54 protein-coding genes and 5 pseudogenes (1 of these 59 running past the window's edge) are annotated in these 54,786 nt (G+C 73.3%); 23 read left to right on the forward strand and 36 right to left on the reverse strand.

Annotated elements, in window-relative coordinates; all coding sequences use genetic code 11:
- The 3 genes from ACZ4VL_RS25205 to ACZ4VL_RS25215 form a co-directional block, all read right to left on the reverse strand.
- The coding region (locus tag ACZ4VL_RS25205) for an RlpA-like double-psi beta-barrel domain-containing protein (protein WP_468204093.1) at positions 1-535 on the reverse strand (535 nt) is incomplete at its 3' end.
- 350 nt (positions 536-885) lie between these two features.
- Positions 886-1,377, reverse strand: coding sequence for a hypothetical protein (locus ACZ4VL_RS25210; RefSeq protein WP_468204095.1), 492 nt, complete (start codon positions 1,375-1,377; stop codon positions 886-888).
- A 318-nt stretch (positions 1,378-1,695) separates the two neighbouring features.
- Positions 1,696-2,673: an alpha/beta hydrolase gene (locus ACZ4VL_RS25215; RefSeq protein ID WP_468204097.1), complete on the reverse strand. Its 978-nt coding sequence runs from the start codon at positions 2,671-2,673 to the stop codon at positions 1,696-1,698.
- A 364-nt stretch (positions 2,674-3,037) separates the two neighbouring features.
- Here ACZ4VL_RS25215 and ACZ4VL_RS25220 point away from each other — a divergent pair, with 364 nt between their 5' ends.
- Genes ACZ4VL_RS25220 through ACZ4VL_RS25230 form a run of 3 tightly spaced genes read left to right on the forward strand, consistent with a single transcriptional unit; the run spans position 3,038 to position 5,136 of the window.
- A complete protein-coding gene (locus tag ACZ4VL_RS25220) occupies positions 3,038-3,907 on the forward strand; it encodes a heavy metal-binding domain-containing protein (protein WP_468204099.1) in 870 nt (289 codons plus the stop codon).
- Position 3,908: 1 nt separating this feature from the next.
- Positions 3,909-4,751 carry a heavy metal-binding domain-containing protein gene (locus ACZ4VL_RS25225; RefSeq protein WP_468204102.1) on the forward strand — a complete coding sequence of 281 codons (843 nt, stop codon included), beginning with the start codon at positions 3,909-3,911 and terminating at the stop codon, positions 4,749-4,751.
- On the forward strand, positions 4,744-5,136 hold the full coding sequence (locus tag ACZ4VL_RS25230) for a hypothetical protein (protein WP_468204104.1): 393 nt from the start codon (positions 4,744-4,746) through the stop codon (positions 5,134-5,136). The genes ACZ4VL_RS25225 and ACZ4VL_RS25230 overlap by 8 nt, the downstream gene beginning before the upstream one ends.
- A 45-nt stretch (positions 5,137-5,181) precedes the next feature.
- Here ACZ4VL_RS25230 and ACZ4VL_RS25235 read toward each other — a convergent pair whose 3' ends face one another.
- Positions 5,182-5,784 carry an HD domain-containing protein gene (locus tag ACZ4VL_RS25235; protein ID WP_468204106.1) on the reverse strand — a complete coding sequence of 201 codons (603 nt, stop codon included), beginning with the start codon at positions 5,782-5,784 and terminating at the stop codon, positions 5,182-5,184.
- Positions 5,785-5,964: 180 nt separating this feature from the next.
- On the opposite strand from ACZ4VL_RS25235, the gene ACZ4VL_RS25240 reads away from it, so the two are divergent.
- Complete coding sequence (locus ACZ4VL_RS25240) at positions 5,965-7,902, forward strand: multicopper oxidase family protein (RefSeq protein WP_468204107.1); 1,938 nt, start codon at positions 5,965-5,967, stop codon at positions 7,900-7,902.
- 90 nt (positions 7,903-7,992) lie between these two features.
- Here ACZ4VL_RS25240 and ACZ4VL_RS25245 read toward each other — a convergent pair whose 3' ends face one another.
- The 8 genes and pseudogenes from ACZ4VL_RS25245 to ACZ4VL_RS25280 form a co-directional block, all read right to left on the reverse strand.
- Entirely contained in the window at positions 7,993-9,114 is a 1,122-nt protein-coding gene (locus tag ACZ4VL_RS25245; RefSeq protein WP_468204109.1) for a nucleotide disphospho-sugar-binding domain-containing protein, read from the reverse strand.
- 153 nt (positions 9,115-9,267) lie between these two features.
- Positions 9,268-9,471 carry a hypothetical protein gene (locus ACZ4VL_RS25250; RefSeq protein WP_468204111.1) on the reverse strand — a complete coding sequence of 68 codons (204 nt, stop codon included), beginning with the start codon at positions 9,469-9,471 and terminating at the stop codon, positions 9,268-9,270.
- 421 nt (positions 9,472-9,892) lie between these two features.
- Positions 9,893-10,341, reverse strand: a pseudogene (locus ACZ4VL_RS25255) (HAMP domain-containing protein); the annotation flags it as partial.
- A pseudogene (locus ACZ4VL_RS25260) lies at positions 10,334-10,696 on the reverse strand (winged helix-turn-helix domain-containing protein); the annotation flags it as partial. The pseudogenes ACZ4VL_RS25255 and ACZ4VL_RS25260, both read right to left, overlap by 8 nt.
- Positions 10,697-10,737: 41 nt before the next feature.
- Positions 10,738-11,477: pseudogene (locus ACZ4VL_RS25265) on the reverse strand (VanZ family protein).
- Positions 11,478-11,585: 108 nt separating this feature from the next.
- A complete protein-coding gene (locus ACZ4VL_RS25270; protein WP_468204113.1) occupies positions 11,586-12,788 on the reverse strand; it encodes an erythromycin esterase family protein in 1,203 nt (400 codons plus the stop codon).
- Positions 12,789-12,967: 179 nt separating this feature from the next.
- On the reverse strand, positions 12,968-13,297 hold the full coding sequence (locus ACZ4VL_RS25275; protein WP_468204115.1) for a hypothetical protein: 330 nt from the start codon (positions 13,295-13,297) through the stop codon (positions 12,968-12,970).
- 220 nt (positions 13,298-13,517) lie between these two features.
- A pseudogene (locus tag ACZ4VL_RS25280) lies at positions 13,518-13,949 on the reverse strand (beta-ketoacyl synthase N-terminal-like domain-containing protein); the annotation flags it as partial.
- Here ACZ4VL_RS25280 and ACZ4VL_RS25285 point away from each other — a divergent pair.
- From ACZ4VL_RS25285 to ACZ4VL_RS25310, 6 genes are all read left to right on the forward strand, one after another.
- Positions 13,948-14,262, forward strand: a complete 315-nt coding sequence (locus ACZ4VL_RS25285) for an ArsR/SmtB family transcription factor (protein ID WP_468204117.1) — start codon at positions 13,948-13,950, stop codon at positions 14,260-14,262. The pseudogene ACZ4VL_RS25280 and the gene ACZ4VL_RS25285 sit on opposite strands and share 2 nt — an antisense overlap.
- Positions 14,259-14,669, forward strand: a complete 411-nt coding sequence (locus ACZ4VL_RS25290; protein WP_468204119.1) for an SRPBCC family protein — start codon at positions 14,259-14,261, stop codon at positions 14,667-14,669. Before ACZ4VL_RS25285 ends, ACZ4VL_RS25290 begins: the two co-directional genes overlap by 4 nt.
- Positions 14,670-14,911: 242 nt before the next feature.
- Complete coding sequence (locus tag ACZ4VL_RS25295; RefSeq protein ID WP_468204120.1) at positions 14,912-15,547, forward strand: hypothetical protein; 636 nt, start codon at positions 14,912-14,914, stop codon at positions 15,545-15,547.
- Positions 15,544-17,526, forward strand: coding sequence for a GMC family oxidoreductase (locus tag ACZ4VL_RS25300; protein WP_468204122.1), 1,983 nt, complete (start codon positions 15,544-15,546; stop codon positions 17,524-17,526). The genes ACZ4VL_RS25295 and ACZ4VL_RS25300 overlap by 4 nt, the downstream gene beginning before the upstream one ends.
- The gene (locus ACZ4VL_RS25305; protein ID WP_468204124.1) at positions 17,523-18,713 is read left to right on the forward strand and encodes a ferritin-like domain-containing protein; all 1,191 of its coding nucleotides are present in this window, start codon (positions 17,523-17,525) and stop codon (positions 18,711-18,713) included. Before ACZ4VL_RS25300 ends, ACZ4VL_RS25305 begins: the two co-directional genes overlap by 4 nt.
- 154 nt (positions 18,714-18,867) lie before the next feature.
- A complete protein-coding gene (locus ACZ4VL_RS25310) occupies positions 18,868-19,092 on the forward strand; it encodes a hypothetical protein (RefSeq protein WP_468204126.1) in 225 nt (74 codons plus the stop codon).
- An 8-nt stretch (positions 19,093-19,100) separates the two neighbouring features.
- Here ACZ4VL_RS25310 and ACZ4VL_RS25315 read toward each other — a convergent pair whose 3' ends face one another.
- A complete protein-coding gene (locus ACZ4VL_RS25315) occupies positions 19,101-19,436 on the reverse strand; it encodes a hypothetical protein (RefSeq protein WP_468204128.1) in 336 nt (111 codons plus the stop codon).
- A gap of 158 nt (positions 19,437-19,594) precedes the next feature.
- On the opposite strand from ACZ4VL_RS25315, the pseudogene ACZ4VL_RS25320 reads away from it, so the two are divergent.
- Positions 19,595-20,258 (forward strand): annotated as a pseudogene (locus ACZ4VL_RS25320) (IS701 family transposase).
- A 111-nt stretch (positions 20,259-20,369) separates the two neighbouring features.
- Here ACZ4VL_RS25320 and ACZ4VL_RS25325 read toward each other — a convergent pair.
- Together ACZ4VL_RS25325 and ACZ4VL_RS25330 are read right to left on the reverse strand one after the other, a co-directional pair.
- A complete protein-coding gene (locus ACZ4VL_RS25325) occupies positions 20,370-21,449 on the reverse strand; it encodes an MBL fold metallo-hydrolase (RefSeq protein ID WP_468204131.1) in 1,080 nt (359 codons plus the stop codon).
- Positions 21,450-21,610: 161 nt separating this feature from the next.
- Positions 21,611-22,135: a MepB family protein gene (locus ACZ4VL_RS25330; protein WP_468204133.1), complete on the reverse strand. Its 525-nt coding sequence runs from the start codon at positions 22,133-22,135 to the stop codon at positions 21,611-21,613.
- A gap of 78 nt (positions 22,136-22,213) precedes the next feature.
- Between ACZ4VL_RS25330 and ACZ4VL_RS25335 the strand changes: the two genes are divergently transcribed.
- Complete coding sequence (locus tag ACZ4VL_RS25335; protein ID WP_468204135.1) at positions 22,214-22,708, forward strand: MarR family winged helix-turn-helix transcriptional regulator; 495 nt, start codon at positions 22,214-22,216, stop codon at positions 22,706-22,708.
- The gene (locus tag ACZ4VL_RS25340; RefSeq protein ID WP_468204137.1) at positions 22,705-23,184 is read left to right on the forward strand and encodes a MarR family transcriptional regulator; all 480 of its coding nucleotides are present in this window, start codon (positions 22,705-22,707) and stop codon (positions 23,182-23,184) included. The genes ACZ4VL_RS25335 and ACZ4VL_RS25340 overlap by 4 nt, the downstream gene beginning before the upstream one ends.
- 17 nt (positions 23,185-23,201) lie before the next feature.
- Here ACZ4VL_RS25340 and ACZ4VL_RS25345 read toward each other — a convergent pair whose 3' ends face one another.
- The 4 genes from ACZ4VL_RS25345 to ACZ4VL_RS25360 form a co-directional block, all read right to left on the reverse strand.
- Entirely contained in the window at positions 23,202-23,843 is a 642-nt protein-coding gene (locus ACZ4VL_RS25345) for a hypothetical protein (protein WP_468204138.1), read from the reverse strand.
- Positions 23,844-24,246: 403 nt separating this feature from the next.
- On the reverse strand, positions 24,247-25,038 hold the full coding sequence (locus tag ACZ4VL_RS25350) for a MerR family transcriptional regulator (protein ID WP_468204140.1): 792 nt from the start codon (positions 25,036-25,038) through the stop codon (positions 24,247-24,249).
- A gap of 107 nt (positions 25,039-25,145) precedes the next feature.
- A complete protein-coding gene (locus ACZ4VL_RS25355) occupies positions 25,146-26,288 on the reverse strand; it encodes a serine hydrolase domain-containing protein (RefSeq protein WP_468204210.1) in 1,143 nt (380 codons plus the stop codon).
- Positions 26,289-26,537: 249 nt separating this feature from the next.
- The gene (locus tag ACZ4VL_RS25360) at positions 26,538-27,086 is read right to left on the reverse strand and encodes a YcxB family protein (RefSeq protein WP_468204142.1); all 549 of its coding nucleotides are present in this window, start codon (positions 27,084-27,086) and stop codon (positions 26,538-26,540) included.
- 393 nt (positions 27,087-27,479) lie between these two features.
- On the opposite strand from ACZ4VL_RS25360, the gene ACZ4VL_RS25365 reads away from it, so the two are divergent.
- From ACZ4VL_RS25365 to ACZ4VL_RS25385, 5 genes are all read left to right on the forward strand, one after another.
- Positions 27,480-28,706 carry an SMI1/KNR4 family protein gene (locus tag ACZ4VL_RS25365; RefSeq protein WP_468204144.1) on the forward strand — a complete coding sequence of 409 codons (1,227 nt, stop codon included), beginning with the start codon at positions 27,480-27,482 and terminating at the stop codon, positions 28,704-28,706.
- A 293-nt stretch (positions 28,707-28,999) separates the two neighbouring features.
- Positions 29,000-29,266, forward strand: a complete 267-nt coding sequence (locus ACZ4VL_RS25370) for a hypothetical protein (RefSeq protein ID WP_468204145.1) — start codon at positions 29,000-29,002, stop codon at positions 29,264-29,266.
- A gap of 204 nt (positions 29,267-29,470) precedes the next feature.
- Positions 29,471-30,214, forward strand: a complete 744-nt coding sequence (locus ACZ4VL_RS25375) for a class I SAM-dependent methyltransferase (RefSeq protein WP_468204148.1) — start codon at positions 29,471-29,473, stop codon at positions 30,212-30,214.
- A gap of 550 nt (positions 30,215-30,764) precedes the next feature.
- Positions 30,765-30,983, forward strand: coding sequence for a hypothetical protein (locus ACZ4VL_RS25380; protein ID WP_468204151.1), 219 nt, complete (start codon positions 30,765-30,767; stop codon positions 30,981-30,983).
- Between the two features lie 2 nt (positions 30,984-30,985).
- Positions 30,986-32,347, forward strand: coding sequence for a cytochrome P450 (locus ACZ4VL_RS25385; RefSeq protein ID WP_468204153.1), 1,362 nt, complete (start codon positions 30,986-30,988; stop codon positions 32,345-32,347).
- Here the strand turns inward: ACZ4VL_RS25385 and ACZ4VL_RS25390 are convergent.
- The 4 genes from ACZ4VL_RS25390 to ACZ4VL_RS25405 form a co-directional block, all read right to left on the reverse strand.
- Complete coding sequence (locus ACZ4VL_RS25390) at positions 32,331-33,098, reverse strand: NPP1 family protein (RefSeq protein ID WP_468204155.1); 768 nt, start codon at positions 33,096-33,098, stop codon at positions 32,331-32,333. The two genes, ACZ4VL_RS25385 and ACZ4VL_RS25390, sit on opposite strands and share 17 nt — an antisense overlap.
- A gap of 300 nt (positions 33,099-33,398) precedes the next feature.
- Entirely contained in the window at positions 33,399-33,950 is a 552-nt protein-coding gene (locus ACZ4VL_RS25395) for a TetR/AcrR family transcriptional regulator (RefSeq protein ID WP_468204212.1), read from the reverse strand.
- A gap of 124 nt (positions 33,951-34,074) precedes the next feature.
- The gene (locus ACZ4VL_RS25400) at positions 34,075-35,472 is read right to left on the reverse strand and encodes an amidase (RefSeq protein WP_468204158.1); all 1,398 of its coding nucleotides are present in this window, start codon (positions 35,470-35,472) and stop codon (positions 34,075-34,077) included.
- Positions 35,459-35,668, reverse strand: coding sequence for a hypothetical protein (locus ACZ4VL_RS25405; protein WP_468204160.1), 210 nt, complete (start codon positions 35,666-35,668; stop codon positions 35,459-35,461). Before ACZ4VL_RS25405 ends, ACZ4VL_RS25400 begins: the two co-directional genes overlap by 14 nt.
- 133 nt (positions 35,669-35,801) lie before the next feature.
- Here ACZ4VL_RS25405 and ACZ4VL_RS25410 point away from each other — a divergent pair, with 133 nt between their 5' ends.
- The 3 genes from ACZ4VL_RS25410 (at position 35,802) to ACZ4VL_RS25420 (ending at position 38,818) form a co-directional block, all read left to right on the forward strand.
- Positions 35,802-37,064: an MFS transporter gene (locus ACZ4VL_RS25410; protein WP_468204163.1), complete on the forward strand. Its 1,263-nt coding sequence runs from the start codon at positions 35,802-35,804 to the stop codon at positions 37,062-37,064.
- Positions 37,065-37,232: 168 nt separating this feature from the next.
- A complete protein-coding gene (locus tag ACZ4VL_RS25415; protein WP_468204165.1) occupies positions 37,233-38,150 on the forward strand; it encodes an MBL fold metallo-hydrolase in 918 nt (305 codons plus the stop codon).
- 80 nt (positions 38,151-38,230) lie between these two features.
- On the forward strand, positions 38,231-38,818 hold the full coding sequence (locus ACZ4VL_RS25420; RefSeq protein ID WP_468204167.1) for a hypothetical protein: 588 nt from the start codon (positions 38,231-38,233) through the stop codon (positions 38,816-38,818).
- Here the strand turns inward: ACZ4VL_RS25420 and ACZ4VL_RS25425 are convergent.
- From ACZ4VL_RS25425 to ACZ4VL_RS25450, 6 genes are all read right to left on the reverse strand, one after another.
- Positions 38,805-40,178: an NAD(P)/FAD-dependent oxidoreductase gene (locus tag ACZ4VL_RS25425; protein ID WP_468204169.1), complete on the reverse strand. Its 1,374-nt coding sequence runs from the start codon at positions 40,176-40,178 to the stop codon at positions 38,805-38,807. The two genes, ACZ4VL_RS25420 and ACZ4VL_RS25425, sit on opposite strands and share 14 nt — an antisense overlap.
- Positions 40,160-43,768 (reverse strand): trypsin-like peptidase domain-containing protein, encoded by a 3,609-nt coding sequence (locus ACZ4VL_RS25430; protein ID WP_468204171.1) that lies wholly within the window; start codon positions 43,766-43,768, stop codon positions 40,160-40,162. The genes ACZ4VL_RS25425 and ACZ4VL_RS25430 overlap by 19 nt, the downstream gene beginning before the upstream one ends.
- Entirely contained in the window at positions 43,758-44,063 is a 306-nt protein-coding gene (locus ACZ4VL_RS25435) for a trypco2 family protein (RefSeq protein WP_468204174.1), read from the reverse strand. The genes ACZ4VL_RS25430 and ACZ4VL_RS25435 overlap by 11 nt, the downstream gene beginning before the upstream one ends.
- A 56-nt stretch (positions 44,064-44,119) precedes the next feature.
- A complete protein-coding gene (locus ACZ4VL_RS25440) occupies positions 44,120-44,773 on the reverse strand; it encodes a YrhB domain-containing protein (protein ID WP_468204176.1) in 654 nt (217 codons plus the stop codon).
- A gap of 91 nt (positions 44,774-44,864) precedes the next feature.
- Entirely contained in the window at positions 44,865-46,034 is a 1,170-nt protein-coding gene (locus tag ACZ4VL_RS25445; RefSeq protein ID WP_468204178.1) for an FAD-dependent oxidoreductase, read from the reverse strand.
- Positions 46,035-46,182: 148 nt separating this feature from the next.
- The gene (locus ACZ4VL_RS25450; RefSeq protein ID WP_468204180.1) at positions 46,183-46,623 is read right to left on the reverse strand and encodes an Ig domain-containing protein; all 441 of its coding nucleotides are present in this window, start codon (positions 46,621-46,623) and stop codon (positions 46,183-46,185) included.
- Positions 46,624-46,880: 257 nt separating this feature from the next.
- Here ACZ4VL_RS25450 and puuE point away from each other — a divergent pair, with 257 nt between their 5' ends.
- Positions 46,881-47,789 carry an allantoinase PuuE gene (gene puuE, locus ACZ4VL_RS25455; RefSeq protein ID WP_468204182.1) on the forward strand — a complete coding sequence of 303 codons (909 nt, stop codon included), beginning with the start codon at positions 46,881-46,883 and terminating at the stop codon, positions 47,787-47,789.
- A gap of 66 nt (positions 47,790-47,855) precedes the next feature.
- Here puuE and ACZ4VL_RS25460 read toward each other — a convergent pair whose 3' ends face one another.
- From ACZ4VL_RS25460 to ACZ4VL_RS25470, 3 genes are all read right to left on the reverse strand, one after another.
- On the reverse strand, positions 47,856-48,719 hold the full coding sequence (locus ACZ4VL_RS25460) for a hypothetical protein (protein ID WP_468204184.1): 864 nt from the start codon (positions 48,717-48,719) through the stop codon (positions 47,856-47,858).
- A gap of 132 nt (positions 48,720-48,851) precedes the next feature.
- On the reverse strand, positions 48,852-49,070 hold the full coding sequence (locus tag ACZ4VL_RS25465) for a DUF4287 domain-containing protein (RefSeq protein WP_468204188.1): 219 nt from the start codon (positions 49,068-49,070) through the stop codon (positions 48,852-48,854).
- Positions 49,071-49,139: 69 nt separating this feature from the next.
- Positions 49,140-49,820: a DUF998 domain-containing protein gene (locus ACZ4VL_RS25470; RefSeq protein WP_468204190.1), complete on the reverse strand. Its 681-nt coding sequence runs from the start codon at positions 49,818-49,820 to the stop codon at positions 49,140-49,142.
- Positions 49,821-50,065: 245 nt separating this feature from the next.
- Between ACZ4VL_RS25470 and ACZ4VL_RS25475 the strand changes: the two genes are divergently transcribed.
- Positions 50,066-50,458 (forward strand): VOC family protein, encoded by a 393-nt coding sequence (locus ACZ4VL_RS25475; protein ID WP_468204191.1) that lies wholly within the window; start codon positions 50,066-50,068, stop codon positions 50,456-50,458.
- On the opposite strand, the gene ACZ4VL_RS25480 is transcribed toward ACZ4VL_RS25475, so the two are convergent.
- From ACZ4VL_RS25480 to ACZ4VL_RS25495, 4 genes are all read right to left on the reverse strand, one after another.
- A complete protein-coding gene (locus ACZ4VL_RS25480; protein ID WP_468204194.1) occupies positions 50,442-51,128 on the reverse strand; it encodes a helix-turn-helix transcriptional regulator in 687 nt (228 codons plus the stop codon). The genes ACZ4VL_RS25475 and ACZ4VL_RS25480 overlap by 17 nt on opposite strands.
- A 19-nt stretch (positions 51,129-51,147) precedes the next feature.
- Positions 51,148-51,726 carry a TetR/AcrR family transcriptional regulator gene (locus ACZ4VL_RS25485; RefSeq protein ID WP_468204196.1) on the reverse strand — a complete coding sequence of 193 codons (579 nt, stop codon included), beginning with the start codon at positions 51,724-51,726 and terminating at the stop codon, positions 51,148-51,150.
- 174 nt (positions 51,727-51,900) lie between these two features.
- Entirely contained in the window at positions 51,901-52,848 is a 948-nt protein-coding gene (locus ACZ4VL_RS25490; RefSeq protein ID WP_468204198.1) for an NmrA/HSCARG family protein, read from the reverse strand.
- 209 nt (positions 52,849-53,057) lie between these two features.
- Positions 53,058-54,786, reverse strand: the 3' portion of a protein-coding gene (locus ACZ4VL_RS25495) for a CehA/McbA family metallohydrolase (protein WP_468204200.1). 740 nt of this gene lie beyond the right edge of the window; the window shows 1,729 of its 2,469 coding nt (coding positions 741-2,469); its start codon lies off the right edge, out of view; its stop codon occupies positions 53,058-53,060.

Below are 54,786 nucleotides of genomic sequence, written 5' to 3' on the forward strand. Positions count from 1 at the left end.
CGAGGTTCGTCACCTTCAACTTCGTCCCCACCGGGAACGTCCCACTACTCGCCGCCGGCGCACCCCCTTCACCCGACAACGTCACCGTCGACCCCGGACACACCACCTCCCCACTGGCCGGCGGCACCTGCACACCCGCCGCCCCAGGAGCACCGGAAGCACCGGACGCCGCACCGGCCGACGCGTCAGGACCCGACACCCGCTCGATGCGCGCCCGCCGGATCAGGTTCTTGCCCGGCTCCCGCACCTGCTCGAAAGCCGCATTGTTCAGCAGCGCACAACTACCCGACGGACCACTCACCGTCACCGTCGTCGCCTTGCCGTTGTCGAGGTTCGTCACCTTCAACTTCGTCCCCACCGGGAACGTCCCACTACTCGCCGCCGGCGCACCCCCTTCACCCGACAACGTCACCGTCGACCCCTTGCACACGACCTCGGGGACGGCGGCGTTGCCGGTCGCCATCGTGACAACGGCCCCTCCGACCGCCATCGTTCCCGCGACCACAGAGAGCACGAGCTTCTTCTTCAGACTCATCGTCCGCTTCCTGGACACTGACACTCCTCGATCGATGGACCTCCCACCTCCACGCTCTGGATACGGCCGGCGCCGCTCGCGAGTTCAGCCCGGTTCAGCCCCGTCACCGCCCGACGAGTTCGGCCATGAGGAGCCTCGGGGCACTCCGCGGACACACCGCGCAGCCCCTCGGCTCCTCGATGACGCACAAAAAGGCAGGTCACAGCCCCTGGTCCGCCGGGGAAGGCCGTGCATGCGGCGCTCACACCCGCGGTTCCCACCACCGCTGGGGCAGCGAGTCCGCAGACAGCCTTAAGGTCCCGTTGATCCGGCCTTAACCAACCCGGCGCGGCGGACCGCAGCCCACGGGGTCACTTGCAGAAGACCTCTTTGGCCGCGGCCGCACCCTTCTTCCAGCCGTCGGAGAACGCGTTGTTCGCCGACGCCGGGGGCTTGGCGCCGCAGTCGGCCCGTAGCGCGTCCCAGCCCGAGGTGACTCCGGCCTTGTACGAGGTGCCGGGTGTGGCGGCGGGCGCCGGTCCCCCGGTGCAGGCCGTGGTGCGGCCGCCCTGTGTCACCGCGTACCTGTCGTCCGGCTTGCTGCCGATCCGGAAGGCACCGCCGTCCGGAACGTTGAAGGAGGTGGTGGCTGCGCTCGGCGAGGACAGCAGGGCCCGTCCCGGCGTGAACCCCTCCCCCGAGATGCTCACTCGCCCCGCCGAGTCGGCGGCGGACACGGTGCAGGTTGCGGCAGGCGCGACGCGGGACTGGGCGAACGCCGCCGCCGTCGGCACCGCAACGGGCGCCGAGACGCCCAGGGCGATCAGAGCGGCAGCCGCGCTGGTGCGCGCACGTCGGTGCATGGCACTTCTCCTCGTCGGGGCTCCTGGTCACAGCGCAGGCTGGTGGACCGGTCACACCGCGGGCGTGTGCGCCACCGCGGTCGCGCGCCCGGCATGGTCCGGCAACCGCCGGAGTCGCCGACGGGCGCGTGCTGACTGATGCTGCCTTCGCGCTGAACGGCCGTAACGGCTCCATGGTCCCCCGCCGGTTTCGGAATGTCGACTGGACGGGGGGCCCAGGGCGGTCGGCGTCGAGCCGGAGGAACGCGGCCGGCGAACACTCCGGGCATCCACCGCATCGTGTTCGCCGTCGACGACATCGAGGACGTCCCCGGGCCGTCAGCTGCCCGAGAGGGCCCGGCGCAGCGTGGACACGGCCAGGTCGATGGCGGCCTGGGCGCCGCGCGTCTCCCGCAGGGCGTTGAGCATCACGAAGTCGTGGATGACGCCCTGGCAGCGGACCGCGGCGACGGGGACGCCGGCGGTGCGCAGCTTGTTCGCGTACGCCTCGCCCTCGTCGCGCAGGACGTCGGCCTCGGCGGTGATGACCAGCGCGGGCGGGAGCCCGGCGAGCTGCTCCGTGGTGGCGCGCAGCGGGGAGGCGGTGATCAGGGCGCGTTCGGCCTCGTCGGTCGTGTACTGGTCCCAGAACCACTGCATGCCGTCGCGGCGCAGGAAGTAACCCTCGGCGAACTGGTGGTAGGAGCCGGTGTCGAAGGAGGCGTCGGTGACCGGGTAGAAGAGGACCTGGTGGGCCAGCGGCAGGCCACCGCGTTCCTTCGCCATGAGGGTCAGGGCGATGCTCATGTTGCCGCCGACGGAGTCACCGGCCACGGCGATCCGGCTGGCGTCCAGGTGGTGGGCGGCACCGTCGGTGACGACCCAGCGGGCCACCGTCCAGTTCTGCTCGATGGCCACGGGGTAGCGGTGCTCGGGCGAGAGGGCGTACTCCGGGAAGACGACGGCCGCCCCGGCGCCGACGGCGAGCTCGCGTACGAGCCGGTCGTGGGTGTGAGCGTTGCCGAACACCCAGCCCGCGCCGTGGATGTAGACGACCACGGGAAGCTCCGCTCCCGCCGTCCCGGCAGGGCGGACGATCCGGGCGCGGACCGAACCGGTGGGCCCGCCGTCGACGGTCACCCACTCCTCGTCCACCTCGGGCTTGGCGATCTCGCCGGACTGGACCTCGTCGACCGCCTTGCGGCCCTCGGACGGCGGCATGTCGAACAGGAACGGCGGCTTCGCCGAGTCATCGGCGAATGCGGCCGCGGCCGCCTCCAGGACGGGCGTGGCGGGTACGGGTGCGGCTTCGGTCATGATGCGACTCCTCGCATGGTCGACGGCGTGGGTGTGCGCCCCGCAGGGACGGCAATCGGACCGCGCGCCGCCGCGGGGGCCGACTGGTTCGCCCCCATGCGTACGGCCTCGCCCCGGGGCGCACGACCAGTCACGCGCACACGGCGCGGCGCATCCCCCGCACGGGCTACGAGGAGGGTCCACCGCACGAGTGATGCGCTTCCTCGGCTGCCCCCGGGAGAGCCGGTGCAGCGTGGAGCGCACACCGGCCCGGCTCGACTCGGCTGGTGCCGGGCCCCGTCCTCAAAGGGCCCGCCGAGCAGCTCGGTTGACGATGGTGATCACCGTATGATTGGGGAGGAACGAATCAACGGCAGGGGGGCCGATGACATTCCGACGGGACGCCGGTCCGGCCGCCGCCGACGGCGGGGCGGCAGCACCCCGGTCCGGTGGCGCCTGGGACTCGACGCTGTCGGCCGAGGAGTTCGCGGCGGTCACGGGCGCCGGTTTCGACCCGGTCGGGCAGGTCCTCGGCACGGCCGTCTTCGACCGCGGGTACGGCGGCCTGTGGGGCTGCCCGGGCGCGTGGTCGGTCACGGACGGCAGGAAGGTGCCGTCCTCGGCGTGGGGCGCGTCCCTCTCGACGCTGGTGAGGACGGTGTACGCGGCGCGCGGGCTGGCGGTCTCCCGCGCGGTGGCCGAGTGCCGGGCGCTCGGCGGCGACGGGATCGTCGGGGTGGAACTGCGGTTCGAGGCGTTCCCCTCCGGTGGAACCGAGTTCACCGTGCTGGGCACCGCGGTCCGGGCCCGCTCCCGCATTCGGCCGCGCGCGCCCTTCACGTCGCACCTGGGCGGCCAGGACTTCGCCAAGCTCCTCCACGCGGGATGGGTTCCGACGGGACTCGCCTTCGGCATCGCCGTCGAAGCCCGGCACGACGACTGGCGGACCAACCGCCGCACGCCCTGGACCGCCGAGAACCAGGAGGTCGACGGCCACACCCTGCTGCTCGAACACGTCCGCCACAGTGCCCGGAGGCAACTGGCCCTCGAAGCGGCGAAGCACGGTGGCGACGGGGTGGTGGTGAGCGAGGTGGAGCTCCAGGTGGAGGAGATCGAGTGCCCCAACTTCGGTTACGGGCGCGACTTCACGGTGGAAGCGGTCTTCACCGGCACCACCATCGCCCGGTTCGGTCGCTCCGAGCGACCCACCGGCCCCCGGCCACTGACCATCATGAGACTGGAGCGCGAGCGCTGACATGACCGATCGAACAGGACAGGAACGGGCCGCGGAGGGCGTGCCCGAGGACGCGATGCGGCGGCTCGCGCAGCTTCGGCCGGGCGAGAAGGGCTCGCTCTTCACGTCCGACCTGACGGTGAACGAGTTCCTGCTGGTGCGCGAGGCCGGTTTCCGCCCGCTCGGCTTGGTCCTCGGCTCCTCGGTCTACCACGTGGGCTTCCAGCTCGGCCGGTGGTCGAAGAACCAGGAGCTCACCAAGCTGTCGCAGGCCATGTACCACGCGCGCGAGCTGGCGATGGGCCGGATGGAGGCGGAGGCGAGCGCCCTGGGAGCGGACGGGATCGTGGGGGTGCGGCTGGACATCGAGTTCAAGGAGTTCGGCTCGGACATCGCCGAGTTCATCGCCGTCGGCACGGCAGTGAAGGCGGACGGCGCGGACCCGGGGCCGGGCGGGACCTGGCTCAACAACAAGGGGAAGCCGTTCACCTCGGACCTGTCCGGCCAGGACTTCTGGACACTGGTCCGGGCCGGATACGCGCCGCTGGACATGGTGATGGGGTCGTGCGTCTACCACGTGGCGCACCAGCGCTTCGCGCAGGTGCTGGGCAACGCCGGCCGCAACGTCGAGATCGAGCCGTTCACCCAGGCGCTCTACGATGCGCGGGAGCTGGCGATGAGCCGCATGCAGGCGGAGGCGCAAGCCCTGGAGGCCGAGGGGATCGTGGCGGTCCAGCTGAGGCAGCACTCGCACTCCTGGGGGTCGCACACCACGGAGTTCTTCGCCATCGGCACGGCGGTGCGCCCCCTGCGCGACGACCACGTCATCGACCGGCCGACGATGGTGATGAGCCTCGATGCCTGAGCGGGACGTGGCGTTGCTGGCCGCGGCGTTGCGTCGGGACAGCGCGGACCTGAACCTGTACGTCGGCGTGCTGTCGGCGAACCTGGCGGACTCGCTGCCGGCCGGGAGCGTACGGGTCGGGCGCCGCCGTTCCGTCGCGGACCGGCTCGCCGGGCGCGAGGGCTCGGTCGCCGAGCTGGACGTCGTCCTCGGGGAGCAGCGGCTGTCGCTGCGGGTGGACCGGGGGCGGGTGACCGGCGAGATCAGCCACGAGGTCCGCGGCATCGTGCTGTCCCGGCGCCCGGTGGGCGTGGACGGGTGGATCGACGCCCTGGCCCGGTGCCTGGCCGAGGAGGCGGCTTCGAACGCCCGCGCCCGCGAGGCCGTCGAGCGCTGGCTGACCTGACCACGGCCGTGCCCCGCCCGCCGGCCGTGCGGACGGCGCGCCCGGTCAGGTGTGCACCGGGAACGCCGACTGGAACGCCAGGCGGTGGCCGGCGTCCGCCCCGAGCCGGGTGAGCAGGTCGTCGAGCGCGAGGTACTCCTCCCAGGGCTCCCGCCGTGTCGCCGCGGCCAGGGCCCTGACGAGCCTGTCTTCGAGTTCCGGGACGCGTTTGTCCTTCCACACCTTGTCGGCCGTGCTCACCAGGAGGTCCTCCACCGTCACCGCGGGTTCGTCCCAGCAGGCGTGGGTGGCGGCGAACCGGGCCAGGGCGGGCGGGAATCCGCGGCTCAGCAGGAGGTCACGGCCGGCTTCCTCGTGTGCCGAGCCGGGCCCGGCGAGCTCCTCGGGGTGCAGGGTCTTGCCCACGTCATGCGTCGCCGCGCCGAAGAGTACGCCGTCGCGGTCGACGGCCAGGTCCGGGTAGCGGTCCCGTACCCAGTCGACCAGTTCGACGGCGACGTCGTGAACGGCGCGCAGGTGCGCCGCCAGCCTTGGCGGGGCGTCCAGGGAGCGCAGGAGTTCCGCCACCACGGGCGGCAGCGGCCGCACAGGGGGCTCCCCCGGGGCTTCGAGGGCACGCGTCAAGGAGTCCGTGGGCATCGTGGTCATCCCGCAGACGTTACTCCCACCGGCGGTCAGTCATTCGTCCTTCGATATGCGCGCCAGTTGGACTACTGCCGGAATCGACTCAACGAGTGGCTTTACCGGGACCCGGTCGGCGTGCTGCGGCGCCGCTCCCAACCGGCCCTGTATGCCTGCAACGTCACGCGAGGCGTTGGGAGGCAGGACATGGTGTTCGAGCGAAGGAAGTTCCTCATGGCCGGGGCCGTGGGCGGGGCGGCCATGCTCCCGCGGGGAGTTGTGGGAACACCGGCCCACGCGTCGCCGACTCCACCGGGCCATGGAAGGGCGTCTGCGGACACCCCGATTCCGCAGACGCCGCCGCTGGAGAAGTACGTCGACCCGCTGCCCAGGCCCCTCACGGCCGTTCCGGATCCGTCCGTCTACCCGGGCGCCGACTACTACGAGGTCACGATGCGGCCGGGCTCGTGGCGCTTCCACCGGGATCTCGGTCCGGCGACCGTGTGGGGTTACTGGGCTGCGAACCCGCACGACCGGCACGATGCGATCGGCATGGGCTATCTGGGGCCGACCATCAACGTGACCAGGGACCACCCGACGGTCGTCAAGTGGCGCAACCGGCTGCCGACCACCCATCTGTTCCAGTTCGTGATCGACGCCATCCGCAGCGGGGACCCCCAGCTCACCCCGATCGCTCCGCCTCCCTACGAGAGCAAGCAGCCGTTCCCGCCGAACGTCAACGTGTGGAACGTCGTCCACCAGCACGGCGGTTTCACCGCACCGCAGTCCGACGGCATGCCGCTGCACTCCTTCAGCCCGGACGGGATCCACGCCGAGGCCTACACCACCCTGGACCCGGGCCGGACCAAGCCCAACGAGGCGATCTGCGCCTACACCAACCACGAGCGTTCGTGCCTGCTCTGGTACCATGACCACGGCATGGGGATGACCAGCGTCAACGTGTACGCGGGCCTGGCCGGTCTCTACGTCGTCCGCGATCCCGCCGACGAGCGGCTCGGGCTGCCGCGGGGCGAGCACGAGGTCCCCCTCATCCTGCAGGACCGGACCTTCAACCCGGACGGCTCGCTCGCCTACACCATGACGCTGAGGGAGGGCGAGGACACCCCGGTCGTCAACGGGAAGGCGTACCCCTTCCTGGCCGTCGAGCCGCGACGCTACCGGCTGCGCGTCCTCAACGCCTCGAACGAGCGTTTCTGGCGGCTGCGGTTCGACGTCCCCAGCGACGTACTGCCGCAGCCCACGCTGCCGTTCTGGCTGATCGGCACCGACGGCGGCTTCCGTACTCCGCTGCAGATGCTGAACTTCCTGATCGCACCGGCCGAGCGGTACGACCTGATCGTCGACTTCAGGGAGCTGCCCCTGGGCACGAACGTCACGTTGACGAACTACAACGCGCCGGTCCACTTCCCCGGCGGCGGCGGACCGGAGATCTCGGGAGTCATGCAGTTCCAGGTCACCAAGCGGTTGTCCGGGCCTCGGGACAGGACGACGCCGCCCAGGGAACTCAAGCTGCCGACGGCCGTGCCCGTCGAGCCGGAACCCCACACCCGCCGGCGGGAATGGGTGCTCTACCAGCACCAGCTGTTCGGCACCATGACGTTCAACGCGGTGCCGTTCATGGAGCCGTCCCAGGACTTCATCGAGGCGGGTTCGACCGAGATCTGGGAGTTCGTCAACCCCAACCACGACGCGCACCCGATGCACGTCCACCTCGTCAACTTCCAGGTGCTCAACAGGCAGCCGATCGACGCGGCCGCCTACCAGGCGGACTACGAGAGGTGGCTGGAGGGTGGCCGCAAGCCGGAGGACCGGCCGGTGCTGGCGAGGTACTTCACCGGCCCGCCGGTTCCGCCGGACCCGGACGAGGCACGGTGCGACAAGGACACCGTCAAGTCCTATCCGGAGACGGTGACCAGGATCATCATCCAGGAATTCACCCCGCCGACGGACACGATCGCGTCGATCCCGAAGAGCGGCACCGAGTACCCGGCGGAATACGTCCACCACTGCCACATCCTCGAACACGAGGACGACGACCTGATGCGCCCGTGGACGATCGTCGCTCCCGGCGACCAGGGCGGCGCCCACCAGGGCGGCGGCAACGGGCGCGGCCACGGCCGCTGACGGGATCGACCGACCTGCGCGTGCCGGACGACCCGCGGGGTGTGCTCCCGCGGGCCGTCCGTCGGTCGTCTGCCGTGTGTCGGGCGGGCGTCAGGCGGCGGTCAGGGCCTCCAGGGCCGCGACCGTTTCGGCCGGGCTCGGCAGGGCGTCGTTCTCCGCCCGGAGGCGGCCGGCGGCCTCGCGCAGGGCCGGGTCGGTGATGAGGCGGGTGAGGAGCGCGGCGTCCACCTCGTCGGAGGCGGAGCGGAGGGCGGCGCCGGTCGCGGTGAGGGCGTCGGCGTTGGTGAAGTGGTCGGCGCCCTGGGGCAGCAGGAGCTGGGGGAGGCCGGCCTGCAGGGCGGTGAGCAGGGTGCCGGAGCCGCCGTGGTGGATCAGCGCGTCGGAGGTGGTCAGCAGCTCGGCGAGCGGAACCCAGGGCAGCGGGCGGACGTTGTCCGGGAGGGTGCCGAGCGGGGCCAGGTCGGCGTCGCCCACGGCGAGCAGGAACTCGGCGTCCACCGAGGCCGCGGCCTCGATCAGGCGGACGATGGCGCGGACGCCGTCCATTTCGGTGAGCACGGTGCCCAGGGTGATCGCGACGCGCGGGCGATCGCCGCGGCGGAGGAGCTCGGCGGGGACGGTTCCGCCGCCGTTGTAGGGGAGGTAGCGCATCCGCAGGCCGCCCGGGTCCCCGCCGAGCGAGGCGGGGACGATGTCCAGCGCGGTGGGCGTGGCGGGGCCGGCGACCCCGTACGTCTCGTACGCCTCGGTGAAGTTGGCGGCGAGCCGGCGGACCATGTCGAGGCCGGAGGTGACGCCGAAGTTCTGGACCACCGACGGGATCTTGAGCTTGGCCGCGACCAGCGGGGCGGAGGCCTGGAAGGAGTCGTAGACCAGCAGGTCGGAGCCCCAGTTCTCGGCGGCCGCCAGAAGGCCGTCCACGGTGGGACGGGACAGGAGCGCGAAGCCGTGGGCCGCCCGGTCGAGGATCTGGTCCGAGGTCATGTCGGGGGCGACGTAGCGCACCTCTTCGCCGGTGGACTGCTCGAACACCTCCCGGATCGTACGGCCGTCGCCGATCTCGACGATCGGGAAACCGGCTTCGCGGAGCCGGTCCAGCGGCTGCGAGCCCGCGAACAGCACCTCGTGGCCGGCGGCGCGCAGCGCCTGCGCGGTGGGGATCATCGGGAAGAGGTGGCCGGCCGCTGCCGGTCCGGTGAAGAGTATGCGCACGTTGTCTCCTTGCCAATGGACTGCCGGTCCGGGACGGGCCGTGCGGGCCCGCGCCCGGTTCCCTTCGTTGAACTGGCCGGAAGGCAGGCTGTGTTCCCTCCGGAGCGTCGATAATCGGACGTTCTGGCCTGCGGGATGCGCGGGTTACCGGTGTCAGGCCGTGTACGTGTGCAGCACGTCGAGGTAGTGGCGGTCCCGGTGCGGGACGTGGTTGTCCCGGCCCGGGAGGCTGAAGACCGCGTAGACGCCGGCGGGTCGGGTGAGGATGCTGGACTGCTCGCCGAACGTGAGGGGCTCGTTGACGTGGTGCTCACAGCCTGCTCCGTCCAGGGCCGTGACGAGTTCCTCGCGGAGCACGGTGGCCTCGAACGACTCCGATGCGGGCAGGACGAGAGGGGGGAGGCGCGCCGTCGAACCGGGCCAGAGGTGGATCCAGATGCCGCTGACCGCCCGCTGCGTGACGTCCAGCTTGAGTCCGCCCCAGGAGTACGGATAGCCGTCGGTGTCGGGCCCCTTCATGATGATGACCGGGTGCGGACGACCCGGGCCGAGGAGGCTTTCGGCCTCGGTGAGGGGCATTCCGCAGTGCAGGGGGCCGATCCGGCCGGTGCGGGCGAAGTCGACGAGGACGTCCATCAAGGTCAGGGCGGTCACGGCTGTGACTGTGGCATGCCGGTGGGCGCCGTCGCACTTCGATTTGCGTGCTGAAGGTCGTCCCGTACGGGGCGGGGACCTGCGTGGGTTCCGCTCGGGGACGAGGCCTACGGCGTGCCGGGACGTTCGCGGCGAACCGCTGCTGCTCGGCGACGCGCGGCTCCAGTTGTTCGAGCATGGTGTCGAACGCGTCGGCGAGTTCCCGGAACTCGTCCTGGCGGCCTTCCATGCCGACCCGGTGGGACGGCGATCCGCTCCCCGCGTACCCGCCGCGGCCGTGATACGGGTGAGGGGTGCGAGCATCCTGCCGGCGAGGATCCGACCCCCGACGAGGCCGAACACGAGCAGGAACCCCATCGCCACGGCTGCGGCGGGGGCGAAGGCGCGCACGAGGAGGTAGCGGTTGGGCGAGATCCCGAGCAGGCCCTGGGAGGTGTCGGGTACGTAGCGCAGCAGGAACCCCCACACCACGGCCAGTAGGAGGGCGCCGGCGACGGCGAGGAACCCGGCATAGCTGAGGGTGAGTTCCAGTCGGGCGCTGAGGCTGAGCCCTGGGCGTCGGCGTCTACGCATGCCTGCGGCCGGGACGGCCGGTGTCGGGGCTGCTGTCGGGGCCGGCGTCGATGCGGTAGCCGACGCCCGGCACCGTGGCGGTGATCCATGGTTCGCGGAGCCGTTTACGCAGGGCGGAGACGGTGATGCGGACGGCGTTGGTGAAGGGGTCGGCGTTCCCGTCCCAGGCCCGCTCCAGCAGCTCTTCGGTGCTGACGACCCCGCCTTCGGCCGCGACGAGGACTTCGAGCGCCGCGAACTGCTTGCGGGTGAGCGCGACGTAGCGTCCGTCGCGGAAGACCTCCCGGCGGAAGGGGTCGAGGCGCAGGTCCGCGATCTCCCGGACCGGCGGCCGGGCGTAGGCGCGCCTGCGGTCAGCCGGCGTATGCGAAGACCCGTACGCACCGGACACACGACTCACCCCGCCGACGCCGGCGCCGGTGGCGCTGCCGCTGCCGCTGCCGGCTCGGCGCCGGGGTGGTCCGACGGCGCTCCCCCCCGCGGTGCGCACCAGCGGCGCGACGCCAGCGCGGCCCACACGTCGCCGGTGGCGTCGACCGGGACGTCGTCCACGGACGACACCCGGTCGAGCCGCCGGACGTACGGTGCGGTTTCGACCAGGATCGAGCAGCCCGCCCCGAGCGCCAGGATCCGCGGCAAGGATGCCAGCGCCGCGAACCGCATCGGCGCGAAGAACCCCAGCGCCGCGAAGACCAGCAGGTTGCCGACGATCCCGCCCGACCCCATGGTGAGCAGGTCCCGCAGCGGTACCGCACTCACGCGGCCGGGAACGGTGCCGGCCCCGCCGCCCGGCATCAGGGTCATCGAGAGGAGGGGAACGGCACCGTCCCGTGGACCATGCCCACCTCGGCCGACGCCGTCCGCCACGCCGCTGCGACGCCGGCGGCACGCCGACGGAGCGCCAGGGCCCCCACCACCAGTGCGGCCAACGGCAGTGCGACCAACGTCATGAGCACCACACCGTTGAACGTGTCGAAGCAGCCGTGCCACCGCCCGGCCATGCACCTCGGAGCGGACATCATGAGCGGCCGCCGCACGGCGAACACGGCGCCCGCCGTGCCGAGGACCGCCAGTCCGAGGAGCACGGCCCTGCGCGTGCGGCGGGGCGGTGCAGCCAGGGGGGTGCTGTGGGTCATGCCCCCCCGTTGGAGGCGGGAGGCGGTTGCCGTGGCGTATGCGATTTTCGATACGCCCGCGGTACGCGCCGAGGCCGCCCCGCCGCCCCCCGCCCCTTTCCGGGGCCGTCAGCTCCGGGCGACGTCCTTGACGAACACGAGCCCGTCGACGCCCGCCAGGTGGGCCGGGTCGAAGGGGGCGTAGCCGAACCAGGGGGAGACGCGGGGCGCGGGGCGTGCATCGCCGAGGGCGGTGGCGAGCCGCCGGGCGTCGACGACGTGGTGGTTCTCGGGGAGCGTGTACAGGAGGCCTTCGAGGGTGTCCGGCGGGGGCGTGTCCACCCCCTGGTGCCGGAGGGTGCCGAGGGCCGTGGCGACGAACGCGTACTGCGTGCCGAGCCGGGCGCTCACCAGCGCACCGGCGCTCCACCACCGGAGCGGTTTCCCGCCCATCCTCATCGTGCTCTTCTCGCGCTGGAGGTGGGCGTTGTGGGAGTGGACGAGTGCGGGGCCGCGGTCGGCGAGGGCGAGGAGGTTCCGGGCCATCATCTGGTCCCGGACGCCCACGAGCCGGGTCATGCGGGCGGGTGAGGTGTCGGCCATCGAGGAGTGGTAGCGCAGCAGGCCGGTGGCGGTGCGCGCGTAGAGGCGCGCCCGGTCCCAGTCGTCCCGTGAGGTCGCGGCGAGCAGGTGCGGCGTGTGTTCGTCGAGCAGGGACGACAGGTCGTCGGCGAGCAGGCGCAGCCGGCCGGCCTCGACGGACCGTCCCGCGGACCGGGAGGGGTCCCTCATCGCGGCGGGATCGGTCCACCGGTCGTCGGGGCCGAGCAGGAGGTCGAGTGCTTCCGCGGTGCAGGGGAGCAGCTCCGCGTCGACGTGGGCCGCGAGGTAGCCGTGGAGTGCGGTGAGGGCCTGGCGGGGGCTCGCGGCGGCGGTGATCTCCAGCGGGCCGTCGAAACCGGCGAAGCGGAGCCGTTCGGACGCGGGCCTGCCTTCGTTGTGGGCGCGCATCCAGCGCACGAGCTCGCGGTTGGCCGCGGAGGTGCCCCAGCCGTGGCTGATCCCGTGCTCCACGACCTCGTCGAGGTCGCCCGTGCCGGTGGTGACGTAGTCGTCCACCGCCAGGGCCGCCATGCAGTCGCTCTCGATCGCGATCGTCCGGTAGCCCTCCTGCTCGACGAGCTGCCGGAAGAGCTGGTTGCGGAGGTCCAGGAGGGCGTCCTCGCCGTGGGTGGGCTCGCCCAGGGCGAGCAGGCGGGGCCGGGCCGGGAGAAGCCCCATGACGGCGGCGGCGTCGACGGTACGGGCCGTGTCCTTGATGTCGGTAGCCATGCCCTCAACGCTATCGTTGAAGCTTCGGTTGAAGCTTTCTCGCGATTTCGGCGGACGGGCGGGGCAAAACCCTCAAGTACGGGGCGCCGCTGGCCGGCTGGCCCGCCGCGCGGGGACGGCCGCCGTCGCCACGTTCGAGGCGTACCGGCTCGTCATTGGCCCCGCGGCGTGTGCGCGTGTCAGGCGGTGGTGAACACGAGGCTGACGTTGTGCCCGCCGAAGCCGAAGGAGTTGGCCAATACCGCCGACCACCGGCCCGTACGCACCTCCCCCGCCACCACGTCCAGCTCGACGTGCGGATCGAGTTCCTCCAGGTTGCGCGTGGGCGGCACGGCACCGTCCCTGAGCGCGAGCAGCGCGGCCAGCGCGCCGACGGCTCCGGACGCGCCGAGCATGTGGCCGGTCATCGACTTGGTGGCCGTCACCGCCGCGTGGCCGCCGACGGCACGGGCGATCGCCTCGGTCTCGGCCAGGTCGCCCGATGCGGTGGAGGTGGCGTGGGCGTGCACGACGCCGATGTCCCGCGGGGCCCACGCCGGCGTCCCGCAGCGCCTGCTCGATGGCGAAGACCTGGCCGTCGGCATCGGAGGCCGTGATGTGGTGGGCGCTGGAGCTCACGGCGTTGCCCGCCAGCGCACCGTGCGTCCGCGCGCCACGGGTCCGGGCGAACTCCGGGCGTTCGAGGACCATCATCCCGGCGCCTTCGCTCATGACGAAGCCCGACCTGCGGCGGTCGAACGGACGGGACACCGACTCGGGGTCCTCGGACGCAGTGGACAGTGCCTTCATCTGGGCGAACGCGGCGAGCGTGAAGGGGTGCAGGCACGCCTCCACCCCTTCGGCGACGACCACGTCGACACGTCCGCTGCGGATCAGGTCCTGGCCGAGGGCGAGGGCCTCGGCACCGGAGGCGCAGGCGCTGACCGGCGTCCGGGCGCCGCCCCGCGCACCCAGGTCCATGCTCACCCAGGCGGCCGGGCCGTTCGGCATGAGCATCGGAACCGTGAACGGGGAGAGCCGGCGCACCCCGGCCCGCTCGTAGATGTCGTCCTGCGCCAGCGTGGTGAGGACGCCCCCGTGTCGGGAACGGGGTTCACGGTCCGCGGCGAAACGTCGGAAATTCTTGACGCGTCGGATTCTCCCGACGCATACTGGCGTCATGCCCACCGATGTATTCGGCGTACTGGCCAACCCGGTGCGTCGCAGGCTGCTCGAAAGCCTCCGCGAAGGCCCTCGCTCCACGGGCGAGCTGGCCGGGTTGTTCGAGCTCGGGAGGCCCGCGGTCTCCGAGCACCTGGCCGTGCTCCGTACCGCCGGACTGGTGCGCGAGGAACCGCGCGGCCGGCACCGCTTCTACCACCTCGAACCGGCCCGGCTGGTCGAGGTGAGCGAGTGGCTGCACCCGTTCGAGCACTACTGGAAGCAGCGCCTGGACGCGCTGTCCGATCTCCTGGACGAGGAAGCCGAGACATGACCGAGAACGACACGATCACCTGTGAGAAGTTCCTCCCGCACCCCCCGGCGGCGGTGTGGCGGGCCCTCACCGACCCCGAGCTGCACGCGCGCTGGTGGGCCGCCGGGGACGTCAAGCCCGTCGCCGGGCACCGTTTCACCCTCGACATGGGCGCCTTCGGCCACCAGTCCTGCGAGGTGACCGAGGTGGACGACGAGCGGCTGCTGGCCTACCGGTTCGCCGAGGGCACGCTCGACACCACCGTCACGTGGACGCTGCGCCCGGAGGGCACGGGCACCCGTCTCACCCTCACCCACGCCGGCTTCGACCTCGACTCCCCGATGGGCCGACAGGCGTACGAGGGAATGGGCAGGGGCTGGCCCCACGTCCTGGAGCGGCTCGACGCAACCCTGGCCGGGACCGTCTGACGCCCGCCCGCGCGCCCCTCGACTCCTCACCCACGCACCGCAACGGCGCACGCCAGCGGCGCAACGGGCGCATGCTCCGGCGCAGGCACCGCCCTGTCGGGTGAAACCCGCCCCCCTCTCCCCCGCGGCCGGCTGCGCGGCTCCGATCCGGGCCATGATGCGAGGCGACGATCCGCCCGGGAACTGGCGAGGTGCGGCCTCCGCCGCCGTCCGGGCGGCCTCCCCCGTGAGAGAGGAGCGTGATGACGGTTCCCGCTGTGACGAAAGAGGTCGAGGAGTTCGTCGACCTCTGCGTGCCGCTGACCGGGTTCCCCGCGTTCGACCTGTACGCCACCGGCATGGCCGGGCGCTACCTGGAAACCGCCCGCCGACAGGTCGGCCCGGACCGGTTCGCCGAGTTCTGGGAGGCATGGACCGCGGCCGCCGCCGGGCGCGGCGGTCCGCAGGACCTCTCGCCCACCCATCTCGAAGTGGCACGGGCGCTGGTCTACATGTGGCTGACCGGAGCCTGGCCGCGCCTGGCGCCGGCCGCGCACGCGGAGCTGCGCCGCGAGACGGCCAACGAGGAGTTCGTCGTCGCCCCCGAGGCGTACGTCGAGGGCCTGGTGTGGCGCACCTTCCACGGCCACCCGTCCGGCGCCAAGCCGCCCGGCTTCGGCACCTGGGCGGTCCGGCCGCCGACCCTGCCCGACACCGCGGCACTGCGCGAGGGCCTCGGCATCGGCGGACTCCCCTGCCGTACGGGGCTGGCCGCCGAGGTCGACCCGGGCGCCGTCCCGGACCACCTGCTGCCCGGCTACCGCGCCTCCCGCGGTGTTCCGCCGTCCGCCGTCCCCACCGCCGCCGCCCGGCCCGACACCTCGGGGGAACCCGTATGACCGAGACCGTCAGCGCGGACGAAGCCGTCCGCCGGCGCTACGACGTCGTCATCGTCGGCGGCGGCTGGTCCGGCAGCCTCGTCGCCAAGGAACTCGGCGACCTCGGCTGGCGGGTCCTGGTCCTGGAGGCCGGCAACGGCGGCACCGAGACCTGGCCCGGCTACCTGGACTCGCTCTCCACCTTCCGCTCCGCCGTGGCCAAGGTGCCCAACGCCGCCTACCGGCGCAGCGTCGCCGCCCCCTTCCCGGACGTCCTCGACCTCGCCCCGGTCCGCGACCCGCAGCCCGGCCGCCCGGAGTTCACCGCGAACGGCTACTTCGTCCAGAACGGCCGGCTCCCCTACGGCACCGACTACCTGCGCGAGCTGGGCGGCACGGCGATGCACTGGCTCGGCGCGGTGCCGCGCATGCACCCGGAGGACTTCGACACCGAGGCGTACGGTTACGGCCGCAGCTGGCCGATCGATGCGCAGGAGCTGCAGGAGTGGTACGCCCGGGCCGAGTACGCGCTGGGCGTCGCCGGGAACGCGGACGACCAGCGGGCGATCGGCGTCGTCACCGGCGACGGGTACGTCTATCCGATGCACCAGATCCCGGCCAGCTACATCGACCGGTACTGCACGGGCCTCGACGGCACGCACATCCTGGACGAGGTCACCGCCGAGACGTACGAGCTGCGGGTCAGGAGCCTGCCGCAGGCCCGCAACTCCACCCCGAACCCGGACTACTCCCCCGCCCCGTACCGGCCCGAGGGCGCCGTCGGGCTGCCCAACTACGGCGAGCGCTGCGTGGGCAACGCCAGCTGCGTGCCGATCTGCCCGGTGCAGGCCAAGTCCCACCCGCTGCGCCAGCAGGCCCGCTTCGCGCCCTCGGTCACGCTCGCCACCCGCTGCGTCGCCACCCGGGTCCGGCTGGGCGGCGCGACCCGCGGCGGCCGGGTGAGCGGCGTGGAGTTCCGCACGTACACCGACCCGGCCTCGCCGGTCAGCCGCTCGTACGTGGTCGAGGCGGACATCGTCGTACTCGCCGCGCACGCCATCGAGAACGCCCGCCTGCTGCTGTTCTCCGGGCTCGCCAACGACAGCGACCAGGTGGGCCGCAACCTGATGGACCACCCCACCCTCCTCAGTTGGGCACTCGCCGACGCGGAGCGGGGGCCGGTCGGGCCGTTCCGCGGGCCCGGGCACACCTCCGGCTGGGAGGCGTTCCGCTTCGGGACGGGACGCAGCCGGCGGGCCCCGTTCCGGATCGAGATCGGCAACTGGGGCTGGGGCTGGGCCACGGGCGCCCCCATGAGCAACGTCGCCACCGCCCTCGGCATCGGCGGCGACGGGAAGGGCGAGGTGCGCCCGGACGGGGTGTTCGGCCCGGAGCTGCGCCGCCTGCTCGGCTCCACCATCGGCCGGCAGCTACAACTACAGGTCGCCGTCGAGCAGTCGGCGAACCCCGCCAACCGGGTCACCATCGACCCCCGCTACCGCGACGCCATGGGCAACCTCCGCCCCGTCATCACCTACGACCTCGATCAGCACACCCGCGACGGGCTGTTCGCGGCCCGCCAGGTGGCGCGGCAGATCTTCCGGCGCCTCGGCGCCACCGACTACACCTGCCACGCCCCCCGCGACGGCGTGCCCCCGATCGGCCACTTCGAGCACACGCTGAACGGTGTGACCGAGCACCTCGCCTACAGCGGCGCGGGGCACGGAGCCGGCACCCACGTCATGGGCAGCTCCGCCAGCACCTCCGTGGTCGACGGGTTCCAGCGCACCTGGGAGCATCCGAACCTCTACGCCGTCGGCTGCGGCAGCATGCCCTCCATCGGCACCAGCAACCCCACCATCACCATGCTGGCCCTCGCCCTGCGCAGCGCTGAGCAGATCCACAAGGACCTGCTGCTCGACCGGAGGCCGGCCGACATCCGCAGCTCCGACGGGCAGCGACCGGCTGGTCCGGCGGACGAGTTGGAGGTACTCGCGTGATCACCGCACTCGAACTGGACGCGCAGGGGTTCGGCCGGCCGCAGACCCTGCCCGACCTGCACAAGTACCTGCAGGCGGCGCTGGAGGTGGAGCACCTCACCATCCCCGTCTACATGACCGGCATGTACACCATCCGCCCCGGCACCAACCGCACCGCGTACTACGCGATCCGCGCCGTCCTGGTGGAGGAGATGCTCCACATGACGCTGGTCGCCAACCTGCTCAACGCGGTCGGCGGCACCCCGAAGGTCGGCACCGGCTTCGTCGCCAAGTACCCGGCGAAGCTGCCCTTCAGCGGCGACAGCGTGCCGTCGATCGGGCTCCAGCACTTCTCCCCCGCCGCCCTCAAGACCTTCCTGCGGATCGAACAGCCCAGGGAGATGACGCCGGACGCCGCCCGGGGCTCCGGGTGGACCTCCATCGGCCAGTTCTACGCGGCCATCCTGAGCGGCCTGGAACACCTCGTCGAGCGCCTCGGCCACGACAAGGTCTTCCCGCAGGCGAAACCCGGCCACCAGGTCGGCCCGGAGGACTTCTACAACTCCGGCGGCGAGGTCTTCGCCGTCCACGACCTCGCCACGGCCAGGACGGCCATCAAGACGATCAGCGAGCAGGGCGAGGGCGTCGGCGACACCATCTGGAACAGCAACGACCGCCTCTTCGGCGAACAGCGCGAACTCGCCCACTACTTCCGCTTCAACGAGATCCACACCGGGCGCAGCTACGGCCCGCACGACCGCCCCCACGACCAGCCCAGCGGACCACTGCTCGACGTGACCTGGGACGACGCCCAACCGATCCACGGCGATTCGAAGGTGGCCGACTACGAGAGGTTCGCCGGCACCAGCGCGGTGTACGAGCAGGCGGTGGCCTTCAACTCCCGCTACGCCGTGCTGCTGAGCTACCTCGGCTCCGCCTTCAACGGCCACCCCCGACACATGGCCCTCGCCATCCCCACCATGCTCGAACTGCGCGACCGGGCCGAGCAGCTCTACCGCAACCCCCACCCCGACCCGGCCCATGCAGCCCAGGGGCGTTTCGCCAGCGCCACCTTCGAACTCGCCCAGCGGCAGTTCGACGCGGCCGGCGAGGAGGTCGAGCGCAACGTCCGGGCGGCCGCGCTCGAAGCCGGCGAGCCGATCGACCTGTCCGCCCTGGCCTCCGGGTCCGACGAGGCCTTCGTCTGACGGCACGGTCACGGACACCGCACGACGGGTCCGGCGCTGCGGGCGGGCAAGTCACCCGCATGCCGGGGCCGTTCGCGGGCAGACGCGTCGACGGACAAGCCGTTCAGCACACCGACGCGGCCCTGCGCCGGATCCCGGACGAGGAGGCACACGCATGCGCGGCATAGGCGGCTGCATCGCCCTGATCCTGGTGGGAGCGATCCTCACCTTCGCGAGCGACTGGGAGATGGAGGGCATCAACCTGGACGTCGTCGGGTTGCTCATGATGGGCGTGGGCATCCTGGGTCTGGCCGTGTACGCGAGCGTCCTGCGCAGGCGCCGGGTCTCGGCGGCCCTGCCCGTGGTCGACGAGACCCGCGACCGGACCGACCTGACCTGACCCCACCCCTACAGCTCGGGGCGGTGCTCGGGCTGGAGGACGAGGAGCCACTCGTCGCCGCGGGTCTCGACGGCGAAGCCGGCGTTGCGGAACGCCGCGGCGAGGGCCAGGCCGAAGGCCTGACGGAGGCCGGGCAGGTCCTTGCGGCCGACGGCGCGGTTGCGGCGCGGGCCCCGCCGCCGGACCCGTACGCTGCGGATCTCTTCGGGCATCCAACCGACCATCACGCCGCGGGCGTGCTGCACCGTGTGGACGCCTTCCGCGCCTTTCGCGCTCTCGGTGAACCCGGCCTCCTTCAGCACGTCGCGGACCGCGGCCAGAAACCGTCCTTCTTGATCAGTCACGGACCGCACTGTAGACCCCGGCCTCCCCGCCCGGCCGGGCGCGCCCGTCGGGCAGCGCCTTCGTGTCGGCCCCGGCGGGCCGACGGCCAGTAGTGCTTGGTCAGGTTCAGTCGTTGGTGGCGTGTCCGGAGGATTGGGCGTGTCGTTGATCGGGTCTGATGCCTGAGGAGTTGGCTGCGGTCCGGTGCGATCTGGAGGATTTCGCGGCGGAGGTGTTCGAGCCGTTCGCGCGGGCGGATCAGCGTCGGTGGGGGGCGGTCCACCTGCGTGGACTGCTGACGGACGGCGGACGCAAGTCGGTCGAGCCGATGGCCGCCCGGCTCGGGGAGGACGGGAACCGGCACGCCCTGGCGCACTTCATCACCTACAGCCCGTGGGACCCGGCCCACGTGCGGGCCCGCCTCGCGTGGAGGATGCAGTCGGCCATCAGCCCGACCGCGCTGGTCATCGACGACACGGGGCTCAAGGACGGCGATGCCTCGGCGTGTGCGACGCGGCAGTACACCGGCACCGCGGGCAAGGTCACCAACTGTCAGGCAGGGGTCTCGCTGCACCTGGCCGGCGACCACGCCTCGGCGGCGGTCGACTGGCGGCTGTTCCTCCCGGAGACCTGGGACCCCCCGCCGGCCTAATGGCCTGCCAGCCAGCCCGAGCCGATCCAGTTCTGGTTCTCGAACCTGCCCGCGGACACTGCGCTGACCACACTTCGAGGGACGCACCTGGGCGGGTTGGCACCACCACGTCACCCTCGTCTCCGCCGCCCACGCCTTCTGCACCCTCCAGCAACCGGCCAAAGCCCCCAAAGGAACGGCGCCGGCCTGACCCTCTACCGGGTCGTCCCCGAGTTGCAGACCCTCCTCACGGTCCGGACCGGCGCCTGCCCCACCTGCCACCGCGACATACCAGCAGCAACAGCAACCTGACCAAGCACTCCTAGGTGAGGTCACCCGTGTCGGGCCGGGTGCCGGTCGGTGCGGGGTTGTCCAGGGCGGGCCGGGACCAGGGGGCGTCGACGTCGTCGGACTCCGGTCGCAGCCCGAGTTCGCGGAGCTCGTTGACCGCCATCATGGCGGTGAAGAGCGCGTTCGGATTGGCGCCCCCGATCCGCAGGTCGGCGAGGGTTTCCGTGTAGCGGCTGGTGAACGGGCTCGGCCGGACCTGGATGCTCTCCCCGGTCAACCTGAGTGCCGCCGCCTGCAGGGCCGTGGCCTGGTCCACCAGCCCGTCCAGGTGGGACACCGCGTCGGCGCCGCGGCGCACGGTGAACGTGTGCCCGTCGGTGAGGAAGGTGGCCTCGCCCTCCTCGAAGAGGAGGGCGACGGAGCCCAGGACGGTCTGGATCTTCAGCTGGTCGGCGTCGACCATGGCACCGCAGGCTCCGTTGCCCTCGTCGGACAGGTGCAGGACGCCGCAGTCGCTCAGGTACACGATCACGTGGCCGGCGCAGTGGCCTTGGCTCCGCAGCACGCGGACGGCACCGTCGGCGAAGGTCCAGCCGGTGAAGCGAAGCGAGCCGATCCGGATCCGTTCGAGCGGCCGCTCCTCGTACGTCCGGGTGGTCGCACCGAAGGGCCGCAGGGGCTGGAACAGCGAGACCACCTTGTCGGCGGTCGCCGCAGGCGGCGCGGGCAGCGGAGCCCACCCGGCGATACGGTCGAAGGACCGCACCCAGTACCCGATCGGGTCCAGCATCTGGTCGAGGTCGGGGGCCGGGACGTAGTGCTCGACCGGCACGCCCAACTCGTCGGCCAGGTCGTTGTTGCCGACGTGGTCGAGATGGCCGTGCGTGGTCAGCAGCAGGGCCCGGGCCCAGGGCCCGACCCGGTCGGCGGCCTCGCGCAGTGCCGCCCGGAAGGCCGCCGTGACGCCGGTGTCCACCATCACCAGGGTGTCGCCGACCCGGTGTACGAGGGCGTTGCCGACGTCCGGCCGACCCTGCTCGACGTCCAGTTCCTGCCCGAGGACCAGCACGGTCCGGTCGTCGATCTCGATCGGGTCACCGAGCGCGGTCATGGATCCTCCCGCCGTCCAGCCGTCTCGTCCGGATACGGCCCGCGGCGGAGCCGTGGGGGACGAGGCCCCTGCCGACGAGCCTACGCCGGACCGCCCGCGCTGTCCCCGGGAAGCCGCCGGCCCGGGCCTCCCGCACGGCTCATCAGGCGTGCACGCGGCGCCTACGGGTGGTAGAGGGCCTGGACGCGCTCCGGGTCGGCGGGTCCGCCCCGGCCGATGTGGAAGAAGTGGTCCACCTGCCAGGCCTGGGTGCTGCCCGCCTGGCGGCTCGTCGTGGACACCCACGGCGCATAGACGCGGAACCCGCGCTTGCCGCCGGCACCGTTGCGGGACACGATGCCGCGCTCGCACAGCACCTCGCGCGGGAAGACGAACTGCCCGAAGCCGTCGTCGTCGCGGCTGCTGATGACGAAGAGGTCCACGCCGTCATCGGCGTCGAAGGGCCGGATCGGCCCCTCCTCGGACCGCTGCCACACGGTGACGAACTGGCCCGCCTTCGTCGGGGTGGTCCTGGCCGCGCGGAACCGGACCGAGCGGCCGTCCAGCGTGAACGCGCACGCCGCGTACTCGGCGCTCTCCGGTTCCGGCACCGGCGGTGAGCAGGTGAAGCCGCTCGGGTCGTACACCAGCGCCTTCGCTGCCAGCAGGTCACTGTGGAGCCCGGTCCACGGCCGATTCGTCACCATGGCCCCATCCTGCCATCACGGTCGCCGCAACCTCCGAAACAGTAGCCATGGACATAGTAGCCATGTACTCTATTCGGCATGAGCAAGGGTTCTCCGGGTCCCACGCCCGGCTTTCTGGTGTGGCGGCTCGCCAACAAGTGGCGCGTCGCGGTCGATCGTGCGGTGGGTCCGCTGGGCCTCACCCACGCGCAGTACTCGCTGGTCGCCTCGCTCCACGGGATGCAGTGCGCCGGTGAGCGGCCGAGTCAGCGCCGGCTCGCCGACCACACCGGCCTGGAGGCGCTGTACGTCTCGAAGCTGGCGCGCGCCCTGGAGTCGGCCGGCCTGGTCGAGCGGGCCCGCGACCCCCGCGACCCGCGGGCCGTGCAACTGGCCCTCACCGAGCAGGGCCAAACCGTCACGCGGGAGGCCATCGCGGTGGTCCAGGAACTCCTCCAGGACCTGCTGGAGCCGCTCGGCGGTCCGGACGCCCCGCGCACGCGCACGTTCACCGACGAACTGACGATCCTGCTCGACGCACCTCTCGCTCCATCCGTTCCGAACGACGAGAGCACCAAGGGGAGAACACCATGACCAGCACCGCCACCTCTGGCTCCGCCTCCGCCTCCGCCGCCGCGCCCCTCGCCGACGCCCGCGCCCTCGGCCTGGCCCACTACGCCGCCCGCGGCGTCCTCGAACACCTCCTGGCCCGGCACGGCATCACCTTCCAGCAGCAGATCGTCCTGCGCGCCGCCGTCACCGCCGAAGCCCCGCAGACGGTGGAGGACCTCATCGACCGGGTCCACGGCTCCCTCAAGGCCGATCCGGCCGATGTGCGCGCCACCGTCGACGCGTTGCTCGCCGAGGGGCTGCTGCTCGTCGCGGACGGCGGGCGGGTTCTCCCCACGGACGCGGGACGCGAGCTGCTCGCCGCCGTCGGCGCCGAGACCGCCCCCGTCACCGCCCGCATCTGGGGCGGGATACCCGCCGAGGACCTGGCCGCCGCCGGTCGCGTCCTCGCCCTCGTCACCGAACGCGCGAACGCCGAGCTCGCGGCGCGGACCGCCTGACCCCACGCGGGCGCGCCTCACCTCTTCAGGGCCGCGCAGGCGTCGGACCGGGAGCCCGGGGGAAGGAGCGCACGCTCGCCCCCGGACAGATTCTGGGCGGCCAGGTCGCAGGCGCGCCCGCGCCAGACCTCCGGGTCCAGCGGCAGCACCTCCACGGCCGAGCCCTCCGCCCAGGCGAGCCGGCCGCCGTCCGCCGACCAGGCGCCCGTCGCCCCGTACCCGGGGGTGAAGTGGTGCAGCTCCGTGCCCCGCTCCACGTCCCAGAAGACGAAGGAGTTGGTCATGGCGGCGGTGCTCAGCCGCGCCGGGTTGGGGAAGCCGTTGAGCCATTGCGCGCCCTGGTGGGCGATGGTCCGCCAGGTGTGCGCGTCCCTGTCGCGGATCCTGAAGATCCCGTCGGTGGTGACCACGGCCAGCAGGCGGCCCGTCTGGTCGAAGCCCGTCTGACGGGGCGTGCCCTTCTCGGCGGCGAAGCTCTCGACGACCTTGCCCTGCTTGAAGTCCCAGATCTGGATCTCGTCCCCGCCCGCGCGGACCGCCGCCCGTTCGTGGCCGGCGGGGGCCGCGCCGAAGACGGTGGCGGCGGTCGACAGGTCGACCGGCTCCTGGACCGACGGCCGTACGTCCGACCCGCCTGCGCACCGGTCCGGAGGTCCCAACGGGACACGTACGAGACGGCGGAGACCGCGGCGTGTCGTTGCCGCCGAACCAGACGTTGACCCAGGCCGGCGTCTGGCCCGTACCGGGATGATCGGCACGTGCCGGATCGATCCCCGGGGGAGCGGGCAGCGACAGACTGCGGGCCTCGGCGAGTTCGGGGCCGGAGCCGGTCCCCGCCACCGGCTTCAGGTCCCACACGAGGACGCCCAGGCCGTCGTTCGTCACCGTCAGCATCCGCTCGCCGTCCGGGCTGAACAGCGGGTAGCTGCGCGCGAGCGGGGTCGAGGGGTGCAGCGCCGCGAGCTGGCGGCTCGTCTTCAGGTCCCACAGGCGACGGGTATGCGCCCCCGTATGGCCGAAACCGACGCGGTGGCGGCCGAGCTCGGTCCGCGCGGGCGGGCGTCACCGGTGCGGGACGTCCACGCCGGCCGCGCGCAGCTTCGCCTCGACCAGCGCCGTCAACCGGGCCGAGGTGGGCCACTCGTCCTCCCGATGGTGGTTGATCAACTGGTAGCGGGCTGCGGCGTCGGGCTGGGCCGGGAAGTCCGCCGACACCGCCAGGAGTTCGCGGTGTGCCAGCAGGTTGTCGGCGAGGGCGGTGGCCAGCTCGTCGACCCGCGGGTCGTCCGGTCGCCAGCCCTCGGCCTCCCGGCAGCGCTTCATCAGATCGACGTACTCGGGGTCGTCCAGCCGGTGTTCGAGCTGGGTCAGCAGGCTGTCGAGGATCCCCGGCGCCAGCACCCTGGCCAGCACCAGGGCTTCCCGCTGCCCGGCCACGTAGTCGGGGTCGAAGCCGAGCCCGGCGAGCCGGTCCAGGGCCGTGACGGCACGGGCGGGCAGCAGGAGCCGGTCGCCGTCGGCGAGCCGGCGCAGGGTGTCCCGCCGTGCGGTCAGCTCCGCTATCCGGTCGGTGAGCCGCTGCTCGACGTCGACGAGCCCGGCGGCGAACTGCTCGGCGTCGGCGTCGAGCAGGTCCCCGACTTCGGCCAGCGGGACGCCGGCGGCGGCCAGCGTCCGGACCTGGATCAGCCGCAGCAGGTCGTCCGATCCGTACCGCCGGTAGCCGGAGGCGTCGCGCCGCGGTTCGTCGATCAGCCCGTGCCGGTGGTAGACCCGTACGGTCTTCACCGTGACGCCGGCGAACGCCGCCGCCCGGCCGATCGTGACGCCGCCGGTCGTCTTCCTGTTCCCCATCCTCTGCACGGGCTTCCTCCTGGTCTGCTGGCCTGCTGGTCTGCTGGTCTGCGGGCGGCGGCCGGTCCTGGTCGCACGGGCTGTGGCGGCCGGTCGCGTGCGAACCGTCAGTGTGCGGCCCGGCCGCCGCAGAACACCTCCTCGACGAGCCGGTCCCGCAGTTTCGGGAACTCCTGTACCAGGTCGACGGCGGCGTCCCCGGTGGTCACCGAGGCGGTGAGGGTCGTCTTGCCGTCCGGGGTGCCGTACATGAGCGTCGCGTAGCCGTTGACGCCGCCGTTGTGGTGGAGGACGGTGCCGCCGGAGTCCGGGCCGAGGTCCTGCACGAACAGCCCGAGGCCGTAGTGGTGTTCGCCGCTCCTGGGGTGCGGCGTGCGCATCTCGGCCAGCAGCGGCTCCGGGAGGAGCCCGCCTCCCGTCAGCGCGGACACGAACGTGGCGAGGTCCTTGGTGGTCGAGATCATCTCACCGGCGGCGGAGATCCAGGAGGGGTTCTGGCGGCTGACGTCGAGCGTCTTCCACTGGTCGGCGGCGTCCTGGTACCGGTGGTAGCCGTGGGCGTGCGGCCCGGGGACGTCCGGTCGGGCGCCCGGCACCAGGGTGTCCCGCAGTCCGAGCGGCCGCAGGATCCGACGCCCCATCTCCTCGCCGTACGGGCGGCCGGTGACCTGCTCGATCAACAGCGCGGCCAGCACGTAGTTGGTGTTGGAGTAGCTCCAGTCCGCACCCGGCTCGAACCGGGCCGGCTTGGACAGCGACAGCCGTACCAGGTCCTCCGGCCGGTAGGTGTGGAACCTCTTCTCCACCCACTCCCTGCCCTGCCAGGGGATCCCCGGCACGATCGTGCCGTCGGGGTAGTACTCGCCGGTGAAGTTGAACAGTCCGCTGGTGTGCTGCAGCAGCATCCGCACGGTGATCCGCGGGTCCAGCGTGAACCCGGGCAGGTGGTCGGCCACCGGGTCGTCCAGCCCGACCGCGCCCTCGGCGACCAGGTGCAGCACGAGGGCCGCGACGAAGGTCTTGGTGGAACTGCCCACCCGGAACGCTCCGTCCGGCGGCGTCCCGGCGGTTCCGCCGAGCTCGCGCACGCCGGCGCTGCCGACCCAGTCGCCCTGCTCGTCGTGCACGCGCACCTGTATCCCGGCGAAGCCGGCGTCGACGAACCCCTGGGCGGCAGCGCGCAGCCCCGGGCGGTCCTGCCCGCCGCCGGCCGTCGTCGCGGTGGCCGCCCTCTGGGAGACGAGCGGCATGCGGAGCTCGTCGTTCCTGGCGGTGTGGTGGGGCTTCCCCATGGTCGGTCGTTCCTCTGTCTCGCGCTGTTTCCTGGCGGGCGCAACTCGAAGGAACAGCGGGGCCCCGCGGCCACCGGCCCCTTCGAGGCGGTCATGCGACGAGTCTCGGCCCTGACCCAAGGTCAAGGTCAAGGTCAGGGACAAGGCAGGGCAGGTGCATCCGCCGGAGCCGGCGGCCGATCCCGACCTCGCGCCGCTCGGCCGGGGTCAGATGCGGCGGAGGTGTCGGGTGAGCAGGGCGCGGGTCTGCGCGAGGTCCTCGGGGGTGGCCGCGCCCCGCTTGGGGAGCACGAAGGAGAAGCCGAGGCTTCCGGTGAGGACGAACAGGTCGGGGGTCTCGAACCACCAGGGGTAGGCGCTCCAGTCGGCGCGGTCGGTCTGGTCGGTTGCCGTGCCGGTGGTGGTCAGGCCGTCTTCGGCGAGGATGGTGCGGCAGGTCCCGAGGGCCGCGTGGACGGCGTACTGATCGCGCATCCGGTGCCTGCGGAACAGCTCGCGGACGACGAGCACGGCGATGATGCACGGCACGGCCGTGATGATGATCTCTGTCCGGTCGAAGTGCCACGCCCACGCCCGGACGGAGACCGCCGCCACGGCGGCCGCGCCGGGCAGCAGCAGGGAACCGGTGCATCCCGGCCAGGTTCTGAGGGTGAACCACCACTGGGCCTTGGTGTGGTCCGCGGCGGTCGGAGCATAGTCGAAGCGCGCGCTGACCAGGGCAGGGGCCTTGACCTGCCCGGTTTCGTTCATGTCCATGACAGCGGAGGGTGCGGTACGGCACCGGTACGGCCCGCACCGGCCCGGCCGGTCAGCGGCCGGGCGTCGGGGTGTCGGCGAGGTGGTCGAAGGTGGGGCCCGAGGAGACCTCGCCGCGGCCCGGACCGTCGTCGAGCGCGCTCGGCATCGCGGCGCCCTGCAACCGCTCCGACCTCCGCCGGGGGCACGCGGGTCGGTGGGGGCTCCGCGGGCGGGTCCAGGCGCAGCCGGTGGGCGAGGTACTCGGCGCAGACCCCGCTGCCGCGCCGGGTTCGCCCGTGGCGGTGCGGGCGTTGTGTTCCAGGCCCCAGCGACACAGCGGGCGGGAACCGTCGCGGCCCCCGGCCTGTCCTTGATCACGTGACAACGATACGGAGAGGGTCAGAGCACCCCATGAAGCGCGAGCACTGGCAGCCGTTCCTCGAGCGCTGGAGCGGGGAATGGGTCGATGCGCACGACCCCGAGCAGGATGTGCCGCTGGCGGACGGGGTCGCGCGGGAGCGCTGGCTCGGTTTCGCCCCGGCGACCGCGGAGGCGGTTGCGGCCGCCGAGGCCCGCCTGGGCCGCACGCTGCCGCCCTCGCTGCGCGAGTTCCTGCTGACCAGCGACGGCTGGCGGGACGCCGGCCTCTTCATCTACCGTCTCGCGGGCGCGGCCGAGCTCGCCTGGCTGGCCGACACCGACGAGGGTCCCGGCTGGATCGAGGCGTACCGGGACACCGAGTTCCACGAGGACGACGAGGAGCCGGAGGGCCGGATCATCGCCCGCTCCCTGCGCCTGTCCCTCGACGCCGACGCCGCGGTCGTGTTCCTCGACCCCGAGGACGTCGACGGGCGCGGCGAGTGGGCCGCGTACTGGTTGGCCTCGTGGTCGGGCAGCGGCCCGAAGCGCTTCCGCTCCTTCCGCGACCTCATGGACGAGCAGTACGTCTCCTTCCACGCCCTGCGGCGCCCGCCGGGCGCCACGCGCGACCACTGGGACGCGGAGGTGGAGCGGGCGCGGCGCGCGGCGCTCGACGGAGCGGTGGAGGGGCCGCTGGGCGTGCTGGAGGAGGCGTCCCGGTTCGGGAACGGGCGGGCCCGGCTCCTGCGCTTCCAGATGCTGACGATGCTCGGCGACACGCACACCGTTCCCCTGGACCGGGTCGCCGTCGTCGACGAGGAGCGGGCCGACTTCCTCACGTCACCCCTCTTCACACGGGAGTTGCTCCCCCTGGTCCACGCCGAGGAGCGGCAGGCCCCGCTGTGGGGAAGCACCACGCTGCGGCTGCTGAAGAACTGCGGTGTCGAGGAGGCCCGTGCGCTGGCCCTCGACTTCGACCCCGACGGGTTCGACCCGGACGGGCTGACCTACGGCAACCCGGAGTTCGATGCGGCGGTGCACGACGTCCTCGACCGCCTGGGCACCGCACTCCCCGGGGAGCCCGAGGGGGCCGAGGAGCCCGGCCACCGCCGTCTTCCGGACTCCGCATGGCCGGAGCTGCGGGCCTCGCTACGGCTGTGGCGCCCGCTCCACGAGGACCACATAGCCCCCGTGTCCCTGCTGGCGCACCCGGCCCTGGCACGATTGATCACCGAGGACCGCGGACGCGAGATCCTCTCCACCCGCCGCGGCTCCTGAAACGGTCCCCTCGTGAACGCCGCGGCGACCTGGGCGTACCCGGACAGCGGTGACTGCAACGGCTGCGTGACGCTGACGCTGACGGCAGAGGGGCGGCGGATTCCCTGGTGAGCGGGCCGGGCCGGTCCAAGGGGTGCGTACCCCCGTACCGTGCTCTAGCGTCGGAAGGGCGAGGGTGGCCGCAGCGACGAGCCGGTCGCCCCTCGGAGTGCCCCCTCCGTGTCGCCCGCCCCCGCCCGCGGTCCGGCGCACCCGCGGATCGCGTGACCGACCGAGAAGGCAGGTGCATCCGCATGCGTCCGTCGGCCCGTATCCCGAGCATCCTCGCCGGCCTGGTCCTGTCCGTCGCCGGCATCGCCCTGGCCGCCCCGGCCGCCCACGCGGACATGCAGGCCTGCGAGCAGTACGTCGCGCAACAGAAGGTGAAGGTCAACGGCGACGTCGTGCAGGCGTGTTACGTGGGCCAGGGCGGCGACCAGACCGCGTGCGTCAGCAGCCTCCAGGAGGCCGGTGTCTCCAACAAGGTGGCGGCTCACGCCTGCCGGCTCTCCCCGAAGTAGCCGCGCCCCGCGGCCGACCCGGGGGAGGTCGTAGGAGAGTGTGAGGTCGACCCGCCACGTTCTTCGTGGCATCTGCCAGTACGGCGGGCCGGGCCGCGCGCAGCAGACTCTCTGCCACGACCGCGACCCGCGCCGGCCCGCCCCTTTCACGGGGCCGGCCGGGCGCGGGTCGCGGACATGACGAGGCGTTGGAGGGGGCGGCACGTGAGCGTGCAGCAGTACGACGGGATCGGCGAGGCCTTCGAGGGGTTCAAGTCCCTGCCGTTGATGCGTTACGGGGAGGTGCCCAGCTTCCTGGGCCTGGTCGGGGACGTCCGCGGCAAGTCGGTCCTCGACCTGGCGTGCGGCACCGGTTTCTACAGCAGGGAGTTCAAGCGGCGCGGCGCCGCGGACGTCTTCGGCGTCGACATCTCCGTCGAGATGATCGCCGCCGCCCGGGAATTCGAGCAGCGCGATCCGCTGGGTGTGCGCTACGAAGTCGGTGACGTGGCCGAACTCCCGGCCCTCGACCGGCGCTTCGACGTCGCGTTGGGCGTGCAGTGCCTCAACTACGCCGAGGACGTCGCGGCGATGGGGCGGATGTGCCGCAACGTCCACCGGAGCCTGGTGCCGGGTGGGGAGTTCTTCGTGCTCGCCCAGAAGCCCGACTACCGGTTCGACTGCGCCTCCCTGGACGCGTACGGGTTCCTCTGCGAACCGACCGGAGAGGAGAGCGAGACGGGTCCGCGGGTGCGGGTCACGGCCCTCCTGGAGCCGCAGCCGATCAGCATCGTGACCACGGCACCGCGCCGCGAGGTCTACGAGCAGTGCCTGCGGGCGGCCGGGTTCGTCGCGGTGGAGTGGGTTCCGCTGCAGGTGTCCGACGCCGGTGTCCGCCAGTACGGCGAGGACTTCTGGGCGGAACTCCACGCGCACCCGCCGCTGGAACTGCTGCGCTGCCGCGCCTGACCGGCCGACGGGCACATCGCGGTGGCGGCCGCGGTACTGGGCGGCGCCGGGCTCGGTACGCCCGCGGTGGCGGCCGGCGGGGGGGCCACGGTCAGGCCGACCGGGCCCGAGAAGACGCAGGCGGCACCGGAGGAGTCGGTCAAGGCCCAACCGCTTCTACCGGGCGTTGCCGGGCTGCCGCCTGCCGCCGCCGGCGCAGCTCGCGGAGACGAAGACCACCGTCGATGCGGGGCGGCGGCTCGGGCTACGGGCCGGGACCTGCCTCGCTCACCCTGGGCAGGTGCGAGGTGACGCTCTGGGTCACCTCGGGCGCGTCCCCGGTTCGCACACCGTGGCCGGGGCCACCGCGGACGGCAGACACCGGCCACCCGTGGGCCCCAGCGGCGTGACGCACGGCCGGGGGCAGGGACGCGGGTCGGGAGTATGCCACGCCCGGGGCCGGGTGACACGTCACGAGAAGGCGCGACGTGATCCCGGCCCCGGCGGCTGGCCCAATGGTGGTCAGGAACCGGACGGACCGACCGCCCGGCCGACCGAAAGGAACACCGCCATGGCCTCCCTGATCCCCCTGCGCAAGACGCTCCTCGTAGCGGTCTCCGCCGTCGCCGCCCTCCTCGGCGGTGGCTCGGCCTTCGCCGCGTCGAACGCCGCGCCCCTGGTCGACGACCCCTCCGGGGCGAAGGTCCAGCGCACCGGCGCGGTCAGGAGCGTGCTGGGCGCCCAGGACCGTTTCAGTGCGTATTATTACTACTACGTACAGGGGCGGTAGGCGTGGTGACCACGGCTCCGCTGTGCGTACCGCCCGGCCCCGCCGGGGCCGGGCGGTACGGCAACCGGCTCGCCTACGAGCGTGACCCCCTCGGCTTCCTGCTGGACCAGCAGCAGTACGGCGACCTGGTCCGCTTCGACGACGACCTGTACCTCGTCAACTCGCCCCACCTCGCGGAAACCGTCCTCAAGCACACCAACACCGCCTACACCATCAGCCGTGACCTGCTGGGCGAGGAGACCGACGGCGGCCGCGCCTCGGAGGACCTGGCCCACTGGATGCGCGCCCGCAGTCTGGCGGGACGCGGACTGAACCGGAGCAGTCTGCGCGCCGCCGGTGACCGCCTCGCCTCGACGGCGGTCCGGCACGCCGAATCCTGGAACGCCCGCGGCAGGATCGACGCGGTCCCCGCGCTGGAGGAACTCAGCGCCGACCTGATCGCCGAGTTCTGCCTGGGACCGGAGACCGGCCGGGTCCCCGACCTGGTGGCCCGCCTGCAGGACGCCCGGCTGCCCGGCGCCCTGCCCGTCCCCGCCCGCTGGTCGCTGCGCAGACGGCGGCTCCACCGCGTCGGCCGCGACCTGGCCGCCGAGGTGTCCCGCCTGGTCCTCCGGCGTGGCCGCACGCGCCGGGAGGACTCCCCCGCAGTGATCGCGGACCTCCTCGTCACCGCGTGCGACGAAGGCGCCCTCACCCATGAGGGAGCGGTCAGCATCGTCGTCGCCAACCTGTTCGCCGCCCACGAGACCACCGCCGCCGCGCTGGCCTGGCTCTTCCTCGTCCTCGACCAACATCCGCAGGTGCAGCGGCAGGTCCTGGCCGAGGCCGGCCGGGAACTCGACGGCGGGCTGCGCCTCCCGACCGCGGCCGACCTGCCCCGGCTGGCCGTGACCGAAGGCGTCGTGAAGGAGACGCTCCGCCTCTATCCCCCGCTGTGGTTCCTGGAACGGACCGTCGACCAGCCCACCGAGCTCGCCGGCTACCCGCTGCGTCCCGGCCAGCGCGTCGCCGTCAGCCCCTTCGTGCTCCACCGGGACCCGCGGCACTACGACCGGCCGACGGAGTTCCGCCCCGACCGCTGGATCGACCGTCCCGCCGACAACCCCCTGCCCAAGTACGCCTTCATGCCCTTCGGCGGCGGACCGCGGACCTGCCTCGGGGCGCACTTCGCCAGCGTCGCCATGATCGTCACCGCGGCTGCCCTGACCAGCCGCTACCGCCTCGCCCGGGCCCCGGGCACCACGCCCGTGTTCGGTACGCGGACCATCCTCCAACCCGAAGGCCTGACCCTCGACGTCACCACCCGCGAGGACCTCGCGGTGGCGCCCGGGCGCGGCGGACCCGTGGCTACTGGTAGGGGTTGAAGGGGATGCCGGCCGGCCTGGCCTCGGCCAGGTGCGACGGGAAGGCGTCGTCCCTCAGGCCGAAGTGCGCGCTGCCGAAATCGGCCTGGCTGAGCTTGTCCCGCAGGGTCGGGGGGTAGCCCGACCAGCCGACGAGCGCGGGGAACTGCCAGGCCCGCCTGTGGTTCTCCGGCGGTTCGTCGTTGCTGTTCGCGGCGCGGAAGCAGTGCGTGCTCACGCCGTCCTTGTGGTAGACGATCTTGGGGTGGGTGCCGTCCCAGCGGATCTGGTCGCGGGTGTGGATGACGAAGTCGCCGTGCGCGGACGTGGCGACGTACTTCGCCTCGTTGTTCTGGATCCAGACCACCACGTGCTCCCAGTCGTGGCGGTGGCCGCCGAGGCTGACTCCGGGCAGGGCCTGGTCCTTCTCGAAGTACAGCGCGTACATCACGGCGCACCAGCCGTTGTTGCAGGTCGCCCGCGCGTACCCGTTGGTGTTGTCGAGGTCGGAGGCGTCCCGGCAGCTGCCGTCCAGGGCCCCGGTGGGTTTGAGGCCGCCGTTCAGGGTGCCGTTCGGGCCGATGGCGGGGGTCGGGTAGCAGCCGTCGGTGTCGTAGTCGTAGGCGGGCTGGAAGTTCAGCTCCATGGGGTCGGCGTTGACGGGCAGTGCGGAGGGCGGCGCCGCGAACGCCGTCTGCGGGACGCCGACGAGCAGCGTGAGGGCGGCGCCGACGACCACGAGTGATCTCCGGATGTGACGGTTCGTCCGCAAGGCGGGCCTCCCGGCCGTGGGGGGGGGGTGGGATGGCGCGCCTACGGGCCGGCCACCGTGGGGCGGCTCCGGGCGTGCGCCGGGAGCATCATTGGCGAAGCCGGCCGGTTCGGCAAGGGTCAGGACGTCGAACACCGTCGCTGGAGGGCGAGTTGGTGCGAAGGCGGTCGTGATGGCGCTTCCGGGCGCGCTGGTGACGGTTCGTCACGGGGTGCCGCACCGGGCATGACCGGTCCGCGAACCGCTGCGGGCGGGGCGGCGCTCCGAGGCCCGGTGGAAGGGGTCAGGCGGACGCGCCGGTCATCCGGCGGACGCGCCGAGGACCGCGGTCACGAGGCGACGCGCGGAGGCGGTGTCGAGGCCGTCGGGACGGAAGAGGATGCGGTACATCAGTGGGGCGACGACGTGGTCGATGACCGTCTCGACCCCGGGCGCCTCCTCCCCGCGGTCGGTCGCGCGGGAGAGAATGACGCCGATGTGCTCGGCAGCGTACGCGGAGCACTGCCCGGCATTGGTGCCGTCCGGGTCGCCGAGCAGGGCGTCGCGGATGTAGGAGCGGCCGGTCGGCGAGGACATCTCGTCGAGGAACTGCTCGGCCCAGGCCGTCAGGTCGGCCGCGAGGGTGCCGTGCTCCTTGGGCGCGGTGTCGGGCCTCAGCCGCTCGACCGCCACGTCCGACAGCAGCTCCTGCAGGTCTCCCCAGCGGCGGTAGATCGTCGACGGGGTGACGCCCGCGCGCTGGGCGATCAGCGGCACCGTCAGGGCGTCCCGGCCCAGTTCCGCGGCGAGTTCGCGTACCGCGGTGTGCACCGATGCCTGGACCCGGGCGCTGCGCCCGCCGGGGCGTACCATCTGCCTGCTCACGCGCTCCACCTTAACGCAAAATCATTGCTTCTAGCGCGGTGGCCGCTGGGCGCGGCCCGCGGCTCGGGCCCGGCCGAACGGGCCGGCGGGCCTGCCGGACCCGAGCTCGTGCTCACGCGGCGTGCGCCGCGGGTTCGCAGGCGGGACCGGTCCGCTCGTACGCCTGGCCGACGCGGAAGAGCACGTCCTCGCCGAAGGGCCGCCCCAGGAGCTGCATGCCGATCGGCATGCCTGCCGCGTCACGGCCGACCGGTACGGACAGGGCCGGTACGCCGGTGATGTTGGCGGGGGACGACAGGCGTACGTAGGCGTCGGAGACGCCCTCGACGGTGCCGTCGGACCAGGTGATCGCCTCCTGGCCGGCCCGCACGGCGGTCGCCGGGACGGCGGGTGCGGCGATCACGTCGACCTCCTGGAACAGGCGGGCCCATTCCTGCCGCATGAGCGTGCGGGAGCGCTGGGCGCGCAGGTAGTCCCCGGCGGGCATCAGTGCGCCGGCCTCCAGCAGGACGCGGACGTCGTCCCGGTAGAGCTCGGGGACGGTGCGCAGGGTGCGTTCGTGGTACGCGGTCGCCTCGGGCACCATCAGGCCCCACTGGGTGGCCTGTACGTAGCGGGTCATCGGGACCTCGACCTCGACGAGGTGTGCGCCGAGGGCCTGGAGGTGGCCGATGGCGTCCCGGACGGCGGCTTCGACCTCGGGGTGGACGTGGTCGAAGTAGTAGGTGCGCGGTACCCCGATCCGCAGGCCGGCGAGGTCCGTTCCCGCGGCCGACCGCCGGTGGTCGACGGCGGGCGCGGCGAGCGAGGCCGGATCGCGCGGGTCCCGTCCCGCCAGGGCTGGCAGGACCAGGGCGGCGTCCCGGACGGTGCGGGTGATCGGTCCGACGTGGTCCAGCGACCAGGACAGGGACGTGACGCCGCGCCGGGAGACGAGGCCGTAGGTCGGCTTGAGGCCGACGACGCCACCCAGTGCGGCGGGTACGCGGATCGACCCGCCGGTGTCGGTGCCCAGGGCGAAGGTCGCGGCGCCCGATGCCACGGCGACGGCGGATCCGCCGCTCGACCCGCCGGCGATCCGGGCGGGGTCCCAGGCGTTGCGGGTCTGCGGGGTCGTCAGGCCGTACGCGAACTCGTGGGTGTGCGTCTTGCCGAGCAGGATCGCGCCGGCGGCCTTCAGTCGTGCGGCGACCGCGCTGTCGACCCGTGCCCGGTGGCCGGTGCGGACCCGGGAGCTGGCGGACGTCGCCGTCCCGGCCACGTCGATCAGGTCCTTCAGGCCCATCGGCACTCCGTGCAGCGGACCGCGGTAGCGGCCTGCCGCGATGTCGCGTTCGGCCCTGCGCGCGGCCGTGCGGGCCTGCTCGGCGGTGACGGTGACGTACGCGTGCAGGCGCGGGTCCACCTGCTCGATCCGTGCCAGGACGGAGTCCGCCAGCTCGACGGGAGACAGGCGCCGGGTGCGGATCGCGTCGGCGGCCGCGGCCAGGGTCAGTTCATACGGCTGCATCGGACTGCTCCTGTTCCACGCGGTAGGCGGGGGCGGGCGGGGTGTCCTCGAAGTCCAGCTCCCGCAGGACCGCGACGACGGAGTGGATGTGACGGGCGACGGCGGCGACCGCGGCGTGCCGGTCGGCGGGCAGCGGGAGGCCGGCGCGGGCGGCCCACGCGGCGGCTTCCGGCGGGGTGAGGTCAGGGGTGGACACGGACTTCCCTTCTCCGGGCTGGAGCGGCGGAGCACCCCAGGAGAACTAAAGCTAAACGTTTGCTTTAGTCGACTGTAGGGATCTAGGCTGCCTAAAAGCAAACCGATTGCGTTTAGCGCCAAGGAGCTTGTCCGTGAACGCCGTTGCACCCCCAGCACCCGCGCCCCGAGCCCACCGGGCCGCCCGTCCGCGGCCGAGCCGCCGTACGGCCTCCTTCGCCCTCAACGCCTCGGTCCTGGCCACCCTCCTCGCGGCGTCCAGCGCGCCGACCCCGCTCTACCCCCACTACCAGGACGCCTGGCAGTTGTCCGCGCTGACCGTCACCGTGGTCTTCAGCGCCTACTCCCTGACGCTGCTGCTGGCCCTGCTCACCACCGGATCGCTCTCCGACCACCTGGGACGACGCCCCGTCCTGGCCGCCGCCCTGGCCCTGGACGCCGTTTCCATGGCGCTGCTGGCCACGGCGGACGGCGCCGGTTCGCTGATCGGCGCCCGGATCCTGCAGGGAGCGGCCACCGGCGCGGCCACCAGCGCTGCGGGAGCGGCCCTCCTCGACCTGGCGGACCCCCTGCGTCCGGGACGCTCCGCCCTGGCCAACAGCATCGCCCCGGTGGCGGGCATGGCCGCCGGCGTCCTGGTCTCCTCCCTCCTCGTCAGCTTCGGCCCCGCCCCCACGGTCAGCGTGTACGCGGTGCCGGCGGTCCTGTTCACCGCGCAGGCCGTCGCGGTCGCCTTCACCGCGGAGACGGCCCGCCCGCACGCCGGCGCCCTGCGCTCGCTGCGCCCGCGGCTCGCCGCGCCGCAGTCGGCCCGCCGCGCCCTCCTGGTGGTCGGCGCCGCCGTCGTCGCCGTCTGGGCGCTGGGCGGCTTCTACTCCTGCCTCGGCCCGGCGCTGGTGCACCTCGTGGCCCCGGCCGCCCCGCGGGCGGTGGGCGGCATGGTGTTCTTCACGCTCACCGCCGCGGCCGCCCTGGCCGTGTGGGCGCTGCGGCGTACGGCCCCGTACGCCGCCGTCGCCGGCGGGAGCCTGGCCGTCGTACCCGCCGGCGCCCTGGCCCTGGGCGGTCTGCACGGCGCGGGCCTGCCCGCCGTCCACGGCGGAGCGGCCCTGGCCGGGATCGCCTTCGGCGCCGTCTCCCAGGGCGCGCTGCGCATGACGCTCACCGGGCTCCCCGAAGACGACCGGGCGGCCACCGTGGCCGCGTACTACGTCCTCAGCTACCTCTCCATGAGCCTGCCCGCCATCGCCGCGGGCGCCGCCACCCAGCGGTACGGACTGGCCACCGCCACGCAGTCCTACGCCGTCGCCGCCGCGCTGATGGCCGTCGCCGCTCTGGGGGCACTCACCGCGGCACGGCGCCGGGAAGCGCGCCGCACGCCCGACGCCCGTCGGTGAGCGGACCGAACCCCCAACTCCCCACCCCGGACTCCGAACTCCGAACTCCGAACTCCGAACTCCGAACTCCGAACTCCGGAACCCGGAACCCGGAACCCGAAACCTGGAACCCGGAACCCGAACGAGCTTCCGTAGCCTTCTCGACGAAGACCGAGGAAACGAGCAGTCATGAGCACTTCGCCGGCCACCCGCCCGACCGCCACCATCCCCACCTGGACCGTGGGCGACGTCACCGTCCACCGCATCGACGAGACCCTCCTGCCGCCCGCCACCGGACCCTGGCTGCTGCCGGACGCCACCCCCGCCGTCGTCGCCGGGCAGGACTGGCTGCGCCCCCACTTCGCAGACGACCAGGGCGTCCTGCACCTCCACAGCCACAGCTTCGCCTTCACCGTCGGCGGGCTGCGCGTCCTCGTGGACACCGGCATCGGCAACGGCAAGGAGCGGGCCAACCCCGCCTGGCACCACCTCGACACCGACTACCTCCAGCGCCTCACCGCCGCCGGGTTCCCCCCGGAGTCGGTCGACCTGGTGGTCCTCACCCACCTGCACGCCGACCACGTCGGCTGGAACACCCGCGCGGTGAACGGCGCATGGGTCCCGACCTTCCCCAACGCCCGGTACCTCACCTCCCGTACGGAGCGGGAGTTCTGGGCCGGCTACGCCATGGAGGAGGCCCGCCGGCAGATGTTCCTGGACTCGGTGGTACCGGTGGAGGAAGCGGGGTTGCTCGACCTCGTCGACGTCCCCGCCGAGGGTGTCGCGGTCGCCCCGAACGTACGGCTGCTCCCCACCCCCGGCCACACCCCCGGCCACGTCGCCGTCGAGCTGACGGACCGCGGCCGGACGGCTCTGATCACGGGCGACTGCATCCACCACCCCGTCCAGCTCGCCCACCCCGCCATCGGCGCCTGCGTCGACATCGACCCCGTGCGGTCCGAGGCCTCGCGCCGCACGCTGCTCGGCTCCCTCGCCGACACCGACGCCCTCGTCCTGGGCACGCACTTCGCGCCGCCGACCGCGGGCCGCGTCGTCTCCCACGACGGCGCCTACCGCCTCGCGCCCGTCCCCGCCGACGCACACTGAGCCCGGCTCGGGGATGTCTCAGGGAAGCGTCCGGGCCTTCCCCGAGGCCCCGGGCACAGCCCCACCATCATGATCGCTCCATGTCGAACGCAACGCGCCACCTGACCTGTTTCACCGTGGGGCCGCTCAGCATGGCGGTCTACGGCACCATCCGCCTCACCGACCCCACGCACGGCCCCGGCCTCGCCTGGGACCTCGGCCATCTCGCGCTGCTGACGGCCGTACTGGCCTTCGTACCGGTGATGTGGACCCTGCGGCGGTGGGCGGAGGCCGGGCGCGGGCCGGCGGCGCGCCTGCTCGCCCGCGCCGCTGTCACCCTGGGTCTGCTCGGGGCGGCTGCAGCGGCGGCGCAGACCGTGATCGACCTGGTGGTCGGGTTCCTCTGCGAGGACCGGGAGGCCATGAACGTCATGTTCGAGGGCGTCAGGAGCCACCCGGGGGTGACGCCCGCCGTCTACACCGTCGGCCCGCTGCTCTTCTACGTGGGCCTGGTCCTGCTCACGGTCCAACTGGCGGCCCTGCGGCGGATCCCGGCCTGGCGGCCGCTCGTCGTGGTGGCGGGCATCGCCGTCTCGACGGTGAGCCTGGACCTCCTCCCGCTGGGCGGGCTGTTGCTGCTCCTGGCCCTCGCGCCCCTGGGCCGGCGCCCCGCGCTCATCCCGGTATGAGCGCGTCCCACTCGTCCCGGGTCGGGCCGTCGGGCTCCGGCGAGAAGTCCGGGCGGGCGGCCAGCCATGCGGTGACGTGCCGCTCCACCTCGTCGGTGCCGTAGGCGTCGTCGGCCGGTCGTACGAGATGCCGTACCTGGGCGCGGGCCCTCATGACGACGGGATCGTCGAAGGCGCAGGCGGCCAGGGCGGCAGCCCGCCGATCCGACGGGCTTGCGCCCTCGGCGAGGCGCCGCCCGGTGGAGCGGTCGGCCGCCACCTGCGCGTCGAACCAGGGGCGGAGGGTCTGCACCGTCCAGGCGTGGTAGCCGGTCGGGTCCGCAGCGATCTCGTCGACACGGCTGGCGAGGTGCTGGGCGGCGCGCAGGCCGAGGGACGCGCCGTGGCCCGAGGTGGGGTTGGTGTGGATGAGGCTGTCCCCGGCGTTGACCAGGCCGGTGACGACGGGTCCCTCGTCGTCGGCGAGGGCGGTCCAGCGGTTGTCCAGGCCGGCCATCGCGAGGACGGGCGACTGGGGTTCGGGGGCCAGGTCGAGCCAGGCGGCGCTGGCGGGGAAGAGGCGGGCGGCGGCCTCGAACACGGCGGGGTCGGTGAGCGCGCCGCGGCTCGGATCGTCCGTGGTGACGACCAGGTTCACCGCGAAGGTGTCGTTGTCGGAGGGGAAGACGCCGCCGAACGCGAAGGGGGCCGCCGAGCCGGGTTTCACCCGCCCGGGGTCGCGCGGGCCGTCGGTGCGCAGGCGGTACCAGCGGCAGAGGTAGGCGAGCCGGGTGCGGTGGCTGTCGACGACGGGCGGGCGGCAGCCGGCCGCGGTCAGCCAGGCGGGAACCGGCGAGCGGCGACCGGCCGCGTCGACGACGAGGTCCGCCCGGTGCACGTCCCCGCCCACCTGTACGCCGGTGACGCGGGCCGGCCGGCCCTCCCGGAGGGCGAGGCCGCTCACCCGGCAGCCCCGCCGCACGTCAACGGTGCGTTCCCGCCGCACGGCGGCGGTGAGGGCGGCCTCCAGGACGATGCGGCGGGTGCGCAGGGTCACCAGGTCCTCGTCGCCGGCCCGGTAGGGCGGGTGCTCACCGAACCAGTCGAACTCGTGGTGTTCCCGGGCGCCGCGGGCCAGCAGGTCCGCGTACACGTCGGGTGCCTCGGTGCGCAGCATGGTGCGCACGGGTGCGAGGAGCGAATGGGGTTGGACGGCGTGCGGGACCCGGGGCCTGTCCCAGTGGAAGAAGTCCCGGTTCGGGTCCTCGCCGGCCTCCCGGGCGTCCTGCTCGAACAACGTGACCGTGTGGCCCCGCCGGCCGAGCACGAGGGCCGTCGCCGAACCGCTGATACCCCCACCGATCACTGCAACCCGCGCCACTGAACTCCCCTTCGCGTCGTGTTGCGGGATGATCTTACTGCCCGGCCCTCTGCCCCCGGTGCCCGGGGTCGAGTCCGACTCGGCCGATTCCGCGGGGAGTTGAGGGCGCGATCGGTGGTCCTCCCGCACGCATCATGACGTCGGCACGGGCATGAGTGGCCGCGGGTCCCGAGCCCGGCGGTGCCGGTGCGGTCCAGTCTGCGCAGCAGGAACGGCATCAGGAGGCGCTGCTGCACGCGCGCGTACGCCATCACGAGGCGCGCGAACCGGCTGTAGGTCATCTCCCGGATGTCGGCGTCCAGCCTGAGCAGGTCCTCCTCGGCCCCGCTCTCGTACCCGGACCGGATGACCCCCCTGTGGACCATGACCAGGACGGCCTTCGCCCGGCGGCGGTAGAAGGACATCACGCGCTCGTCGTGGGCCAGGTCCAGGAGCAGGCGCGGCGCGCGGGGGTCGCCGAGTTCGGCGAGGAGCCGGGCGGCTTTGACCCGTACGAAGGAACGCACGAGCCGGTCCACCTCGGTCGGGGCCGGTCCCCTGACCGGTCGGACGAGTTCCGTCAGGACGGGTTTGGCCCGCGAGTCCCCCAGCCGTGCGAGCGCATGGGCGGCGTTGACGCGGGAGACGGGGTCGAGGGACCGGTCGCGGGCCATGTCCGCGAGGATCCGCAGCGCGCGCCGGTCGTCGAGCCGTACCCCCATCAGGCGGGCCGCGAGCGCGCGCCCGGAGCCGTCGAAGCGGGGGTCCTTCGCGAGGGAGAGGAGCAGCTCGCCGGCGCCCGGATGCCCGAGCTGGGCGAGGGCCCCGGCCGCGTGGGCGCGGGCCAGCGGGTGCACTGCGACGGCGTGGGCCAGTTCCAGCAGCAGTTTGGTGCCGCGCTCGTCGCCGCCCTCGGCGAGCCGGAGCGCGGCCTGCACCCGGGCGACCCCGTTGTACAGGCGCAGCATCTGCGGAGCCACCAGGGTGCTGCGGGTGAAGGCCAGCGGCGCGACGCCCCCGGCGTCCTCGTCCTCGGCGATCCGCACGAGGAGTTCCTGGGCCCGCTCGTCGTCGAGGTCGGCCAGTGCCATGACCGCGCTCAGGCCGTCGCGCAGGCGGCTCGGCCGGGAGGCCAGCGCGACGAGCGCCGAGGCCGTCCGCTCGGCGACCCCCGGCGGCAGCCGCGTGCCCAGCCGGGCCTGTGCGGCGATGAACTGCAGGTCGGGAAGGCCGGCGTCGGTCGCGGCGGCCAGCCGGTGCAGGGCCCGGGCGCCCGCCGGGTCGTCGGACGCCGCGTCGAGCAGGAAGCCCACGTACGACATCTGGGCGGTACGCAGCTCCAGCCGGGCGCGCCGCCTGCCGGGCGGTTCGGGGCGGCGGGTGCCGACGAACCGCCGCAGCTCCGACCGGAGCCGACCGGGATCGGCGGCGACGGCCTGCGCCGCGAAGTACTCGGCGAGGGTCTGGTGGAGGAACGTGAAACCGGACTCGTCCTGGGTGAACAGGCCGCTGTGCCGCAGCAGGTCCGCGAGGAACCGGCGCCACGTCTCCTCCAGTACGGGATCGGGTCCGGAATCGGGCCGTGCGGCCTCCGGGAGGCCGAGGAGAGCGGCGAGGACGTCGCGTTGCTCACCGGGGCGGGTCCGTGGCCGGCCCACGTGCCGGGCGGCGAGGCGGGAGACGAGCGGGAAGAACCCCTCGGCCGTCTCCCGTGCCCGGTCGAGCACCTTGGTGCCGTAGCGTTCCAGGGCCTGGCGGGTCTGCTCCTGGATCCCGGACAGGCCGGCGGAGTAGTGCCGGTCGGCGAGGGCGCCGACGAAACGCCGGTACAGATCGCCGCGGTGCGCGGGCAGCGGCTGCTCCGGCTCGGCGGGACCGAGGGCGCACAGGATGGCCGCCATCAGCGGGACGCTACCGAGGCCGGCCGCGGGCGAGGCCGTGGCCGTGGCGGTGGCCGTGGCCGTGGCGGTGTAGGCAAGCCGGTCCGCCGCTCGTTCGGGCGCGGGCCGCCCGGCGGCACGGAACCACTTGACGGCGAGGGAACGGAACTCCGACTGGTCGAACGGGCGCAGTTCGAGGACCGGCGTGTCCTCGCCGAGGACGCCGAGCTCCGCCTCGGGCAGCGGACGGGTGGCGACCACGAAGCGGAACGGACTGCCGGCGGTTGCGGGCCTGGTGGGGCCGGTGGTCCCGCTGCGCCCCGCGTGGCCGGCCAGGGTCTGCAACACCCTGCGCCTGCAGTCCGGCAGGAGGATCTCGTCCAGCCCGTCCACCATCACGAGCCACGGCACGCCCGGTTCCGCCTCCGAACGGAACACTTCGGGGTCGGGTCCTTCGAGCAGCCCGAACCGGCTCAGGTCGCGGGTGACCGCGCGGGCGAGCACCTGCGGCAGCGGCTCCTCCTGAAGCAGGTCGGTGGCCCGCAGCAGGACCGGTAGGGCGCGCGCATCCGCTCCTGCGTGCGCGTCCGCGGTCCTGCCCGCCCCGGCGTCCGCTCCGGCCAGGTGGCGGCCGGCTGCCGTGGCGAGCGTCATGCGCAGGAAGGTCGTCTTGCCGCCGCCCGGTCCGGCGGTCAGGACGGTGACCCGCGCCGCCCGACCGCCGGAGCCTGCGATCCGGTGCACGGCCTCCTCGGCGGAGAGCTCCTGCGGCGTGACCCGGTCGACGGCGCCACCGGCGGCGGCGCCGACGCCCCTGCCGAGGGCGCGCACGCGGGCCCGCTGGGCGAGGTAGATGTCGGCCAGCGGGGGCGCACCGGGCCCGCTGGCGCCGCCGACGTACGGGTGTTCCCGGGTCGAGGCCAGGGCCGCGCTCAGGTAGTCGTGGACCTGTTGGGCGTGCGCGTCGGCGGGCGCCAGCCCCGCCGGGTCGGCCGGGAGGCCGATCAGGCGGTGCAGGGCGCCGTGCTCGGCGTCGGTGAGGATCCCGTACCAGCGGTCGACCCGGCTGGCGGTCAGCGTTCCCGCACCGTCGGTGGGCCGGTGCTCGCTGACGATGCCGATGAGGCAGCCGCCGCTCCACACCGCCGACCCGGACATGCCCTCCCAGGGCGACGGCGCACGGTCGTGGGCACGACCGGCGCCCCGGTCGGCAACGGGGTCGGTCCCGGGCGGGTCGACGATCAGCTCCAGCGTGCCCTCGCGCCGCCCCGACAGGGCGACCGCGCATCCGTGGGCGTGACGGGTGTCGCGGTACTCGAACTCCGCGCCGTCCGGTCCCACCGCGTGCCGCAGCTTGAAGCGCGGGAAGCCGACTGCCTCGCACGGCGCCGAGCGGCGGCCCAGCCGCCCGTACTGGACGGCGCCGGCCGCCTGCGGGGCCAGGTCCTCCGCGTCCGTGGTGGGATGCAGCGCGAGCACCGCGATGTCGAGCCGCCGGTGCAGGAAGGCCGTCTCGGCGTCGACGTCCGTGATCCCGCCCCGGCCGTCGACGAAGCGGACCAGCAGGTCCCGGGCGTCGTCCACGACGTGCGCGGCGGTCAGCACGTGCCCGGGCCCGACCCGGTAGCCGGAGCCCCGTTTGCCGCTGCCGTTCCGGCGCGTGGAAACGATCTGCACGGCCCGCCGCTCGTCCAGCCCCGCCGACGGGGCGAGTGGGCGGCTACTGCTCAATCGATCCCGCCCGGCCGGACACGAAGGCACTGGTCCGCACGCCGGCCACGTCGACGGTCGGCTGCAGGGACAGCTTCACGCGCTGGACCGCGTCGCTGCGCACGGACCCGTCGACCCCGAGGTCCACGACCCAGAACTTGACCTTGCCGTGCCCGCCGGCCTTCCTCTCCAGCGCGAGCGACACCTCCAGCTCGATCGCCCCCAGCTCGAACTGCAGGTCCTTCCCCTGCGCTTCGGCGATCGACAGCTCCAGCTCTTCCCGCAGCTCCTTGATCACGGTCGACAGCTCGATCACGCGGCATCCCCCTCGGCCCGACTCGCACACGAATGGACACACGGCACAGGGCGTACTCACGCCCGGTCCGGTCCTCGTACGCTGTCACCGTACTCATCGCCAACCGCCCGCGTACGGCGGTCGGTTGAATGACCGCCGGATCCGGTCATCCCCGTGCCCGGAACGAGGGTCCGCACGGCGAGCACACGACTGATGGGCTTGACGAACTCCTCCCGTGCCACGGCGAGGAGGCGGGCCGGCACCTCGCCGACCAGCAGCCCGGTCACGTAGGCGCGGGCCTCCGCGGGCGACAGCGCGGGCAGTTTCCAGCGCAGGACCCGGGCGGCGGCCGTGCGGTCGCCCCCTGCCCCTGCGGCGCGCAGTTCGTCGTGCAGGTCGTCCACTGCGGTGCGGCGGACGGGCAGTCCGCGGATGCGGCTGCGGTAGTCGTCCTCCCATGCTCCGGTGACGGCGGAGACCGCTCCGATGCAGTGCAGTCCGCCGTCGAGCCGGTCGACCAGGTACGGGCCGTGACCGACGAGCATCGTGTGCCGGTCGCGGGTGCGGGCGTAGTCCTCGGACTGGACGGTGACCAGCCATACGAGTTCGTGCTCTGCGACGTCCACCACGACCATGCGCCGCGGCTGCCCGACGCCCCGGGCAGCCCTCGCCCGGCGCTCGCGCGCCAGCTCTTCCTCGACGATCCGTACCGCCTCGTTCCGTCCGATCACGACTGCAGGATCACCGCAACGGCTGGCCGCCGCCAGCGCTTTTCCGCCAGGGCCCTGCCGTCGACGGCCCGGTCGCCCGTGCCGTCGGCCGTCACGGCGGCGGGCGGAAGCCGTTGAAGAGGTCGTCCATGCCGCGCAGGGCCAGACGGTCGGGTGTGGCGCGGACCGCGAGATCGCGGGCGGCCACCGCGAGGGGGTTGCGGAGGGCGCCGAGGCGCCCGACGCGTCGGGCGCGGACGCGGACGGCATCGGTGCGGTCGCGGCGGGCGGCGGTGTACGCGGCGAGGGCGGCGGGGACGGGGTCGGCGCCGTCCGGGGGGAGGAGGCCGGCGAGGACCACCGCGTCCTCGACGGCCTGGCACCCGCCCTGGCCGAGGTTGGGCGCCATGGCGTGGGCGGCGTCGCCGAGCCAGGCGATGCGGCCGTGGTGCAGGGCGGGGAGCGGGGCGGCCAGGTCGTAGAGGTCGTTCTGGAGGACGTCGGCGGGGTCGAGGCGGTCGATGCGGTCCAGCAGGGCGGGTATCGGGTCGTGCCACGAGCCGAAGAGGTCGCGGAGTTCGGCTCGGGGGTCGGCGGACCGGGTGCCGGGCGGGACGAGCGCGGTGGCGTAGAGGTAGAAGCGGCCGTCGGAGAGCGGGGTCACGCCGAACCGCTGCCCCCGCCCCCAGGTCTCGCTCATGGCCGCTATCGGCAGGTCCGGCGCGTCGACGAGGGTTCGCCACGCGGTCTCGCCGATGTAGTGCAGGCCGGGGTGGGCGGGGAAGTGGGCGTGGCGCAGCGGGCTGCGGATGCCGTCGGCGGCGACGACCAGATCGGCGGGGAGGTCCTCGCCCGCCGCCGTACGGACGGTCGGGCTGCCCGCGGGGTCGACGACGGCGGTCACGGCGCTGCCGTAGCGGACGGCACCCGCCGGCAGGGCCGCGGCCAGGGCGGCGGTGAAGGCCGGTCGCGGGACGGCGATCGGGGCCACGCCGTAGCGGGCCGCCATGTCCGCGGTGCCGACGCGGGTGAGCCACCGGCCGTCGGAGCGGCGCACCCCCATCGTCTCGGGTACGGCGCTGCCGGCGGCGTGGGCGGCGTCGACGCCGATGGCGTCCAGTGCGCGCAGGGCATTGGGGGCGAGGCCGATGCCGGCGCCGGTGAGGGGCGGTGCGGGGGCCCGTTCGCAGACGGTGACGTGCCAGCCGCGGCGGTGCAGGGCGATGGCGGCCGTCAGACCGCCGATTCCGGCCCCGACCACGACGGCGCGACGGTTCGCCATGAACACCCCTTCGTCCGGGTCGGGCACCCGCTCCGGCTGCGGAGCCCCACTCTACGGCTGTGGAGCGGGAGCGGGAGCGCGGGCGGCGACTCGGGGCCGGACCCCCGCCCGGCCCCCGTCGGTACCGGGCGGGCGGTCCGGACGGGCTTCAGCAGCGCGGGCAGGCCTCCCGGATGACGCGCCAGTTGAACGAGCGCGTGCCCGTCTGCCCGATGCTGTCCCTGATGGTGACGGTCACGACGCGGGTGCCGGTGCTGCGGACCACTCCGGAGATCAGACCGGTCGTGGCGTTGATCGACGTACCCGCGTGCAGGTTGACGGCCGAGAAGGTGTACGGGGGCACGCCTCCCATGCCGATCATCTGCTCGCGGACGCTGTCGTACTGGTAGTCGGTGCGGTCGCCCGAGCCGACCACGATCGGCTTGTCCAGCACGGTACCGGCCATCGGGGCGACGGGCTGCGCGGCGCCGGCCGTGTCGGCGGCCGCGACCGCCGGGGCCACGGGCGCGGCCAACAGGGCGCCGATACCGAGGGCCAGGGCCGCCAGCCGGCGGGGGGCGCGGACGCGGACGCGCGGGGACGCTGTCAACGTGACCTCCGAACTCGTCGGGAGGCGCGCGGCGTTCCGGTGCGATTCCCGGACACCGCGGCCAGCCGCATGGGTGTAGGTGTTCGAGGTGCGGTGGAGCGGACGAATCCTAGGTGGGGACGGCCCGGAAGTCGACAGGACCTCTGGGACGCCGCCCCGGTACGGGCGACGGCCTGCGCGACCCGGGAACGGGGCGCGGTCGGGACGGGTGGCACACCTCCGTGGCCGGCGGCCCGATCGGCGGTAGGGTGCCGCCCGTGTCCGAGCATCAGCGCGACCTCGTCGGCTACGGTGCCGAGCCGCCGCACGCCGCGTGGCCCGGCAGCGCCCGCGTCGCCGTCAGCCTCGTCCTCAACTACGAGGAGGGCGGCGAGCAGAACGTCCTCGACGGCGACCCCGCGTCGGAGGGCTTCCTCCACGAACTCGTCGGCGTGCCGCCCGTGGTGGGCGGGCGGGACCTGAACGCCGAGTCGATGTTCGCCTACGGTTCGCGCGCCGGGTTCTGGCGGATCCACCGCGCGCTCGCGGTGCACGGCGCCCCGCTCACCGTCTACGCCGTGGGGCAGGCGCTCGCCCGCAATCCGGACGTGGCGCGGACGATGGGCGCCGCCGGCTGGGAGGTGGCGAGCCATGGCTGGCGCTGGATCGACTACCGGCACGTGCCCGAGGAAGCGGAGCGCGCCGACATCGCGCGCTCGATCGCGACGATCGAGCGGCTGGTCGGGCGGCGGCCCGTCGGCTGGTACACCGGCCGGACCAGCCCCCACACGCGGCGCCTCGTCGCCGAGGAGGGCGGCTTCCTCTACGATTCCGACGACTACTCGGACGACCTGCCGTTCTACGTCGAGGCGGCCGGCCGCCCGCACCTCGTGGTGCCGTACACCCTGGACGCGAACGACTTCAAGTTCCTGACCGTCCACGGCTTCACCACCGCCGACGACCTGCTCGCCTACCTCGTCGACACGTTCGACGCCCTCCACGCCGAAGGCGCCGACCGCCCGCGCATGATGAGCGTCGGCATGCACTGCCGGATCATCGGCCGGCCCGGCCGCATCCGCGCGCTCGACGGATTCCTGAGGCACGTCGCGCAGCTCGGCGGGGCGTGGGTGGCCACGCGCGAGCAGATCGCGCGCCACTGGCTCGCCACGCACCCGCCGGGGCGCTGACCGCGCGACCGCGCGGTGGGACGTTCCCCCGCACGGGGGCCACCGCGCCGCCGACCGGGCCGACGGCTACGTCACCTTCCGCAGCTCGTACAGGTCGCGGGCGTCCGGATCGCCGACGAAGTGGTACAGCTCCAGGTCTCCGGCCCTGCCGGCCACCCTCCATTCGGGCAGCGGGCAGCCCGCGACGCGGACGTCGACGCGTTGGCCCCAGGTGTTGCGCCGTCCGGGCGTGAAGGTCCACGTGCCCTGCCCCGAGCAACGCGGCACCGGGTCGAAGTACCTGTCGCCGGGCCGGAACTGGTTGATGCCGTGGACCGTCACCCGGCCGTCCGCCTCGAAGGTCAGGCTGCCGCTCGTCGCGTCCTGCCACACTCCGACCACGGACGCCGCGGTGATCAACGGGGGACGGTACCTCGGCAGGACGTCCGTCCAGAGCCCGAAGGTGCCGAGGAGGCCGGTCCCCACGACGACCGCCGTGCCGCGCACCGCCACCAGGCCGAACAGCCCCTCCCGTCGCGGGCGGCCGAGCAGGGCGGCCACGGACAGGACGGCGGTGGCCACCGCCCAGGTCACCCACACGGTGGATCTTTCCATGCCTCCGGCCAGTCCCGCGACCGCGAGGGGCGCCAGCAGCGCGCCCACCGTCACCGGCACCCGACCCCACGGGTTCCGGCCGCCCAGCAGGCGCCCGAGGAGGTCGGCGAGCGCCACCGCGGGCAGCACGACCACGAGCGAGAGCAGCAGCGCCACGACCGCGACCACGCAGGTGAGGGTCAGCACCGCCTGGGCGGCCTGGAGGTACTCCACCTTGAAGTAGGGCTCCCGCGTCAGGGCGTACAGCACGCCGATCACCGTCGCGAGCATCGCCTCCAGGACCAGTACCAGGGCCGAGACCGCGAGCAACCGACCGAAGGACCGCTTCGTCTCCACGGCCTTTCCCCCCTTGTGGCGCGTCGAAGGACGCCACGCCCCCGCCCGTGCGCAGGGCGCCGCGCACACCCTCATACTGCCACCCGGTCTGAACGTGTTCAATTCCCGGGTGGGGGTTCCGATGCGCCGGGACTACCCCTCCTTGCCGCCGCCTTCGGCGAGCGTGTGTGCGACCAGGGCGTTCGCGTGGCCGTGCCCCAGGCCGTGCTCGGACTTGAGCCAGGAGACGAGCTCCATGTGCCGGGTCAGCGGCGAGGAACGGATGAGGTCCTTCCACTCCGCGATCGGCCGGCCGTACTTCTTCTCGATCGAGGGGAAGTAACTGGCGGGACCCTTCACTGCGTCGGTCATCGGACGCTCCTTTTCGCTCATTGGATGATCTTGTTTGGTCGTCATGGTGCGGGACGGGGCGGGGCGCGGCTAGCGGTCGGTCGCATCAGCGAGCAGACGGGCCGTCATCGCGGCCAGCCAGACGAGGCCGAGCCCCGCACCGGCGGTGAAGGCGAGCACCGTGGCGGAGGAGCCCGCGAACCCGGCGAGGACGCCGAGGGGTGCGAGACGGGAGCCCACCGACCAGCCGCGGTGCCCTCTCGCGGCGAGCGGGCGGGCCAGCACGAGGAAGGCCGCGCACAGCGCGAGGTAGCCGACCATGCCGCCGACCATGTGTACGGCGCCGTGCGCACTCAGCGCTGCGGCATCGGGTGCGCCGGCCGGGAACCCGGCACCGGCGTCGGCCGGGAAGGCCGCGGCCGCCAGGAACGAGGCGCCGAACACGCCGATCAGGACCGGGCCCCACGTCCGACCGGCCCCTCCCCGGCGGAGCGTGCGGCGCAGCCCGATCGAGCCGGCGATGAGGAGGGCCCCGGTGAGCAGGAAGTTCGCCGTCTGGATCCAGCCGGGGCCGCCGAGGGCGAGTTGGCTGATCGCATTGCGGGTGAAGTCGAAGCCGTCCCGTGCGAGCCCCTGCGCCCCGCCCGCGCCGAGGAACAGCGGACCCGCCACCAGACCGCCGGCCAGGAGGATCCGCGTCGCCCGGGGAGCGGGCTGCGCAGGGTGCGCTCCGGCACGGTTGACGGGTGGGGCGTTGAGCGTCCGGGCCATGGGTTTTCCCTCCTCGTGCGCCGCCCTCGGAAGACGGGCTTCATGGCGCTCGCGTGGTGTCGAGGGGTGGACCCGGGCGGGGGCGCGATCTCATCGGCCGGGCGGCTGTGACCTGCACCACACATACTCGGAGGGGTGGGGTTTCGGGCCCGGCGGCGCCGTCGGGAGCAGTCCGGTGGTGGGGCCCGTGGGACACGTCCGATTCGTTCAAGACCCGGCGGCCCGGCCCGGCCTAGGTTCTCGGCATGGTTATTCGTATCGACTTGTTCGGTCTCGTCGTCGCCGACATGGCGCGCTCGCTGGCCTTCTACCGCGACCTCGGCCTCGACGTCCCCGCGGAGGCCGACCAGGAGCCCCACGTCGAAGTGACCCTGCCCGGCGGCATCCGCCTGGCCTGGGACCGCACCGACGTCATCCGCAGCTTCGAGCCGGACTGGGCGCCGCCGTCCGGCGGCCACCGCATGGGCCTGGCCTTCCACTGCGACACGCCGGCCGAGGTCGACGCGGCCTACGCGCGCATGGTCGGCCTCGGGCACACGGGCCACAAGGAGCCCTGGGACGCTTTCTGGGGCCAGCGCTACGCCCAGTTGCTGGATCCGGACGGCAACCCGGTCGATCTCTTCAGCGCGCTGGCCTGAACCGGCCCGGCTCCACGCCGGCCAGCGCCTTCACCTCCCTGCTGAGGTGGGCCTGGTCGGCGTAGCCCAGCATGCAGGCGATCTCGGAGAACGGCGTGCCCCGGCGGAGCAGTTCGACGGCCCGGTGCATCCGCAGCACCCGCGAGAGCGTCTTCAGCCCGTACCCGAACGCCTCCCGGCACCGCCGGTGCAGTTGCCGCTCGCTGTAGCCGGCACGTACGGCGCACGCCGCGACCGACTCCCCCGCTGCCAGCCCGGCGAGGACCTCGGCGACCATCGGGTCCCGGTCGGACCCGCTGAACCTGTCCCGGGCCAGCCCGCCGAGGAACGCGCCGGGGGAAGGGGCCTCACCGATCTGTTCGGTCAGTCGTCGTACGAGGGCCCCGTCCCACATCCGGGCGAGCGGCACGCGAAGGTTGCGCAGCTCGTGCGCGGGAACGCCCAGCACCAGCGGTCCGTTCCCCGGGGAGAACCGCAGTCCCACGGCCGTGTCCCCCGGCCTGGTCCCGATCACCGCGGCCTCGGTGTCGGGTCCGGCGACGATCAGTGCGCCGCGCGTCCAGATCAGGTCCAGACATCCGTCCGGGATGATCCGGCGCGGCCCGGCGACGGTGGCGGTGCTGGTCCACAGCACCCCGCCGGCCCCGGGCGCGTCCCGTTCGGTGTACACGGCCGTCACCGGGCCGCGGTCAGACGGGCCGGGGTGCGGCCCGCAGGCCGCCGAGCAGGGTGGCCAGGTAGCGGTGGGCGGTGTCGATGCGGTCCGCGGGATCGCCGCCGTGGACGTCGACGGCGTAGGCGATGCCGCACATGAGCGGGACCAGGTCGGCGGGGTCCAGGTCGGGGCGGACCGCGCCGGCGGACCGCGCCCGGTCGACGAGGGTGGTGCCGACCGACCGGAGCGCGACCTTGAGTTCCGTGGTGCGCGGCAGGGCGTCCGTGGCCGCGGCGGCGACGGGGGCCATGGCCGCATCGCCGACCTGTGCTTCGACCGTGCGGAACAGGAAGCCCTCCAGCGCGCGCCAGGGGTCGGAGTCGGCCAGCGCCTGCTCGCCGTGGACGGCCAGGCCTTCGAGGCAGGGCGCGGCAACGGTCTCCAGCAGGGCCTCGGGGGTGGCGAAGTGCCGGTAGACGGTGCCGACCCCGAGTTCGGCGCGGCGGGCGACATCGTTGAGCTGCAGCGGCGCGCCCTGGTCGACCAGGGCGCGGGCGACGGAGACGATCCGGTCCCAGTTGCGGGCCGCGTCCTTGCGCAGGGGCGTCGTCATGACGGACATGTTAACCGGATGGCCGATCCGGATGGCACCCGCCGCCGGTGCCGGCCCTGCGGCGCCGACGGGTCAGGCGGTGGTGAGCGGCGCGTGCCGTTCGATAGTTCATCCGTTTGACGTTGGGCAGGACGGTAGCACAGATGCGGATGACCTATCCGGTTTACTCGAAGGTCAGCCCAGCTGGAACGCGTCGCGGTGCGCGGACAGCCAGGTCCGGAAGTCCTGGAGACCGGGGTGGAGGGCGCGGACGGCATCGAGGTCGCGGGCCGCGGTGAAGGTGTGCTCGCAGTCGGCGTAGTACTGGAACATGTTGCCGAACTCCTCCGCACCGGGGAATCCGAGCGCACGGAAGGCGTCCGGCGTCAGGGGCTCGTAGCGCACCGGCCTGCCGAGCACCTCGGTCATGGTCGCGGCCATCTCGGCGACGGTGAGGTGCTCGCCGGCGATGCTGATCGTGGCGGCGATGAAGTCGGTACCGCCCTTGAAGAGGGCCAGGGCGGTCTTTCCGACGTCGTCCACCGCGATGCCGGAGAGCCTGCGGTCCCCCATGGGATAGGTGAGTGCGTACGTGCCGTCCTCACCCTGGTGCGGGTCGAAGGCCGACAGCAGGTTCTCCCAGAAGAACGTGGTCCGCAGGAAGGTGGTGGGGACGCCGGCGTCGGTGAAGTAGTGGTCGGCCTCCGCCTTGGCGTCGAAGTGCGGCACGCTGTACGAGCCCTGCAGGGTCGGCATGCGGTCGTCGTCGACCGGAATGCACTCGCGGGTGTCCTCCAGGGTGGACCAGATCGCGTGCTGCACCCCGGCGTGTCCCGCCGCCCGGGCCAGGGCCTGGGCCTGCGCCTGCTCGTGGGCCGCGGACATGTCCTCCCAGAAGTTGGTCACCAGGAAGGCGCCGTAGGCACCGTCCAGGGCCGGTCGGAGGCTCTCTTCGTCATCGAGGTCGGCGCGGACGACCTCCGCGCCGAGCCGCTCCAGCTCGCGGGCCCGGTCCGATTCCGGCCTGCGGGTCACGGCCCTGACCGCGAAACCGCCGTCCTCGTCCTCCAGGACGGCCCGGGCCACCGCTCCGCCCTGGTGCCCCGTCGCGCCGAACACGGTGATGATCCGCCTGCCGTCCATCGCCAGCACCTCTTCCCTGCCGCCACCGAAGCCACCCACAGAATCTGGTAGCGAAACCTACGGTTGCGGGGGCCCGCATCCATGCCGCACACGCCGACGAACCGGTGCAAGACGCCCACTGGGGCCGATGCGGCCGACGTGACGTCGGGGGCGCGCCGAGCGGCACGCCCCCGACGTCCACGGCGATCGGGCGGCGGGGAGGGAGCCGCTCAGCCCGCGCTGATGGCCGCGACGTGGGCCGTCCCGTCGCGCAGGGCGGTGATGCGGACCTGCCCGGCCGGGAACGCGTCGCGGCCGTTCGGGCCGGGGACCTGCGCGAAGCCGGCCCAGGAGCCGTCCGGCCTCCTCGTGTCGTGCCAGACGTTGCCGTCGCGGCCGACGGCGACGATCCGGGCCGAGCCGTCGGGCATGCCCGCGATGTCGACGTCGCTGGCCCCCATGGTGGGCGTGGTGACTCCGCGCAGGGGCCGGAAGCCGGTCCACGTGCCGTCCGGGCGGCGCACCTGGTGGTGGACCATGCCGTCGAGGCCGATGGCCAGCACCTGGGCGGACCCGTCCGGCAGCCCGGCGATCGCGAGGGCCGGGCCGGAGAACGCGGGTGCTCCGCCGACGCCGGCGAGCCGCCCCCACCCCGTCCAGGATCCGTCGGCGCGCCGGATGCAGTGCTGCATGGCCCCGTCGGTGCCGTAGGCGACGAGCTGGGCGGATCCGTCGGGCATGGCGGCGATCGCCGCCTTCGTCGCGCCCCAGCGGCCGGTAGGGGAGCCACCGGGCACGGCCCGGAAGCGGGTCGGGGTGCCGCCGGCGCCGCACCGCTGGTGGTACAGCCTGCCGTCCGTGCCGACCGCCACGATCTGGCCGGTACCGTCCGGGAACCCGGCGATCGCGGCGTCGAGGACGGTGAACCCGCTCCGGCCGTCAAGCCCGGTGAGCCGCTGCCAGGGGCTCACCGCGTCCGCCCCCTTGCGGGTGGTCAGCCACAGGCTGTTGTCGGTGCCGAGGCCCAGCGTCAGGAGCGAGCCGTGGGGCAGGCCGGCGACGGCGGTGCCGACCCCGGTGAACGACGGCGCGTCCTGCGCGCCGGGCAGCGGCCGCATGCTGCTCCAGGAGCCGTCGGGCGCCCGTTGCGTCACGAAGAGGGTGCGCTGCTCGACTGCGTACGGGGGCAGGCTCGCGGTGGAGAACCAGACGGGGTTGGTGACCGCCACCATCTGGTCCAGGGTCGTCGAGGCGGGTTCCAGGCGCCGGACTTCGGCGCGGGCGAAGAGGGAGGCTTTGCCCCAGCCGCGCCAGTGCAGCCGGCCCGTTCCGTCGCTGCCGGTCCTGGTCGCGGCCATGATGCCCCACTCGGTGTGGAGCGTGATGACGGCGTCCGGCGCGCCCGACACGTCCACCGCGACGTCGACGGCGTCGAACAGGGACAGCGGCAGCTCCTCCCCCGGGCCGGCCGTCGCGCCGTGGGCCCGGGCGGTGAAGTCCACGGTCACGCCCGCGTGTTCGGCGGCGTACGACCTGCCCCTGCGCAGGGCGTCCAGGACGTCGGCGCGGGACAGACTGGCGGCGTTGACGACGTTGTGCGGCTGGCCGACGACGTCGCTCGGGCTGTGGGCGTCGCTGTTTCCGAGGCCCGCGATGCGCTTGCCCAGGCAGAGCATGGTGTGCCAGACGGCGATGTTGGCCGCGTCGTCCAGCGTCCACGGCCCGTTCCACACCTCCAGCGCGTCGACGCGGTCGAGCCCGAACTCCCAGAGCGCGCCGGGTCCCGGGGTCATGGGGTGTGCGGCGACGGCCAGCCCGCCGAGGCCGTGGACGCGCCGGACGTGCCGGTCGAGCACGCCGCCGTCGGCGGGCGCGTAGTGCCAGTCCACCCACTCGCCCTGGGGCAGGCCGACCGCCAGCCAGTGGCCGTGCCGGGTGGTGACCTCCTCGGCGTTGAGG

This window comes from Streptomyces sp. NPDC029014, assembly GCF_055564695.1.

Excerpts from the sequence above, each read along its gene's own strand:
- ACZ4VL_RS25210 (WP_468204095.1), bottom strand. The coding sequence starts at position 1,377 with ATGCACCGACGTGCGCGCACCAGCGCGGCTGCCGCTCTGATCGCCCTG.
- ACZ4VL_RS25215 (WP_468204097.1), bottom strand. The coding sequence starts at position 2,673 with ATGACCGAAGCCGCACCCGTACCCGCCACGCCCGTCCTGGAGGCGGCC.
- ACZ4VL_RS25220 (WP_468204099.1), top strand. The coding sequence starts at position 3,038 with ATGACATTCCGACGGGACGCCGGTCCGGCCGCCGCCGACGGCGGGGCG.
- ACZ4VL_RS25225 (WP_468204102.1), top strand. The coding sequence starts at position 3,909 with ATGACCGATCGAACAGGACAGGAACGGGCCGCGGAGGGCGTGCCCGAG.
- ACZ4VL_RS25230 (WP_468204104.1), top strand. The coding sequence starts at position 4,744 with ATGCCTGAGCGGGACGTGGCGTTGCTGGCCGCGGCGTTGCGTCGGGAC.
- ACZ4VL_RS25235 (WP_468204106.1), bottom strand. The coding sequence starts at position 5,784 with ATGACCACGATGCCCACGGACTCCTTGACGCGTGCCCTCGAAGCCCCG.
- ACZ4VL_RS25240 (WP_468204107.1), top strand. The coding sequence starts at position 5,965 with ATGGTGTTCGAGCGAAGGAAGTTCCTCATGGCCGGGGCCGTGGGCGGG.
- ACZ4VL_RS25270 (WP_468204113.1), bottom strand. The coding sequence starts at position 12,788 with ATGGCTACCGACATCAAGGACACGGCCCGTACCGTCGACGCCGCCGCC.
- ACZ4VL_RS25285 (WP_468204117.1), top strand. The coding sequence starts at position 13,948 with ATGCCCACCGATGTATTCGGCGTACTGGCCAACCCGGTGCGTCGCAGG.
- ACZ4VL_RS25290 (WP_468204119.1), top strand. The coding sequence starts at position 14,259 with ATGACCGAGAACGACACGATCACCTGTGAGAAGTTCCTCCCGCACCCC.
- ACZ4VL_RS25295 (WP_468204120.1), top strand. The coding sequence starts at position 14,912 with ATGACGGTTCCCGCTGTGACGAAAGAGGTCGAGGAGTTCGTCGACCTC.
- ACZ4VL_RS25300 (WP_468204122.1), top strand. The coding sequence starts at position 15,544 with ATGACCGAGACCGTCAGCGCGGACGAAGCCGTCCGCCGGCGCTACGAC.
- ACZ4VL_RS25310 (WP_468204126.1), top strand. The coding sequence starts at position 18,868 with ATGCGCGGCATAGGCGGCTGCATCGCCCTGATCCTGGTGGGAGCGATC.
- ACZ4VL_RS25325 (WP_468204131.1), bottom strand. The coding sequence starts at position 21,449 with ATGACCGCGCTCGGTGACCCGATCGAGATCGACGACCGGACCGTGCTG.
- ACZ4VL_RS25330 (WP_468204133.1), bottom strand. The coding sequence starts at position 22,135 with ATGGTGACGAATCGGCCGTGGACCGGGCTCCACAGTGACCTGCTGGCA.
- ACZ4VL_RS25335 (WP_468204135.1), top strand. The coding sequence starts at position 22,214 with ATGAGCAAGGGTTCTCCGGGTCCCACGCCCGGCTTTCTGGTGTGGCGG.
- ACZ4VL_RS25340 (WP_468204137.1), top strand. The coding sequence starts at position 22,705 with ATGACCAGCACCGCCACCTCTGGCTCCGCCTCCGCCTCCGCCGCCGCG.
- ACZ4VL_RS25350 (WP_468204140.1), bottom strand. The coding sequence starts at position 25,038 with ATGGGGAACAGGAAGACGACCGGCGGCGTCACGATCGGCCGGGCGGCG.
- ACZ4VL_RS25355 (WP_468204210.1), bottom strand. The coding sequence starts at position 26,288 with ATGCCGCTCGTCTCCCAGAGGGCGGCCACCGCGACGACGGCCGGCGGC.
- ACZ4VL_RS25360 (WP_468204142.1), bottom strand. The coding sequence starts at position 27,086 with ATGGACATGAACGAAACCGGGCAGGTCAAGGCCCCTGCCCTGGTCAGC.
- ACZ4VL_RS25365 (WP_468204144.1), top strand. The coding sequence starts at position 27,480 with ATGAAGCGCGAGCACTGGCAGCCGTTCCTCGAGCGCTGGAGCGGGGAA.
- ACZ4VL_RS25370 (WP_468204145.1), top strand. The coding sequence starts at position 29,000 with ATGCGTCCGTCGGCCCGTATCCCGAGCATCCTCGCCGGCCTGGTCCTG.
- ACZ4VL_RS25380 (WP_468204151.1), top strand. The coding sequence starts at position 30,765 with ATGGCCTCCCTGATCCCCCTGCGCAAGACGCTCCTCGTAGCGGTCTCC.
- ACZ4VL_RS25395 (WP_468204212.1), bottom strand. The coding sequence starts at position 33,950 with ATGGTACGCCCCGGCGGGCGCAGCGCCCGGGTCCAGGCATCGGTGCAC.
- ACZ4VL_RS25400 (WP_468204158.1), bottom strand. The coding sequence starts at position 35,472 with ATGCAGCCGTATGAACTGACCCTGGCCGCGGCCGCCGACGCGATCCGC.
- ACZ4VL_RS25415 (WP_468204165.1), top strand. The coding sequence starts at position 37,233 with ATGAGCACTTCGCCGGCCACCCGCCCGACCGCCACCATCCCCACCTGG.
- ACZ4VL_RS25420 (WP_468204167.1), top strand. The coding sequence starts at position 38,231 with ATGTCGAACGCAACGCGCCACCTGACCTGTTTCACCGTGGGGCCGCTC.
- ACZ4VL_RS25445 (WP_468204178.1), bottom strand. The coding sequence starts at position 46,034 with ATGGCGAACCGTCGCGCCGTCGTGGTCGGGGCCGGAATCGGCGGTCTG.
- ACZ4VL_RS25465 (WP_468204188.1), bottom strand. The coding sequence starts at position 49,070 with ATGACCGACGCAGTGAAGGGTCCCGCCAGTTACTTCCCCTCGATCGAG.
- ACZ4VL_RS25470 (WP_468204190.1), bottom strand. The coding sequence starts at position 49,820 with ATGGCCCGGACGCTCAACGCCCCACCCGTCAACCGTGCCGGAGCGCAC.
- ACZ4VL_RS25475 (WP_468204191.1), top strand. The coding sequence starts at position 50,066 with ATGGTTATTCGTATCGACTTGTTCGGTCTCGTCGTCGCCGACATGGCG.
- ACZ4VL_RS25485 (WP_468204196.1), bottom strand. The coding sequence starts at position 51,726 with ATGACGACGCCCCTGCGCAAGGACGCGGCCCGCAACTGGGACCGGATC.
- ACZ4VL_RS25490 (WP_468204198.1), bottom strand. The coding sequence starts at position 52,848 with ATGGACGGCAGGCGGATCATCACCGTGTTCGGCGCGACGGGGCACCAG.